At 68.7% G+C, this 53,623-nt stretch carries 59 protein-coding genes and 1 riboswitch (1 of these 60 running past the window's edge); of the genes, 36 read left to right on the forward strand and 23 right to left on the reverse strand.

What is annotated here, in order from left to right; genetic code table 11:
• Positions 1 to 232: 232 nt before the first annotated feature.
• The 3 genes from ACWF0M_RS29590 to ACWF0M_RS29600 are packed head-to-tail and all read right to left on the reverse strand — an operon-like array spanning position 233 to position 3,257.
• Positions 233 to 1,195, reverse strand: coding sequence for an aldo/keto reductase (locus ACWF0M_RS29590; protein ID WP_452238997.1), 963 nt, complete (start codon positions 1,193 to 1,195; stop codon positions 233 to 235).
• Complete coding sequence (locus ACWF0M_RS29595) at positions 1,195 to 1,944, reverse strand: SDR family NAD(P)-dependent oxidoreductase (RefSeq protein ID WP_452238998.1); 750 nt, start codon at positions 1,942 to 1,944, stop codon at positions 1,195 to 1,197. Before ACWF0M_RS29595 ends, ACWF0M_RS29590 begins: the two co-directional genes overlap by 1 nt.
• A complete protein-coding gene (locus tag ACWF0M_RS29600; protein ID WP_452238999.1) occupies positions 1,941 to 3,257 on the reverse strand; it encodes an L-fuconate dehydratase in 1,317 nt (438 codons plus the stop codon). The genes ACWF0M_RS29595 and ACWF0M_RS29600 overlap by 4 nt, the downstream gene beginning before the upstream one ends.
• A gap of 242 nt (positions 3,258 to 3,499) precedes the next feature.
• Between ACWF0M_RS29600 and folP the strand changes: the two genes are divergently transcribed.
• The 5 genes from folP to ACWF0M_RS29625 are packed head-to-tail and all read left to right on the forward strand — an operon-like array spanning position 3,500 to position 7,335.
• A complete protein-coding gene (folP, locus tag ACWF0M_RS29605) occupies positions 3,500 to 4,312 on the forward strand; it encodes a dihydropteroate synthase (protein WP_452239070.1) in 813 nt (270 codons plus the stop codon).
• Positions 4,312 to 5,037: a pyrimidine reductase family protein gene (locus ACWF0M_RS29610; RefSeq protein WP_452239000.1), complete on the forward strand. Its 726-nt coding sequence runs from the start codon at positions 4,312 to 4,314 to the stop codon at positions 5,035 to 5,037. Before folP ends, ACWF0M_RS29610 begins: the two co-directional genes overlap by 1 nt.
• Before the next feature lie 3 nt (positions 5,038 to 5,040).
• Positions 5,041 to 5,754, forward strand: a complete 714-nt coding sequence (locus tag ACWF0M_RS29615) for a class III extradiol dioxygenase subunit B-like domain-containing protein (RefSeq protein ID WP_452239001.1) — start codon at positions 5,041 to 5,043, stop codon at positions 5,752 to 5,754.
• 13 nt (positions 5,755 to 5,767) lie between these two features.
• Complete coding sequence (locus ACWF0M_RS29620; RefSeq protein ID WP_452239002.1) at positions 5,768 to 6,367, forward strand: hypothetical protein; 600 nt, start codon at positions 5,768 to 5,770, stop codon at positions 6,365 to 6,367.
• Between the two features lie 32 nt (positions 6,368 to 6,399).
• Positions 6,400 to 7,335, forward strand: coding sequence for an alpha/beta hydrolase (locus tag ACWF0M_RS29625; protein WP_452239003.1), 936 nt, complete (start codon positions 6,400 to 6,402; stop codon positions 7,333 to 7,335).
• On the opposite strand, the gene ACWF0M_RS29630 is transcribed toward ACWF0M_RS29625, so the two are convergent.
• The gene (locus ACWF0M_RS29630; protein ID WP_452239004.1) at positions 7,332 to 7,976 is read right to left on the reverse strand and encodes a hypothetical protein; all 645 of its coding nucleotides are present in this window, start codon (positions 7,974 to 7,976) and stop codon (positions 7,332 to 7,334) included. The two genes, ACWF0M_RS29625 and ACWF0M_RS29630, sit on opposite strands and share 4 nt — an antisense overlap.
• A 119-nt stretch (positions 7,977 to 8,095) precedes the next feature.
• Between ACWF0M_RS29630 and ACWF0M_RS29635 the strand changes: the two genes are divergently transcribed.
• A complete protein-coding gene (locus tag ACWF0M_RS29635) occupies positions 8,096 to 8,722 on the forward strand; it encodes a hypothetical protein (RefSeq protein ID WP_452239005.1) in 627 nt (208 codons plus the stop codon).
• On the opposite strand, the gene ACWF0M_RS29640 is transcribed toward ACWF0M_RS29635, so the two are convergent.
• Positions 8,723 to 9,700, reverse strand: coding sequence for an ABC transporter substrate-binding protein (locus ACWF0M_RS29640; RefSeq protein ID WP_452239006.1), 978 nt, complete (start codon positions 9,698 to 9,700; stop codon positions 8,723 to 8,725). It abuts the gene before it with no gap.
• A 76-nt stretch (positions 9,701 to 9,776) separates the two neighbouring features.
• Between ACWF0M_RS29640 and ACWF0M_RS29645 the strand changes: the two genes are divergently transcribed.
• From ACWF0M_RS29645 to egtD, 8 genes are all read left to right on the forward strand, one after another.
• Complete coding sequence (locus tag ACWF0M_RS29645; RefSeq protein WP_452239007.1) at positions 9,777 to 10,793, forward strand: FecCD family ABC transporter permease; 1,017 nt, start codon at positions 9,777 to 9,779, stop codon at positions 10,791 to 10,793.
• Complete coding sequence (locus tag ACWF0M_RS29650; RefSeq protein ID WP_452239008.1) at positions 10,790 to 11,818, forward strand: FecCD family ABC transporter permease; 1,029 nt, start codon at positions 10,790 to 10,792, stop codon at positions 11,816 to 11,818. Before ACWF0M_RS29645 ends, ACWF0M_RS29650 begins: the two co-directional genes overlap by 4 nt.
• Positions 11,819 to 11,821: 3 nt before the next feature.
• Positions 11,822 to 12,595 carry an ABC transporter ATP-binding protein gene (locus ACWF0M_RS29655; RefSeq protein ID WP_452239009.1) on the forward strand — a complete coding sequence of 258 codons (774 nt, stop codon included), beginning with the start codon at positions 11,822 to 11,824 and terminating at the stop codon, positions 12,593 to 12,595.
• Positions 12,592 to 13,251 carry a (2Fe-2S)-binding protein gene (locus tag ACWF0M_RS29660; RefSeq protein ID WP_452239010.1) on the forward strand — a complete coding sequence of 220 codons (660 nt, stop codon included), beginning with the start codon at positions 12,592 to 12,594 and terminating at the stop codon, positions 13,249 to 13,251. The genes ACWF0M_RS29655 and ACWF0M_RS29660 overlap by 4 nt, the downstream gene beginning before the upstream one ends.
• A gap of 170 nt (positions 13,252 to 13,421) precedes the next feature.
• Positions 13,422 to 14,651, forward strand: coding sequence for a glutamate-cysteine ligase family protein (locus ACWF0M_RS29665; RefSeq protein WP_452239011.1), 1,230 nt, complete (start codon positions 13,422 to 13,424; stop codon positions 14,649 to 14,651).
• A 118-nt stretch (positions 14,652 to 14,769) separates the two neighbouring features.
• Positions 14,770 to 16,137 carry an ergothioneine biosynthesis protein EgtB gene (gene egtB, locus ACWF0M_RS29670; protein ID WP_452239012.1) on the forward strand — a complete coding sequence of 456 codons (1,368 nt, stop codon included), beginning with the start codon at positions 14,770 to 14,772 and terminating at the stop codon, positions 16,135 to 16,137.
• Entirely contained in the window at positions 16,137 to 16,880 is a 744-nt protein-coding gene (gene egtC, locus ACWF0M_RS29675) for an ergothioneine biosynthesis protein EgtC (protein WP_452239013.1), read from the forward strand. Before egtB ends, egtC begins: the two co-directional genes overlap by 1 nt.
• Entirely contained in the window at positions 16,877 to 17,842 is a 966-nt protein-coding gene (egtD, locus tag ACWF0M_RS29680; protein ID WP_452239014.1) for an L-histidine N(alpha)-methyltransferase, read from the forward strand. The genes egtC and egtD overlap by 4 nt, the downstream gene beginning before the upstream one ends.
• A gap of 1,534 nt (positions 17,843 to 19,376) precedes the next feature.
• On the opposite strand, the gene ACWF0M_RS29685 is transcribed toward egtD, so the two are convergent.
• The 3 genes from ACWF0M_RS29685 to ACWF0M_RS29695 are packed head-to-tail and all read right to left on the reverse strand — an operon-like array spanning position 19,377 to position 22,481.
• Positions 19,377 to 20,678 carry an ABC transporter substrate-binding protein gene (locus ACWF0M_RS29685; RefSeq protein WP_452239015.1) on the reverse strand — a complete coding sequence of 434 codons (1,302 nt, stop codon included), beginning with the start codon at positions 20,676 to 20,678 and terminating at the stop codon, positions 19,377 to 19,379.
• Between the two features lie 8 nt (positions 20,679 to 20,686).
• Positions 20,687 to 21,568 carry a carbohydrate ABC transporter permease gene (locus tag ACWF0M_RS29690; protein ID WP_452239016.1) on the reverse strand — a complete coding sequence of 294 codons (882 nt, stop codon included), beginning with the start codon at positions 21,566 to 21,568 and terminating at the stop codon, positions 20,687 to 20,689.
• Positions 21,569 to 21,578: 10 nt separating this feature from the next.
• The gene (locus ACWF0M_RS29695; protein ID WP_452239017.1) at positions 21,579 to 22,481 is read right to left on the reverse strand and encodes a carbohydrate ABC transporter permease; all 903 of its coding nucleotides are present in this window, start codon (positions 22,479 to 22,481) and stop codon (positions 21,579 to 21,581) included.
• A gap of 132 nt (positions 22,482 to 22,613) precedes the next feature.
• Here ACWF0M_RS29695 and ACWF0M_RS29700 point away from each other — a divergent pair, with 132 nt between their 5' ends.
• Together ACWF0M_RS29700 and ACWF0M_RS29705 are read left to right on the forward strand one after the other, a co-directional pair.
• Entirely contained in the window at positions 22,614 to 23,663 is a 1,050-nt protein-coding gene (locus ACWF0M_RS29700) for a LacI family DNA-binding transcriptional regulator (RefSeq protein ID WP_452239018.1), read from the forward strand.
• Positions 23,660 to 24,442, forward strand: a complete 783-nt coding sequence (locus tag ACWF0M_RS29705) for an alpha/beta fold hydrolase (protein ID WP_452239019.1) — start codon at positions 23,660 to 23,662, stop codon at positions 24,440 to 24,442. The genes ACWF0M_RS29700 and ACWF0M_RS29705 overlap by 4 nt, the downstream gene beginning before the upstream one ends.
• Before the next feature lie 39 nt (positions 24,443 to 24,481).
• On the opposite strand, the gene ACWF0M_RS29710 is transcribed toward ACWF0M_RS29705, so the two are convergent.
• Positions 24,482 to 25,177: a CHAP domain-containing protein gene (locus ACWF0M_RS29710; protein ID WP_452239020.1), complete on the reverse strand. Its 696-nt coding sequence runs from the start codon at positions 25,175 to 25,177 to the stop codon at positions 24,482 to 24,484.
• Positions 25,178 to 25,271: 94 nt separating this feature from the next.
• Positions 25,272 to 25,763 (reverse strand): CHAP domain-containing protein, encoded by a 492-nt coding sequence (locus tag ACWF0M_RS29715; RefSeq protein ID WP_452239021.1) that lies wholly within the window; start codon positions 25,761 to 25,763, stop codon positions 25,272 to 25,274.
• A gap of 197 nt (positions 25,764 to 25,960) precedes the next feature.
• Between ACWF0M_RS29715 and ACWF0M_RS29720 the strand changes: the two genes are divergently transcribed.
• The gene (locus tag ACWF0M_RS29720; RefSeq protein ID WP_452239022.1) at positions 25,961 to 26,620 is read left to right on the forward strand and encodes an NBR1-Ig-like domain-containing protein; all 660 of its coding nucleotides are present in this window, start codon (positions 25,961 to 25,963) and stop codon (positions 26,618 to 26,620) included.
• 330 nt (positions 26,621 to 26,950) lie between these two features.
• Here the strand turns inward: ACWF0M_RS29720 and ACWF0M_RS29725 are convergent, their stop codons facing one another.
• Both ACWF0M_RS29725 and ACWF0M_RS29730 read right to left on the reverse strand, forming a co-directional pair.
• Positions 26,951 to 27,904: a type IV toxin-antitoxin system AbiEi family antitoxin domain-containing protein gene (locus ACWF0M_RS29725; protein ID WP_452239023.1), complete on the reverse strand. Its 954-nt coding sequence runs from the start codon at positions 27,902 to 27,904 to the stop codon at positions 26,951 to 26,953.
• A gap of 248 nt (positions 27,905 to 28,152) precedes the next feature.
• Positions 28,153 to 28,662: a GbsR/MarR family transcriptional regulator gene (locus ACWF0M_RS29730; RefSeq protein ID WP_452239024.1), complete on the reverse strand. Its 510-nt coding sequence runs from the start codon at positions 28,660 to 28,662 to the stop codon at positions 28,153 to 28,155.
• Positions 28,663 to 28,759: 97 nt separating this feature from the next.
• Between ACWF0M_RS29730 and ACWF0M_RS29735 the strand changes: the two genes are divergently transcribed.
• From ACWF0M_RS29735 to rpe, 7 genes are all read left to right on the forward strand, one after another.
• On the forward strand, positions 28,760 to 29,674 hold the full coding sequence (locus tag ACWF0M_RS29735) for an ABC transporter ATP-binding protein (protein WP_452239025.1): 915 nt from the start codon (positions 28,760 to 28,762) through the stop codon (positions 29,672 to 29,674).
• Positions 29,671 to 31,269, forward strand: coding sequence for an ABC transporter permease (locus ACWF0M_RS29740; protein ID WP_452239026.1), 1,599 nt, complete (start codon positions 29,671 to 29,673; stop codon positions 31,267 to 31,269). Before ACWF0M_RS29735 ends, ACWF0M_RS29740 begins: the two co-directional genes overlap by 4 nt.
• 100 nt (positions 31,270 to 31,369) lie before the next feature.
• Complete coding sequence (locus ACWF0M_RS29745) at positions 31,370 to 31,747, forward strand: TIGR03618 family F420-dependent PPOX class oxidoreductase (RefSeq protein ID WP_452239027.1); 378 nt, start codon at positions 31,370 to 31,372, stop codon at positions 31,745 to 31,747.
• Positions 31,740 to 32,939, forward strand: a complete 1,200-nt coding sequence (gene cbiE / locus ACWF0M_RS29750; RefSeq protein WP_452239028.1) for a precorrin-6y C5,15-methyltransferase (decarboxylating) subunit CbiE — start codon at positions 31,740 to 31,742, stop codon at positions 32,937 to 32,939. The genes ACWF0M_RS29745 and cbiE overlap by 8 nt, the downstream gene beginning before the upstream one ends.
• A 25-nt stretch (positions 32,940 to 32,964) precedes the next feature.
• The gene (gene cobM, locus ACWF0M_RS29755) at positions 32,965 to 33,705 is read left to right on the forward strand and encodes a precorrin-4 C(11)-methyltransferase (protein ID WP_452239029.1); all 741 of its coding nucleotides are present in this window, start codon (positions 32,965 to 32,967) and stop codon (positions 33,703 to 33,705) included.
• Positions 33,702 to 34,445, forward strand: a complete 744-nt coding sequence (locus ACWF0M_RS29760) for a cobalt-precorrin-6A reductase (RefSeq protein ID WP_452239030.1) — start codon at positions 33,702 to 33,704, stop codon at positions 34,443 to 34,445. Before cobM ends, ACWF0M_RS29760 begins: the two co-directional genes overlap by 4 nt.
• A gap of 22 nt (positions 34,446 to 34,467) precedes the next feature.
• Complete coding sequence (gene rpe, locus ACWF0M_RS29765; protein ID WP_452239031.1) at positions 34,468 to 35,133, forward strand: ribulose-phosphate 3-epimerase; 666 nt, start codon at positions 34,468 to 34,470, stop codon at positions 35,131 to 35,133.
• Here the strand turns inward: rpe and ACWF0M_RS29770 are convergent.
• Positions 35,098 to 36,318 (reverse strand): MFS transporter, encoded by a 1,221-nt coding sequence (locus ACWF0M_RS29770; protein ID WP_452239032.1) that lies wholly within the window; start codon positions 36,316 to 36,318, stop codon positions 35,098 to 35,100. The two genes, rpe and ACWF0M_RS29770, sit on opposite strands and share 36 nt — an antisense overlap.
• 107 nt (positions 36,319 to 36,425) lie before the next feature.
• On the opposite strand from ACWF0M_RS29770, the gene ACWF0M_RS29775 reads away from it, so the two are divergent.
• Positions 36,426 to 37,178, forward strand: coding sequence for an HAD-IIA family hydrolase (locus ACWF0M_RS29775; protein ID WP_452239071.1), 753 nt, complete (start codon positions 36,426 to 36,428; stop codon positions 37,176 to 37,178).
• Here the strand turns inward: ACWF0M_RS29775 and ACWF0M_RS29780 are convergent.
• The 5 genes from ACWF0M_RS29780 to ACWF0M_RS29800 all read right to left on the reverse strand — a co-directional run bounded on the left by ACWF0M_RS29780 (position 37,175) and on the right by ACWF0M_RS29800 (position 40,838).
• Entirely contained in the window at positions 37,175 to 37,903 is a 729-nt protein-coding gene (locus ACWF0M_RS29780; protein WP_452239033.1) for a polysaccharide deacetylase family protein, read from the reverse strand. The two genes, ACWF0M_RS29775 and ACWF0M_RS29780, sit on opposite strands and share 4 nt — an antisense overlap.
• A 67-nt stretch (positions 37,904 to 37,970) precedes the next feature.
• Positions 37,971 to 38,708, reverse strand: coding sequence for an amino acid ABC transporter ATP-binding protein (locus ACWF0M_RS29785; RefSeq protein ID WP_452239034.1), 738 nt, complete (start codon positions 38,706 to 38,708; stop codon positions 37,971 to 37,973).
• Complete coding sequence (locus ACWF0M_RS29790) at positions 38,695 to 39,450, reverse strand: amino acid ABC transporter permease (protein ID WP_452239035.1); 756 nt, start codon at positions 39,448 to 39,450, stop codon at positions 38,695 to 38,697. Before ACWF0M_RS29790 ends, ACWF0M_RS29785 begins: the two co-directional genes overlap by 14 nt.
• Positions 39,450 to 40,304, reverse strand: coding sequence for a substrate-binding periplasmic protein (locus tag ACWF0M_RS29795; RefSeq protein ID WP_452239036.1), 855 nt, complete (start codon positions 40,302 to 40,304; stop codon positions 39,450 to 39,452). The genes ACWF0M_RS29790 and ACWF0M_RS29795 overlap by 1 nt, the downstream gene beginning before the upstream one ends.
• A gap of 135 nt (positions 40,305 to 40,439) precedes the next feature.
• On the reverse strand, positions 40,440 to 40,838 hold the full coding sequence (locus tag ACWF0M_RS29800; protein WP_452239037.1) for a hypothetical protein: 399 nt from the start codon (positions 40,836 to 40,838) through the stop codon (positions 40,440 to 40,442).
• 180 nt (positions 40,839 to 41,018) lie between these two features.
• Positions 41,019 to 41,150, forward strand: a riboswitch (FMN riboswitch).
• 180 nt (positions 41,151 to 41,330) lie between these two features.
• Between ACWF0M_RS29800 and ribD the strand changes: the two genes are divergently transcribed.
• Genes ribD through ribH form a run of 5 tightly spaced genes read left to right on the forward strand, consistent with a single transcriptional unit; the run spans position 41,331 to position 45,370 of the window.
• Positions 41,331 to 42,359, forward strand: a complete 1,029-nt coding sequence (gene ribD / locus ACWF0M_RS29805) for a bifunctional diaminohydroxyphosphoribosylaminopyrimidine deaminase/5-amino-6-(5-phosphoribosylamino)uracil reductase RibD (protein ID WP_452239038.1) — start codon at positions 41,331 to 41,333, stop codon at positions 42,357 to 42,359.
• Positions 42,360 to 42,986 (forward strand): riboflavin synthase, encoded by a 627-nt coding sequence (locus tag ACWF0M_RS29810; RefSeq protein WP_452239039.1) that lies wholly within the window; start codon positions 42,360 to 42,362, stop codon positions 42,984 to 42,986.
• A complete protein-coding gene (gene pnuC / locus ACWF0M_RS29815; RefSeq protein ID WP_452239040.1) occupies positions 42,983 to 43,657 on the forward strand; it encodes a nicotinamide riboside transporter PnuC in 675 nt (224 codons plus the stop codon). The genes ACWF0M_RS29810 and pnuC overlap by 4 nt, the downstream gene beginning before the upstream one ends.
• A gap of 1 nt (position 43,658) precedes the next feature.
• Positions 43,659 to 44,897 carry a bifunctional 3,4-dihydroxy-2-butanone-4-phosphate synthase/GTP cyclohydrolase II gene (locus ACWF0M_RS29820; protein ID WP_452239041.1) on the forward strand — a complete coding sequence of 413 codons (1,239 nt, stop codon included), beginning with the start codon at positions 43,659 to 43,661 and terminating at the stop codon, positions 44,895 to 44,897.
• Positions 44,897 to 45,370, forward strand: coding sequence for a 6,7-dimethyl-8-ribityllumazine synthase (gene ribH, locus ACWF0M_RS29825; protein ID WP_452239042.1), 474 nt, complete (start codon positions 44,897 to 44,899; stop codon positions 45,368 to 45,370). Before ACWF0M_RS29820 ends, ribH begins: the two co-directional genes overlap by 1 nt.
• A 93-nt stretch (positions 45,371 to 45,463) precedes the next feature.
• On the opposite strand, the gene ACWF0M_RS29830 is transcribed toward ribH, so the two are convergent.
• Entirely contained in the window at positions 45,464 to 46,093 is a 630-nt protein-coding gene (locus tag ACWF0M_RS29830; protein ID WP_452239043.1) for a glyoxalase superfamily protein, read from the reverse strand.
• A 115-nt stretch (positions 46,094 to 46,208) separates the two neighbouring features.
• Entirely contained in the window at positions 46,209 to 47,168 is a 960-nt protein-coding gene (locus ACWF0M_RS29835; RefSeq protein WP_452239044.1) for a hypothetical protein, read from the reverse strand.
• Between the two features lie 62 nt (positions 47,169 to 47,230).
• On the opposite strand from ACWF0M_RS29835, the gene ACWF0M_RS29840 reads away from it, so the two are divergent.
• A complete protein-coding gene (locus ACWF0M_RS29840; protein ID WP_452239045.1) occupies positions 47,231 to 48,196 on the forward strand; it encodes a helix-turn-helix transcriptional regulator in 966 nt (321 codons plus the stop codon).
• On the opposite strand, the gene ACWF0M_RS29845 is transcribed toward ACWF0M_RS29840, so the two are convergent.
• On the reverse strand, positions 48,187 to 48,645 hold the full coding sequence (locus tag ACWF0M_RS29845) for a MarR family transcriptional regulator (RefSeq protein ID WP_452239046.1): 459 nt from the start codon (positions 48,643 to 48,645) through the stop codon (positions 48,187 to 48,189). The two genes, ACWF0M_RS29840 and ACWF0M_RS29845, sit on opposite strands and share 10 nt — an antisense overlap.
• 80 nt (positions 48,646 to 48,725) lie before the next feature.
• Here ACWF0M_RS29845 and ACWF0M_RS29850 point away from each other — a divergent pair, with 80 nt between their 5' ends.
• Both ACWF0M_RS29850 and ACWF0M_RS29855 read left to right on the forward strand, forming a co-directional pair.
• Positions 48,726 to 49,364 carry an NAD(P)-dependent oxidoreductase gene (locus ACWF0M_RS29850; protein ID WP_452239047.1) on the forward strand — a complete coding sequence of 213 codons (639 nt, stop codon included), beginning with the start codon at positions 48,726 to 48,728 and terminating at the stop codon, positions 49,362 to 49,364.
• A gap of 68 nt (positions 49,365 to 49,432) precedes the next feature.
• Complete coding sequence (locus tag ACWF0M_RS29855; protein WP_452239048.1) at positions 49,433 to 49,849, forward strand: anthrone oxygenase family protein; 417 nt, start codon at positions 49,433 to 49,435, stop codon at positions 49,847 to 49,849.
• 200 nt (positions 49,850 to 50,049) lie between these two features.
• Here ACWF0M_RS29855 and ACWF0M_RS29860 read toward each other — a convergent pair whose 3' ends face one another.
• On the reverse strand, positions 50,050 to 51,174 hold the full coding sequence (locus ACWF0M_RS29860) for a P1 family peptidase (protein WP_452239049.1): 1,125 nt from the start codon (positions 51,172 to 51,174) through the stop codon (positions 50,050 to 50,052).
• Positions 51,175 to 51,383: 209 nt separating this feature from the next.
• Between ACWF0M_RS29860 and ACWF0M_RS29865 the strand changes: the two genes are divergently transcribed.
• Positions 51,384 to 52,079: an MBL fold metallo-hydrolase gene (locus tag ACWF0M_RS29865; protein ID WP_452239050.1), complete on the forward strand. Its 696-nt coding sequence runs from the start codon at positions 51,384 to 51,386 to the stop codon at positions 52,077 to 52,079.
• Here ACWF0M_RS29865 and ACWF0M_RS29870 read toward each other — a convergent pair.
• Positions 52,050 to 52,460 (reverse strand): VOC family protein, encoded by a 411-nt coding sequence (locus tag ACWF0M_RS29870; RefSeq protein ID WP_452239051.1) that lies wholly within the window; start codon positions 52,458 to 52,460, stop codon positions 52,050 to 52,052. The genes ACWF0M_RS29865 and ACWF0M_RS29870 overlap by 30 nt on opposite strands.
• A 92-nt stretch (positions 52,461 to 52,552) precedes the next feature.
• Here ACWF0M_RS29870 and ACWF0M_RS29875 point away from each other — a divergent pair, with 92 nt between their 5' ends.
• On the forward strand, positions 52,553 to 52,816 hold the full coding sequence (locus ACWF0M_RS29875) for a phosphoribosyl-ATP diphosphatase (RefSeq protein WP_452239052.1): 264 nt from the start codon (positions 52,553 to 52,555) through the stop codon (positions 52,814 to 52,816).
• Positions 52,817 to 52,866: 50 nt separating this feature from the next.
• Positions 52,867 to 53,623: the 5' portion of an ATP phosphoribosyltransferase gene (gene hisG, locus ACWF0M_RS29880; protein WP_452239053.1), read on the forward strand. It continues 92 nt past the right edge of the window; only the first 757 of its 849 coding nucleotides appear in the window; its start codon is at positions 52,867 to 52,869; its stop codon lies beyond the right edge, outside the window.

The following is a 53,623-nucleotide window of genomic DNA, read 5'->3' on the forward strand; positions in this document are numbered from 1 at the left end:
CTCGTCTCGCGCGCATCTGCTACGGGGTAGGACTGCCCTGCGCGAGGGAGAGGATGTGGGCCGCGCGCCTCCTCCCCTCGCGCACATCTGCTACGGAGTAGGACCGTCCCGCGCGGGGGAGAGGTTGCGGGCGGTCCGCCTGCTCGTCTCGCGCACATCTGCTACGGGGTAGGACTGCCCTGCGCGAGGGAGAGGATGTGGGCCGCGCGCCTCCTCCCCTCGCGCACATCTGCTACGGGGTGGGGGCGTCTTCGCGTAGGAGGCCGGCTGACTTTAGGTCTGACCAGACGGCTGGGGGGATCTCGGTGTGGGCGAGGGTTGCGTTGGTGTGGACTTCTTCTGCGGTGCGGCAGCCTACGGCGATGCCGGCGACTGCGGGGTGGGCCAACGGGAACGCGAGTGCCGCGGCCGGCAGCGTGGTGCCGTGCGACTCGCAGACGTCTGCGAGCTTGTTGGCCTTGTCGATCAGCGACTCCGCCGCCGGCTCGTAGTTGAACGTCGTCCCGGCCGCGGGCCGCGGCTGCGACATCAGCCCGGAGTTGAAGATGCCGACAGCAACGACCTGCACGTCGTTCTCCAGGCACGCGGGCAGTACGTCGTCCAGCCCGTCCGGATCGATCAACGTGTACCGGCCGGCCAGCATGATCACGTCGATGTCGACCTCCCGCACGAACCGGGTCAGCATCGCGGACTGGTTCATCCCGGACCCGATCGCGCCGATCACGCCCTGCTCGCGCAGCTCGATCAGCGTCGGGAACGCGGTCGCGACCGCCTCCTCGAAATGATCGTCCGGGTCGTGCACGAACACCACGTCCAGCCGATCGGTCCCGATCCGCCGCAACGAGTCTTCGATGCTCCGCAGTACGCCGTCCCGCGAGAAGTCCCACCGCCGGCGCCGCCGCGTACTGACCGCGAACCCTTCGTCGTCGGGTGCGTCGGCGTCCGCCTCGTAGATGATCCGCCCGACCTTGGACGACAGGACGTACTCCGAGCGCGGCTTCCCGGCCAGCCCCAGAGCCAGCCGTTCCTCGGCCAGCCCGAGCCCGTAGTGCGGCGCGGTGTCGAAGTATCGCCACCCCTCGTCCCAGGCCGCGTTCACGGTCGCGATCGCGTCGGCGTCGGTCACCTCGCCGAGCAGACTGCCCAGCGGCGCGCCGCCGAGCCCGATGCGCTGACCCTCCGGGAAGATCCGCATCAGCGCGCCGCCGGGAGCCGCAGGTTCTGCATGCCACCGTCGACCGCCAGCGCCGTACCCGTGGTGGATCCGGACAGCGGGCTCGCCAGGTACGCGATCGCGTGGGCGACCTCGTCGGCCGACACCAGGCGGCCCATCGGCTGCCGCGCCTCGAGCGCCGCACGCTCCGCGGCCGGGTCCGTCGCGACGTCGAGCAGGCGTCCGACCCACGGCGTGTCCGCCGTACCCGGGTTCACGCAGTTCACCCGGATCCCCTCGCGCACGTGGTCCGCGGCCATCGCCATCGTCAGCGCCAGGACGGCGCCCTTGCTGGCCGAGTACAGCGCCCGATTCGGCAGGCCGGCGGTCGCCGCGATCGAACAGGTGTTGACGATGGCCGCCGAGGAAGACTTCCGCAGGTGCGGCAGCGCGGCCCGGGTCACGCGCGCGATCCCGACCACGTTCACGTCGAGCACGCGGTGCCATTCGTCGTCGTCGTTCGCGGTCACGTTGCCCTGCGCTCCGATGCCGGCGTTGTTCACCACGATGTCGATCCCGCCGAGCTGCAGCGCGGCGGCGGCGACCGCGTCCCGCACCGAGGCGTCGTCGGTGACGTCGGCGGCGATCCCGGTCAGCGGCTCGGCGACCTCCGGCTTCAGGTCGAACACGACCACCTGGGCGCCGCGGGCGGCGAGCAACGAGGCGGCGGCGAGCCCGATACCCTGCGCGCCTCCGGTGACAACTGCGCGGAGGCCGGCGAAATCGGTCACTTGTTCTCCTTGTTCAGGTCGGTCCAGATCTTGCCACCCGGGAACCGGAAGTCGGTCAGCGTCTCCACGTCCATCTCGGCGCCGAACCCGGGCCGTACCGGTGCCACGTAGTGCCCGTCCCGGATCACCACCGGGTCCAGGAAGTGCTCGTGCAGGTGGTCCACGAACTCGATCACCCGATCGTCCAACGATCCGCTGACTGCGACGTAGTCGAACATCGACAGGTGCTGGACCAGCTCACACAGTCCTACCCCACCCGCGTGCGGGCACACCGGTACGCCGAACTTCGCCGCCAGCAACAGGTTCGCGACGTTCTCGTTGACGCCCGCGACCCGGGCCGAGTCGAGCTGCAGTACCGACAGCGCCTCGGCCTGGAGCAGCTGCTTGAACACGATCCGGTTCTGTACGTGCTCACCGGTCGCGACCTTGATCGGCGCGATCGCCCGCGCGATCGTCGCGTGCCCGAGGATGTCGTCCGGGCTGGTCGGTTCCTCCACCCACCAGACGTCGTACGGCTTCAGGGCCTCGATCCAGGTGATCGCGTCGCCGACGTCCCAGCGCTGGTTCGCGTCGACCGCGATCCGGATGTCCGGGCCGACCGCCTCGCGGGCCAGCCGCAGCCGGCGGATGTCGTCGTCCAGGTTCGCGCCGACCTTGAGCTTGATCTGCGTGAACCCCTCGGCGACCGCCTCGTGGCAGAGCCTGACCAGCTTCGCGTCGTCGTACCCGAGCCAGCCGGGAGTCGTCGTGTACGCCGGGTAGCCGCGCTCCCGCAGTACCGCTTCCCGCTCGGCGCGACCGGCCTCGGCCTTGCGCAGGATGTCCAGCGCCTCGTCCCGCGTCAGCGCGTCGGTCAGGTACCGGAAGTCGACCAGGTCGACGATCTGCTCGGGGGTCAGGTCGGACAGCAGCTTCCACAGCGGTACGCCGGCGCGCTTGGCGGCCAGGTCCCACACCGCGTTGACGACCGCACCGATCGCCATGTGCATGACGCCCTTCTCGGGGCCGAGCCAGCGCAGCTGCGAGTCGTGCACGAGCGACTTCCAGAAGCCGCCGAGGTCGCTCAGCGTGGCGTCCAGGTCGAGCCCGACCACGTAGTCGCGGAGCGCCTCGATCGCGGTCGTCTGGACGTCGTTGCCGCGACCGATCGTGAACGCGAAACCGTGCCCCTCGAGCCCGTCGCCGGCGTCGGTCCGCAGGATCACGTACGCCGCGGAGTAGTCCGGGTCGGTGTTCATCGCGTCGGAGCCGTCCAGGTCCAGCGACGTGGGGAAGCGGACGTCGTACGTCTCGAACTCGGTGAATCGTGGCATCGAGGACCCGATCTGCTGCGTGGGCGGACTGTCGGGACGGATCCTATAGGATATGGGGCTCCCGCGATAGGTTGCCCCGGACCGCTATGCAGGCAGAACCCCGGGTTTCACGCCCGTCGAGGGCCTGAAGTGGGGGTTCTGCCTGCGTGGCGGTCCACCCACGTACAGTCGGTCGCGTGAACACGGGCGACGGGGTCCTCCGGCTGGGCGGCCGGTCCTTCGGGGTCGGCGAATTCGCGCTGATGGCGATCGTCAACCGGACGCCGGACTCGTTCTTCGACCGCGGGGCGACCTACGCCACCGACGCGGCGTTCGCGGCGATCGACAAGGCCGTCGCGGAGGGTGCCGACCTGGTCGACATCGGTGGCGTGAAGGCCGGGTACGGCGAACCGGTCAGCGAGACCGAGGAACTCCGCCGGACCGTGGACTTCGTGGCCGCCATCCGCGCCCGCCATCCCGATCTCGTGATCAGCGTGGACACGTACCGCAGCGGTGTCGCCCGGCAGGTCGCGGAGGCCGGCGCCGACCTGATCAACGACACCTGGGCGGGTGCCGATCCCGACCTGGTGAACGCCGCCGCCGAGGCCGGCACCGGGCTGGTCTGCAGCCACGTCGGCGGCCTCTCGCCGCGCACAGATCCGCACCGGATGGCGTACGACGACGTGGTCGCGGACGTGATCCGCACGACCACCGCCCTCGCGGACCGCGCGCTCGCCGCCGGCGTCCGCCCCGACGGGATCCTGATCGACCCGACGCACGACTTCGGCAAGAACACGCTGCAGTCGCTGGAGCTGACCCGCCGCCTCGACGAGCTCGCGGCCACCGGCTGGCCCGTCCTGGTCGCGGTGTCGAACAAGGACTTCATCGGTGAGACCCTCGAACTCCCGCCAGGTCAGCGCGGCAACGGCACCCTTGCGGCGCTCACGATCTCTGCCTGGTTGGGCGCCCGCGTGTTCCGCGTGCACGACGTACCGGCCGCGCGGCAGGCCCTCGACTTCATCGCCGTACTGCGTGGCACCGCGCAGCCCGCCGGAACCCGAAGGAGCCTGGCCTGATGCGCCGTCTGGACGATCTCAGCGACGAGGAACTGATCGCGACCTACGAGGTCGCGGACCGAGCGGTGCGGCACCTGCGCGCCAACTTCGTGAGCAGCCTGGACGGTGCGGTCGAGATCGACGGCCAGTCGAAGGCCCTGTCGAGCGACTCTGACAGCCGGGTGTTCAGCGTGGTCCGGCGGTTGGCGGACGTCGTCCTGGTCGGCGCGGGGACGATCCGCGACGAGGGTTACAACCCGCTCAAGTTGTCGGCGAAGGCACGCGAATGGCGTACGGCAGCCGGGCTCGCGGAGAATCCGACGCTCGCGATCGTGTCGTCTCGGCTCGAGCTGAGTCCGGTGAATCCGGTGTTCAAGTCCGCCGTACGGCCGATCGTCGTCACGCATGCGAGCTCTCCGGAGGACCGCCGGGAGGCGCTGGCGGAGGTTGCCGAGGTGCTCGTGCTGGGGGAGGCCGAGGTCGACCTGCAGGCGGTCGTCGACGAGTTCGCCGCGCGCGGGATGACGCAGATCCTGTCCGAGGGCGGGCCGCATCTGCTCGGCGCGTTGACCGCGGCTGATCTGGTCGACGAGCTGTGTCTCGCGCTGGCCCCGCTGCTGGCGGGACCGGGGTCCAGCCGGATCACCGCCGGGGCTCCGTCGACCCTGACCCGTCGGATGAAGCTCGAATCGGCCCTGTCCGCGGGGGACGACTACCTGTTCTTCCGCTACCTCCGGGAGGCCTGAGTCGTGCCTGTCGTTGCTGCGGCGGTCTGCCCGCATCCGCCGCTCCTCGTGCCCGAAGTCGCGTCCGGCGCCGCACCCGAGCTAGACGATCTCCGCGCCGCCTGCCTAGCGGCAGTCGACGCGCTGGCCACCGCAACCACAATCCTCGTAATCGGCGCCGCCACGCCCCCTCCCGCCACGGGCGCGTCGGCCCTTCCTCACAGCTATGACGCCGCCGCAGGCGGATCGTTCGGTGCCTACGGTGCGCCCGGCGTGCGGTTCGGTTCAGGCCCGCCCGTCCTCCCGTTGTCGCTGGCGATCGGCGGCTGGCTGCTCGAGCAGACGAAGGCCGCGCGGCTCCCGCGCACCTATCGTGCGGTCCCGCCCGACACCGCGCCGAGCGAATGCGTACACCTCGGGCGAGAGATTGCTGACGGCAACGATCGGGTCGGTCTGCTGGTGATGGGCGACGGCTCGGCCCGTCGCAGCGAGCACTCGCCCGTACACCTGCATCCGCGCGCCGAGATCTTCGACACCACCGTCGCGAACGCCTTGCACCACAGGGATCTCGACGTACTCAAGGCCCTCGACCCCGACCTCGCCACCGAGCTCCAGGCTGCCGGCCGCGCGCCATGGCAGGTCCTCGCCGGAGCCCTCGAAGGTACGTCGCTGTCCGGCGACCTGACCTACGAAGCAGCGCCGTACGGCGTCGGCTACTTCGTCGCCAGCTTCGCCTAGACATACTGGCCGGATGACGGAAGAACGTACGGGGTATCGGCGGTCGGCGAAGTCGCCGCGGGGTGAGGCGCGGCGGCGCGAGTTGCTGGACAAGGTCGCGGACGAGCTCGGGGCCAACGGGCTGGTGGACTTCTCGCTCCGGCGGGCGGCGCGGGCGGCCGGTACGACGCACAAGGTGCTGCTGTACCACTTCGACGGACCCGAGGACCTCCTCACGCAGGCGGTCCTGCAACTGCGCGAACGCCGGATCAGCCGGGCGATGGAGGCTGCCGGCGGGGGCCCGGACCGGCCGTTGGCGGACCGCGTACGGTCGATGTGGCCGACTCTGATCGGCGTCGAGTCGTGGGTGCTCGACCAGGCGATCGGGCTCGCGATGTACGACGCCGGGCGGTACGCCGACCTCGCGCGATCGGCCTCGCGCCAGTACCTGCCCGCGTTGCTGTCGCTGTGCCCGAACGCCTGGGAGGAGCAGCGCAAGACGGAGGTCGCGGAGCTGATCCTCGCGACGCTGCGCGGGTTCCTGATCGAGTGGCGGACGAGCGGGGACGCGGCCGGGATCGAGGCCGGGTTCGCGGCCCTGCTACGCGCCCTGGAGCGTGAAGAACGCGCCTAGACGTTTTGCGAACCACGTGGTTCACTTTGAGTATGCGCGAGAAGGTGAGCTTCACGAGTGGCGGCGTCGCGTGCGCGGCCTGGCACTACCCGGGGACCAACGACGGGTGCGTGGTGATGACCGGCGGCTTCGGCGTCACGAAGGAGCCGGGGACGGACCGGTTCGCGGAGCGGTTCGCCGCGGCCGGATTCAGTGTGCTGGCGTTCGACCACCGCAACCTCGGCGAGAGTGGGGGAGAGCCGCGGCAGGTGGCGCGCGTGTCGGATCAGCTGGCCGACTGGCGGGCCGCGATCGCGTACGCCAAGACCATTCCCGACGTCGAACGGGTGGCGATCTGGGCGTTCTCGCTGCCCGGCGGATACATCGTGCAGCTCGCCGCGGAGGACCTCGGCATCGCAGCGGCGATCGCCCAGTCAGCCAACGTCGACGGCCCCACCGTGACCCGCAACGCCTCCCGCTACCAGACGCCCGGCAGCGCACTCCGCCTGATCGGCCGAAGCCTGCTTGACGTGGTCGGGAGCCTCTTCGGGCGTCCGGTCCGCCTGGTGGATCTCGCCGGCCCGCCCGGGACGGTGGCGCTGCTCAACACCCCGGACGCACAACTGAGCAGCGAGACCCTCAACCCGGACAACCGCTACCCCGACTGGCAGCAGGCGATCGCAGCCCGTTCCGTCTTCCCGGCCGCGCTCTACCGCCCGCTCAAGTACGCCGCCAACGCCCGCTGCCCGATCCTGTACGTCGTGTGCGAGGACGACCAGTCCGCCCTAGCGGCCCCGACTCTCAAGGCCGCCGCGAGCACCCCGAACGCCGACGTACTCCAGGTCCCCGGCAACCACTACGCGCCGTTCCGTGACGCCCACGAACAGGTCGTCGAGGCCGAACTCGCCTTCCTCAACCGCCACCTGGTGGCTCTTTCCGGAAAGAATTCGTCGCCTGATGGCGAAAAGTTTCCGGAAACTGCCGGCTAATCCGACTCGACGGGGACGGCCGCCCAGCGGGACGCGGTGTTGGCGAGATCGTCGCGTCCCGCAGCGCGTAGTTGCTCCACCAGCTCGACACGGGCGTGCTGTACGGCGGTCACTGCTTCGTCGGACGTGGTGTGCGGGCCTGACCAGTTGCACACAGCGTCCCCGGCGTACCAGTCACCTGCAGCGGAACGACGTACATGAGCTGTTGCCAGACGTGCAGCAGGCAGTGGTACGTCGGCCAGCTCGACGACTGCGTCGACGGCGACGACTGCGGCGGACAGGTCATGTAGCGGGCGTAGCTCGACCGCCTCCGTGAGGACGAACTCGTAGCCGGCCGGCGCGCGCTCGCCCAACCAGGCAAGAGCTTCCTGGGCGTTGTCGTGCAGGAGCTGGGCATTCGACGGATCCGCCAGCGTGTGCACCCCGCACTGTCGCGTGTGCGTCGGCCGCAGCTCGTTCTGCCACAGCCGCACCTGCAGCTCGCCCCGCCCCGACAACCGCCGCCCTAGGATCCGCGCCAGCCCGACCACATCGAAGTTCAACTCGTCCGGCGTCCGCCTCCGCCCCGGCTCGAACGCTTCCCCGACCCGCGTCCCACGCGTCGTCCACGGACCGACATGCCAACGCGTCAGAGCCGTCATACCCGAAGCCTAAACTCCGTCACTCTCCGCAGTGGACGCCCGCACGGTTTTGGTCCATCGTTGAGCATCACACCGTTGGCTGGGGGGCCACCGGACATGTCACCGTGGGGGGAACCACCGTGCACCAGAGCAAGTCAGACACGCCTGTCGACCCGGACGAGAAGCAGTACGCCTGGCACCGGCATCCGGCGTTCATCACCATCCTGTCCACCGCCTGCACCGTGGCCGGCGGCATCCTCACTGTCCTCCTCGGCCAGGCCGACGTACTCCCGGCCGCCATCAATCCAGCGCCGCCGCCGACCACCGTCCTGTCGACCACCACCGCGACCGCAACCACCACCAGCACAGTCACCGAGACCGTGACGGAGACACCGGTCGCCCAGATCACGGATCCCGGGAGTTCGAGCACACCGCAGACCCTGGCACCCGGAACCCTGGCCATCACCATTCAGATGGGCAGCAGCGGCAAGATCGGACCGGGCGAGTACCGCGCCGCCTCGCAGCCGACTACCAGGGCCCAGGTGCTGGATGAGACGGGTCACTACCCGTCCACCGGCTGCTATCCGACCTGGGTGCTCAAACGCGGATCCGTCGTCATCAAAACGGCGCGGGGTGAATCTTGCGGCGAGAGTTTCTACTTCACACGCGACTTGCTGGAGATCCGCGGCGTCTATCACCTGACGGTGTCCGTCGTGACCGAGGCCGGTGCCAAGGGCACGAAGACCGAGGACTTCAAAGTCAGCTGATCAGGCGGGCTTGACGGGGGCGGGGACGTCGAAGGTTTTGGCGAGGTCGGTGAGGACGGACCAGGCGCCTTGGAGGCCGACGGCGGTCATCCAGGTGAGGTCGGGGACGTCGTGGACCTTCGCGGCCAGCGGCTTCCAGAGCGGGTTGGCCTTGAACTGGGCCTCGGTCTTCTTGCTCAGGCCCTTGTCGTCGGCGTACGTCGCCACGAAGATCGCGTCGGCGTCGGCGTCCTTGATTCGTTCCGGGCTGATCTCGAGCGCGAAGCCGGCGACGTCCTGCGACTTCGGCCGCTTCAGGCCGGCGTCCTTGAGCACGATCCCGGAGTAGCTCGCGTTCTGGTACAGCCGGGTCGGTCCGTCGACGAACCGGACCACCGAGATCGTCGGATCACCGGCCTTCGCGTTGATCGCGGCGCCGACGGTCTTCGCGGCCTGCTCGTACGCCGAGATCTCCTTCTCGGCCAGGTCCTCCGCGCCGACCGCCTTCGCCTCCAGCCGGATGTTGTCCTTCCAGGTCGCCCCGGTGGTCTCGGACATGATCGTCGGCGCGATCGCGGACAGCTGGTCGTACAGCTTCTCGTGCCGGACCTTCGCGGTGATGATCAGGTCCGGGTTGAGTTCGGCGATCTTCTCCAGGTTCGGCTCGGCGAGCGTGCCGACCGACTGGGCGTCGGCGCCGTACGTCGTCCGGTCGTCGCCGAGGTAGTCCGGCAGCTTCCCGTTGATCGTGCGGTAGTCGGTGTACCCGACGACCGGCGTGTCCAGGATCAGGGTCGCGTCCACGTAGCTGGTGTCGAGTGCGACCACCCGCTTCGGCTTGGTCTTGATCTCGGTCTTGCCCATCGCGTGCTCGACGGTCCGCGGGAATCCGGCGCTCGCGGCCGCGCCTGAGGCTGGGTCGTCAGAGTCCGACGACCCGCAGGCCGAGAGAGCGAGAGCCGCGACAGCGAGCAGAGCGGTGACGCGGGGCAGGCGCACAGGGGTCTCCAAGCAACGGGACAACAACGGGATAAGGTGACTCACGACCACAGCGAAGTAAGGCAAACCTAACCATATGTGCTCCGCCACTCCCACTGCGAGTCGACCGGTACGCCGTGCCGCCGCACTCCTCGCCCTGGTAGTCGTCCTGGTGCTCGCATTCGCGGCCAGCCTCGCGCTCGGTTCGCGCTGGCTCGGACCGGGAGCGTTGTGGCACGCGCTGACCGCGAACACCGGTTCGGACCCGGATGTGATCGTGCGCAGCTTGCGGTTTCCGCGGACGGTTGTCGCGGTGCTGATCGGGCTCTGTCTCGGGATCGCCGGCACGTTGATGCAGGGGCACACCCGGAACGCGTTGGCCGAGCCAGGCATCTTCGGTGTGAGTTCCGGCGCGGCGTTCGCGGTCGTCCTCGGGCTCCAGCTGGGCCTCGTCGAGTCCGTCTCGTCGACGGTCTGGTTCGCCTTGCTGGGCGCGTTGATCGCGACGTTCGCCGTACAGCGACTGGCATCGCGGGGCACCGGGTCGACTCCGGTCGGCCTGGCGCTGACGGGTGCGGCGGTCGCGGCGCTGCTCGGAGCGCTGACGTCCTCGATCGTGCTCCTCGACGCGGACACCTTGGACAGTTACCGGTTCTGGGCGGTCGGGTCGGTGGCCGGCCGCGGAATGGATGTCGCCGGCCAGGTCCTGCCGTTCGCGGTGGTCGGCTTGCTGCTCGCCGCGGTCAATGCGCGTGATCTCGACGTGCTTGCCCTGGGCGACGATGTGGCCGCGGGGCTCGGGCTGTCGATCCGCCGGGCCCGGCTGCTCGGTCTGGGCGCGATCGGCCTGCTCACCGCGGCCGGTGTCGCGGCGTGCGGCCCGATCGGGTTCCTGGGCTTGCTGTCCGGGCACGTCGCGCGACGGATCTTCGGCGCCCGCAACACGTGGCTGATCCCGGCCGCGGGCGTCATCGGCGCGACCGCCTTGGTACTTGCGGATCTCGTCGGCCGGCTCGTCGGCGGCGCAGGCGAAGTACAGGCCGGGGTCGTCCTCGGCATCGTCGGGGCTCCGATGTTCGTGCTCGTCGTACGCCGCCGGGCGGTGGCGCTGTGAGATCGCGGACGGTGGTCCTCAGCGTCCTGTTCGCGGCCCTCGCGATCGTCGTCGCATTGGTCTCCTTGAGCGTCGGTACGGCGAAACTCCCGCTCGCGGACGTGGTCGAAGTACTCCTCGGCGGGGGCCGTCGCGGCACCCGGCTCGTCGTACTGGAACTGCGCATGCCGCGAGTCGCGACCGGGCTGCTCGTCGGATTCGCCTTCGCCGTGTCCGGCGCGCTCCTGCAGACGCTGTCCCGCAACCCGCTCGCCAGCCCGGACATCGTCGGCGTGAACTCCGGTGCGTCCGCGGGCGCCGTCGCGGTGATCGTGCTGGCCGGCACCGGTGGCGGCAACATCTCGGGCTTCGCGGCCAAGGTCGGGATCCCGTTGGCCGCAGTACTCGGCGGGCTGGTGGCGACGCTGATCGTCGGTGCGTTGTCGATCCAACGCGGTGTGGTGGACGCGGGCAAGGTGGTGCTGATCGGTGTCGGGATCGCGGCCGCCGCGAACTCGCTGGTCGCCTGGCTGCTGGTGATCGGCGACGTCAACGACGCCGGCCGGGCGGCCGCTTGGCTGGCGGGCTCGTTGAACTCACGGGCCTGGAGTGACGCGATTCCGGTGCTGATCGCGGTTGTGCTGCTGTTGCCGGTAGCAATGATGTTCAACCGGGACCTGTCCGCGCTGGTGCTCGGTGACGACGTGGCGTCGTCGCTCGGCGTCAGGGTGGCACGGATCCGGTTGGTGCTGCTGGTGATCGCGACAGTGCTGGCCGCGATGGCGACTGCGGGTGCCGGTCCGATCGCATTCGTCGCGTTGGTGGCGCCACAGGTCGCGCTGCGCCTGACGCGGATGGAGCGACCGCCGTTGCTGACCGCTGCGATGCTCGGCGCGCTGTTCGTCGTACTGGCTGACCTCCTGGCGCGGAACGGCCTGCAGTGGGCACAGGTCGGTCCGTACGAGTTACCCGTCGGCGTGGTCACTGCTGCGTGCGGAGCGCCGTACCTGCTTCACCTCATCGGCCGTCAGCAGAAGGGACGCTGAACCGTGCACGTCGAGAACCTGACCCTCGCGTACGACGCTGATGCGCCGGTGGTCGACGGACTGACGCTGGAGGTGCCGTCTGGTCAGCTGACCGCAGTTGTCGGGCCGAACGGGTCCGGCAAGTCCACACTGCTGCGTGGGATGAGCAGACTGCTCGCTCCGAAGAGTGGGCGGGTGCTGCTGGACGGCAAGGACATTCACCAGCTGCCGGCGCGTGAGCTGGCCCGCAAGCTCGGTGTCCTGCCGCAGGGGCCAGTGACGCCGGAGGGGATCACGGCCGCCGAGCTGGTGTCGCGGGGACGGCATCCGCATCGTGGTCTGTTCGGGCGGCTGACAAGTGCGGACGACACCGCGATCAACGAGGCACTGCAGGCAGTAGAGCTGACAGAGCTCCGCGACAGGCCAGTCGACCAGCTGTCCGGTGGCCAGCGGCAGCGGGTGTGGATTGCGATGGTGCTGGCACAGGGGACGCAGCACCTGCTGCTCGACGAGCCAACGACGTACCTGGACCTCGCGCACGCGGTAGACGTGATGAACGTGGTCCACGCGGCCGCAACCTCCGGCCGGACGGTCGTGGCGGTGCTGCATGACCTGACGTTGGCAGCGCAGTACGCCGACCACCTGGTGGTCATGGGCGACGGGCAGATCGCTGCACAGGGCCGTCCGGTCGACGTACTGACAGCGGCGTTGCTGGACGAGGTGTTCGGGCTGAAGGCCACGGTGGTGGAAGTCGGCGGCGCACCGGTCGTCGTACCGGATCGTAGGCTGGCTGGATGAGCTACACCGTGAGCCGCCTGGCGGACATCCTGGCTGACTCGGTCAGCTGGTTGTCGGTCCGTACGGCGGACGCGGTGCCCGGACCGGACTGGGTCTCGTGTGCGGAACTAATCGCGGAACAGCGGGCCGGCGGTGACCCGACGTACTCGTGGCGCGCAGCCGCAGCAGCCGACTATGCGCGGGACTACTCGATCGAGCCGCCGGTGCAGGTCGCGGCCATGTTCACGCTGATGTGGTACGTCCAGGTGCCGTCGCTGGTCGCAGGTGTGACCAGTGCAGTCACCGGGATGTCTCCGGACGTGTCGCCGGCGTCGTTGGCGTTCAAGCGGCACCCAGTCGCGCACTACCCGGCTCAGGTGGCGTTGCTGTCGGATGAGGTCGTGCCGCTGGCTACGGCGGCGGTACAGCTCAGGGACCATACCGAGGCGTTTCTGGACGGCTACAAGCCCGGCGTAAAGCTGGGGTCGCTGCAGCGGTTCGGTGCGGTGGACGACGAGGTGCGGGCGGCGATCCGGCTGCCGGAGGATGCGCCGTACGCCGAGAGCGCGGCGACGGCGTTCGGGGTGTCGCTGGAGGAGAAGCTGCGCACGTCCTGCTGCTACTTCTACGTGCTGCCGAACGTGGCTGCCTGCACCACCTGTCCGCGGTTCCGCTGACCCGATTTCGCTCAGAGCTGAATCAGCGCCGGCTGCGTCCGGATCCGGCCGGAAACTGTCGGTGGCCTCGGGAAGCATGGTCGGCATGAGTCGACACACACCCCAGACGTCACCGGCAGGTAATTTCTGGTCGGTTGTCCAGCCCCTGGCCCGGAGCTAGGTTCGCTGACGTGACCTCGTCCGGTGGTTCTCCGGCGACGACTCCGATCGGCTCCCGGGCCGAGGCGGAGGGCTACGTCGCGATGGTCTGTTTCAAGCACGGTCCACCTCGGTTGTTCGGCGTCGAGCTCGAGTGGACAGTGCATCATGCGGATGATCCGCACCGGCCCCTCGACGCCGGCCTACTGAGCAAAGCCCTGGGCGTGCACGCCCCTGCGACCCTGGTGAGAGGCAGTCCGCAGCTGCCGCTCAGCCGGGGCGCTCTGGTCACCGTGGAGCCGGGTGGCCAGGTAGAGATCTCCGGCCCCGCGTCGGACTCGATCCCGCAGCTGATCGACGACACCGCCGCCGACGCCGCCGAGCTGACGGCTCTCCTTCTGGACGCGGACCTGGTCCTGGGCGCCTACGGCCTGGACGCCTTCCGCAGCCCGCGCCGTATCCTCACCGTCCCGCGGTACGCCGCCATGGAACACGCATTCCAGCGCCTCGGACCGCACGGGCCGCGGATGATGTGCAGCACGGCCGGCCTGCAGATCTGCATCGACGCCGGCGAAGCGGACCAGTCTGCTCTGCGGTGGCGCGCACTGCACGACCTCGGTCCCGCTCTGGTCGGCCTGTTCGCCAACTCCCGCCGCCGCGCCGGCACCGACACAGGTTGGGCCTCGGCTCGCACGCAGGCGACCTTCGGCACCTGTGCCCCCTTCACCGAGCCGCCGCCGCTCGACGCCGACATGGCTGATCCGGCCGCTGCCTGGGCCCGGACGGCGATGGAGGCGCCGGTGCTGTGCATACGGCGGGGCGACACCTGGGATGCACCCGTCGGGCTGACGTTCGGGGCGTGGGCGGACGGACAGCTGCCCGGCGACAGACCGACGTACGACGATCTCGACTACCACCTGTCCACGCTGTTCCCGCCGGTCCGGCCGCGCGGGTATCTCGAGGTGCGCTACCTCGACGCGCAGCCGGGGGACGGGTGGATCGCCCCGACCCTGCTGCTCACCGCACTGATGTCCGCTCCGATCGACCAGGTGCTGGCCGCGGCCGAGCCTGCTGTCGGCCGCTGGTTCCCGGCGGCCCGCGAGGGGCTGAACGACGCCTTGGTACTGCGTGCCGCGCGCGATGTGGTCGCTCTGGGTACCGAGGTGATGGACCGGACCGGTGCGGATCCAGAACTCATCGCTGCCGTCGCAACCCGGCTGCAGCGCGTCGTCGACAACACCCACGGAAGGCGAGCCTCATGACTGTGCACATTGCCGGGCCTCCGGCGCCGGCGGGTTCATGGGGCTGTGACTCCCGGCCTTCCCTCGTCGTTCCGGTCGCTTCGCTCCCTCCACTCCTCAGTCCAGGCCGGGAGGCCCCATGAACCACCAACTGTCCGATCTGTCGCCCGAGGGCCTGCGTGCCTTCGTCGGTGAGCAGCTCGAGCGGTCCAGGGCGCGGACGGTCCAGCTGACCGATGCGGTCGACACCGACGACCTGGTCAGGCAGCACTCGAAACTGATGTCGCCACTGGTCTGGGATTACGCGCACATCGGCAACCAGGAGGAGCTCTGGCTGGTCCGCGACGTCGGCGGCCGCGAGCCGGTGCGTCAGGACATCGACGAGCTGTACGACGCGTTCCAGCACCCGCGCGCGGAGCGGCCGGCGCTGCCGTTGCTGGGGCCGGTGGAGACACGTGCCTATGTCACGGAGGTGCGGGACAAGGTTCTCGACGTACTCGATCATGTGAGGTTCGATGCCGGACGGGAGCTGGTCGACAACGCCTTCGCGTTCGGGATGATCACGCAGCACGAGCAGCAGCACGACGAGACGATGCTGGCGACGCACCAGCTCCGTGCCGGTGCGCCGGTGCTTGACGCACCTCATCCGCCTCCCGGACGCCTACTGGCTCGCAAGGAGGTGTTCGTTCCGGGCGGTGTGTTCGAGATGGGTACGTCGATCGAGCCGTGGGCGCTGGACAACGAGCGGCCGGCGCACGCAGTACACGTCGCGCCGTACGTGATCGACACGGTCCCGGTGACGAACGAGGACTACCTGGGCTTCGTGCTCGGCGGTGGATATCAGGATCCGCGATGGTGGACCGAGGCCGGGTGGGCGCACGTGCAGAAGGCTTCGCTCGTCGCGCCACGGTTCTGGGAGACCGTGGACGGCGAGTGGTGGCGGCTGCGGTTCGGGCATCGGGAGCGGTTGCCGATGGACGAGCCGGTGATGCACGTCTGCTTCTACGAGGCGGAGGCGTACGCGAAGTGGGCCGGCAAGCGGCTGCCGACCGAGGAGGAGTGGGAGTTCGCGGCACGGTTCGACCCGTCGAGCGGCCGGACGCGGCGGTTCCCATGGGGTGACGAGTCGCCGGGGCCGCAGCACGCGAACCTCGGCCAGCGGCACCTCCGGCCGGCACCGGTCGGGGCGTATCCGGCGGGCGCCTCGCCGCTCGGTGTGGAGCAGCTGATCGGGGACGTGTGGGAGTGGACGTCGAGCGATTTCCGCCCGTACCCGGGGTTCCGCGCCTGGCCGTACGACGAGTACTCGCTGGTGTTCTTCGGGCCCGACTACAAGGTGCTCCGCGGCGGCTCGTTCGGCACCGACGAGGTCGTTGCCCGCGGCACCTTCCGGAACTGGGACTACCCGATCCGCCGGCAGATCTTCGCCGGCTTCCGCTGCGCCCGCGACGCCCGCCCCGAAGAATCCCACGCCGAAGAACTACAGGCCGGGGAGCTGCACACCTGATGTGCCGTCATCTCGCCTACCTGGGCCCGGCGGTCACGCTGGCGTCCCTCGTCCAGGAGCCCTCCCACTCGCTGTTCGAGCAGAGCTGGTCGCCGCGCGAGATGCGCGGCGGCGGCTCGGTCAACGCCGACGGCTTCGGCCTCGGCTGGTACGTCGACGGCCAGTCGGTCCGGTACCGGCGCAACGTGCCGATCTGGACCGACGACAACCTGCCGGAGCTGGCCGGCTCGATCCGATCCGGTGCCGTGATCGCCGCCGTCCGCAACGGGACCGACGGCATGCCCCACACCGAGTCCTCGGTGGCGCCGTTCAAGGTCGGGAACTGGATGTTCAGCCACAACGGAAGGATCCCGGGCTGGCCGGAGTCGATGGTGAAGCTGGCTGAGCAGCTGCCGGTCGCCGACCTGCTGCGGCTGGACGCACCGGTCGACTCCGCGCTGCTGTTCGCGCTCGTCTCGAACCGCCTGCGCGACGGGATCACGCCCGCCGACGCGGTCGCGTCCGTCGTCCGAGAGGTGGAATCGGTCGCGCCCGGGTCGCGGTTGAACCTGCTGCTGACCGACGGAGAGCAGATCTTCGCGACCTCCTGGACCCATTCGCTCCGGGTCCGGCAGACCGCCGACTCGGTGACCGTCAGCTCGGAGCCGTTCGGATCCGACGACTGGGACGAAGTACCCGATCGTTCGCTGCTAGTGGCCACCGCCACGACACTGCGGATCACCCCGATGGAAGGACGAGAGTGACCCTCATCGACGTACATCTGACGCCGGACTATGCAGCTCGGGCATTGCGGGAGGATGTTCGGGCGGGGTTGGGGGCGACGCCCAAGTGGTTGCCGCCGAAGTGGTTCTACGACGCGCGGGGGAGCGAGCTGTTCGAGGAGATCACGCGGCTGCCGGAGTACTACCCGACCCGGGCCGAGCGGGAGATCCTGCAAGCGCGGGCCGGTGAGATCGCGGCGATCACCAAAGCGCACACGCTGGTCGAGCTCGGGTCCGGGTCGTCGGAGAAGACCCGCCTGTTGCTCGACGGGCTCCACGCGCACGGCACGCTCACGTCGTTCGTGCCGCTCGACGTGTCGGAGTCCGCGCTACGGGATGCGTCCGACGCCATCAACGCCGACTACCCGACTCTCGACGTACACGGTGTGGTCGGCGACTTCACCGCGCACCTCGACAAGCTCCCGGGCGATCCGCCGCGGGTCGTCGCGTTCCTCGGCGGCACGATCGGCAACCTGATCCCGGCCGAGCGCGAGGCGTTCTACCGTTCCGTTCGCGAGGTGCTCGAGCCCGGCGAGTGGTTGCTGCTCGGCACGGATCTCGTGAAGGATCCCGCCACGCTGGTCGCGGCGTACGACGACTCCGCCGGCGTCACCGCCGAGTTCAACAAGAACGTGCTCCGGGTGATCAACCGGCAGCTCGGCGCGGACTTCGACGTGGACGCGTTCGAGCACGTCGCGCTCTGGGACGCGGACAACGAGTGGATCGAGATGCATCTGCGCGCCACCCGCGCGATGCGGGTGCTGATCCCGGAGATCCACCTGGAGGTCACGTTCGCCGAGGGCGAGGAGATCAGCACCGAGATCTCCGCCAAGTTCCACCGCTCCGGCGTCGAAGCCGAACTCGACAAAGCAGGCTTCACCCCCGCCGCCTGGTGGACCGACACCAAAACCCGCTTCGCCCTCTCCCTCTGGCAATCCATCTAGCCAGAGCCCCCACCGCACCTCCCGAACCTTCCCCGCCTCCCCCATTTCCCTGGCAGACCCACGAACTTGCCTGGCAGCCCAGGAATTTGCCTGGCAGACCCAGCAAATAAGGGGTTCTCCACCATGAATCCGGGTGGGGAACCCCTTATTTGCGTGGGTCAGCCAGCGAAATCGGCGGGTCAGCCAGCTCGCGTGACGGATGTATAGCGGTTGGGGGCGGCATCCGAGGACTGGAGACAGGCCGCGGAGGCCTGGAACCGGACATTTCCTGTCTCCGCCCACCAGCACCTGTCCCCAGTCCCCACCGCAACACACCGCACGCACCGCACCCGATATCCACCGCCCGGTCCACCCCGCGGCCGGCCCGACCGGGCCGCCGAGAGTCCCCGCGCCGCGTCACCGCACCCGGTATCCACCGCTGGGTCCGTCCCGCGGCCGGCCCGACCGGGCGCGCCGAGAGTCCCCGCGCCGCATCACCGCACCCGGCATCCACCGCCCGGTCCGTCCCGCGGCCGGCCCGACCGGGCGCGCCGAGAGTCCCCGCGCCGCGCCACCGCACCCGGTATCCACCGCCGGGTCCGTCCCGCGCGGCTGGGCCGACCGGGCGCGCCGAGAGGCGCCCGCATACGAGGGGATATCCGGCGGTGTTGTGGCTTCTCTGTTGGTACTAGAGGGGAGAACCCACAACGCCAGGGGATATCCGGTCTTGTGACGCATGTGTGGGTCAATGCCTGCCGGTATCGCCCCGGGTTCATCGCGGGTCCGCCGCTTGACAGGTGCTGCCGCGTCGAGTCGTGGGCTTTGGCGGTCACCTGCAGCGTCGATTCACGACTCGCGGTGTCGAGGGGCAACCAAACGCCACGACTCGACGTGAGGCCGCACGGGCGGCCCGCGTGAGCCGGCGCGGCGGGGAAAGAAATCGTCGATCCGTGCAACTTTGTTTCCCCGCTGTTGAGGATTGGCGCGGAGCGAGCGGGAGTTCTCCCCCACCGACCTCCGTCATTCACGGGTGAGCCGCCGTGGCGGGCAGCGGCCCGCACAACCTGTCCCGGGTCCCTGGTGGGGCGACGACCACCCACACAGCGGACAGAAGACCCGGATATCCGGTCTCATGCCGGGTGTCGGCGGTGTTTGAAGGCTGGTCGGATGTGTGGGCCGGCTGGCGGGTTATGTGTGCGATGGCCGGAAGTAGCAGGCCGGCGGGTGACATAACCCGCCAGTCGTGACCTGCCGGCAGGCTGGCATCGGGCAGGCATCGGGCTGGCCTGGGGCTGCCCATGTCGCCAGCCCAGCCGGGGGAGCCGGCCGGATGATCTGGTTGGTGGGACGGCTGGTCGGGGTGGTGTGATGGGCACGCTTGACAGGTAGTGCACCGGTGAGACGGTGTACGCGCGGGCGCGTTCACGCTCAGGTGCACTACCCGGCCGGCTGACACCTCCTGTCGAGCTTGCCCATCTCACCGGCCCCGCGCCGTCCCGGAATCCGGTGACCACCCACACGTCGGTCACAGGGCTGGTCAGCCAGGCAATTGGGGTCAGCTGCCTTGCTTGATCAGTCCGTTGATCTTGTCGACGTAGGCCGGGAGGTCGGTGATCGGCTTCTTGCCGCTCAGGATGGGCTGGTAGTTGGCGGTCGTGAGGTCGCCGACCTGCGAGGCCCACTGGGTGGTGAAGCGGACACCGACCGTCTTCTCCGCGGACAGGTCAGCCTTGACCGTGTCGACGACGGTCGGCTGCTGCGCCTTGGTGAGCGCGTCGAAGTAGCTCGTCTGTGCAGGCGTGTACGCCGGCGGCGCGACGGGAGATGCCGGCAGTACGGCGTCCCACACCTTGGTGTTGATGTACTCGAGCACCTTGTACGTCGCGTCCTGGTCCTTCGTGTACTGCGGCGTACAGATCCCGACCGAGTCGTACAGCGTGGTCGGCGTCTGCACCTGCGGGAACGGCGCGAACCCGTACTTGACCTTCGGCTTGTCCGTCTGGAACCCGGCCGCGAGCCACTGCCCGCCGAACGTCATCGGCACCTTGCCGGCCGCGAAGAGCGACTGGACGTTCGCCGCGTCGTACCCGGGTGGCGCGACCGACCCGTTCTTGATCGCGGCGGTCAGCTTCTCGACGCCTTCCTTGTACTTGTCGTCTGCCTCGGCCTTCGTCGGGTGGTTCACGTTGTCGGTGAACGGCGCGCCACCGGCCGAGACGGCGTACATGCTCATCGTGAACGGCCCGTCCGGACCGGTCAGCTGGTCGGCGACCAGGCCGTACTTCGCCCCGTTCTTGTTCGCCAGCTTCGCTGCCGCGGAGTACATGTCGTCCCACGTCCAGCCGGCCTTCGGCAGCGGCAGACCGGCCGCGGTGAACGCGTCGGCGTTGTACCAGACGCCGTACGTGTTCATCAGCGACGGCAGACCGCCCATCTGACCGTCGGCGGTCTTCCAGTTCTCGATCGCGGACGGCACGAACTTGTCGGCCTTGAAGTCGCCGTCACCGTTCTTGAGCTTGTCGGCCCAGTCGACCAGCAGGCCCTGCGACGTGTACTGCTGCTCGGTGTCGTTACCGCACCAGAACAGGTCCGGTAGCTGCTTCGCCTGGGTCAGTGATGCGAGCTTGTCGCCGTACTGACCGCTCGGGGTGTCCAGCAGTTCGACCTTGACGTTGTCGTCCTTGAAGTCCGCCAGTGCCTTCTTGATCGCGGCGTTCGTCTCGGCCGACTCCCAGGTCATCACCTTCACGGTGACCGGTCCGTTGCTCGACCCGCCGTCCGACCCGCCGCCGCTGCAGGCCGTTGCCGTCAGCAACCCCGCGCATGCCAACGCGGCTACACCCAATGTCGGTTTCACTACAATCCTCATTTCTGGTTCGTGCTGCCGAGAGCGCCGAGGCCCTGGATGAAGTAGCGCTGCGCGGCGAAGAAGATGATCAGCGGCGGCAGCATGTAGAGCAGGTTGGTGGCCATGTAGTAGCTCCAGTCCGGCGTCTTCCCGGCGAACGGGGAGATGAACGACGCCATACCGACCGACAACGGCCACTTGCCGGACGAGTACAGGTAGACCAGTGGATTCAGGTAGTCGTTCCAGGACGCCTGGAACGCGAGGATCGCCATCGTCAGCCAGGCCGGCCGGGTCAACGGCAGCATTACGCTGACGAAGATCCGCAGATGCCCGGCGCCGTCGATCTTCGCCGCTTCATCGATGGAATAGGGGATCGCGAGAAAGTACTGCCGGGCCAGGAAGATGAACAACGGGTTCCCGCCGAGGAACGCCGGGACGATCAGCGGCAGCCACGTGTCGTACCAGCCGATGCTCTTGTACATCTGGAAAAGCGGGATCAGTCCGACCACGCCCGGCAGCAGCATGCTGCCGACGAACAGGTAGAACCACGTCTTGCGGCCCGGGAACCGCAACCGGGCCAGCGCGTAGCCGGCCATCATCGCGGTCATCACCCCGCCGATGACGCTCAGCCCGGTGATGACGAACGAGTTCAGCAGCAGCTTCGGGAAGTGGATCGCCTTCGGCCCGTTGACGAAGTTGCTCCACGTCCACTCGTGCGGCAGCAACTTCGGCGGGATGTCGAACACCGCGGTCCGGCTCTTCAGCCCGATCGTCATCATCCACAGCAGCGGTACGACCATCACCGCGCAGATGAAGAGCGCAACGACGTACCAGGCCGTCGTACCGACCAGACGTGGTTTCTTCTTAGCGGGACGCACGGCCTCAGTAGCAGGCGTCACGGGCGGAGCTTCAGTCGGAAGTGCTGTCACTGTACGTCCAGAGCGAGGAGAACTTCGCGGTCAGGGCGATCACGGCGATGATGATCACGAACAGCACCCACACCTGCGCGGAGGCGTACCCCAGCTGCGGGATCCGGCCCAGGGTCGGGAAGCCGTTCTCGTAGATCGAGAGCATCAGCACCTTGGTGCTGAACCCCGGTCCGCCGTTGGTCAGGATCTTCGGCTGGTTGAAGGTCTGCAGCGCGGCAGTGGTCTGCAGGATCACCTGCAGCAGCACGATCGGGCTGATCATCGGCAACGTGATCCGGAAGAACACCGGCCACGGACCGGCGCCGTCGACACGGGCGGCCTCGTACAGCTCGGTCGGCACCGCCTGCAGCCCGGCGAGGAAGATGATCATCGTGCTGCCGACGCCCCACAGCATCACCAGTACGACGGACGGCATCGCCGTACCCGGACCCTGCAACCAGAGGCTCGTCGGCAGGCCGAGCCGGTCGAGGATCGTGTTCAGCAACCCGACCTGCGGGTCGAGGATGAACTTCCAGAGCGTGATCGTGGCGACCGCCGGCAGTACGACCGGCAGGTACGCGAGCGTGCGGACGATCCGGACACCGGCGAAGCGCTGGTTGCAGAACATCGCCAGCGCCAGGCCGAGGACCAGCGACAACGGGACATAGAGCAGCACCAGGTAGCCGGTCGCCCGCAACGCCGGCCAGAACGCCGGGTCGGTGCTGAACAGCCTCCGGAAGTTGCCGAGGCCAACGAAGACCGGGTCGGTCAACCCGTTGTACTTCGTCAGCGCGAGATAGAACGATCGAATCAGCGGATACCCCACGAAGACCAGGAACCCGATCACGGCCGGAGCGATGAACAGGTACGCCGCCTTCACGTCGGAGCCGGCGTTCCGGCTCATCCCACCGCGGCTGCGCCGTTTGGTGGTAGATCCGCCTGAAGAGACAGAATTCATCCGGCCTCCTGGACGGTAACGTTTCCAACGTTTTACTGTTGGGTGACGATGCCGTGTCGCGAAAAGGAAGTCAACCCCGTGTCCGAAACGTTTCCAAGCCAGCCAGAGGTCAGCCGGCCGACGATGATCGATGTCGCCCGGCGGGCCGGTGTCGGCCTCGGCACGGTGTCGCGTGTGGTGAACGGCGGCCATGGCGTCCGCGACGAGACCGCGCGACGCGTCCGGGCCGCGATCGACGAGCTCGGGTTCCAGCGCAACGAGGTCGCCCGGGCGCTGCGGCCGGGCAAGAAGTCGACCAGCCTGGCGCTGGTGCTCGGCGACCTGACCAACCCGTTCTACGCGAGCATCGCGAAGGCGTCGCTCGAAGTCGCGGGGCAGTCCGGTTTCGCCGTCGTACTGGGTAGTGTGGACGAGGACCCGGAGGGCGAGAAGCGGGCCATCCAGGAGTTGGTCAGCCGGCAGGTGGCCGGGCTGATGATCGTGCCCGACCAGGGCGATCACGCGTTCCTGCAGGGCGCCGGCGTACCGGTCGTGTTCGTCGACCGCCCGGCGACCGGGATCGACGCGGACATCGTGATGGTCGACAACGAGGGCGGCGGGCGGCTTGCGGCCGAACACCTGCTGGAGCAGGGCCACGAGCGGATCGCGATCATCCTCGCGCCGTCGTACTACACGATCGGTCGCCGCCTGCGCGGGTTCCGGCGCGCGCACCGGGCGGCGGGGATCGACATCGACGAGTCGCTGGTCATCCAGCTCCCCGAGGGCAACGCGGAGGCCGCGGAGAAGGCGACCCACGAGGTGATGCTGCGCCCCGATCCGCCGACCGCGATCTTCGCCTCGACGAACTTCCTCACCGAGGGGGTCCTGCGTGCGCTTGGCGAGCTCGGCCGGGAGCCCGCGGTGGTCGGGTTCGACGACTTCCGGCTCGCCGACATGTTGCCGACGCCGGTCACGGTCGTTGCCTCTGACATCGCCGAACTCGGCCGCAGCGCGGCGCGGCTGCTGCTCGATCGCGCGTCGGGTGCCGACACCCGTCCGCCGCAGCGGATCGTGTTGCCGTGCGCGCTGATCGAGCGCGGGTCGGGGGAGCGCCCGCCGGATTCTGCTGCGAAGAGAAGCACTCGTTGACGATCGAGCCCGCGGGTATGGTCGCCGGCGTGCACTACGAATCCTTCGGTACGGGACGGCCGATCGTCTTCCTGCCCGGCTGGGGCGGTGGAGGAGGCGAAGGCCGCGCCGTCCACGAGCCGGTGTTCGAGGGGCGTCCCGGATGGCGCCGGATCTACGTCGACCCGCCGGGCACCGGACAGTCGCCCGCCGTACCGTCGATCACCGACCAGGACGGCATGCTCTCGGCGATCGCGGACCTGATCGACGAACTGGTCGACGGTGCAGCATTCGCCCTCGCCGGTACATCGGCCGGCGGGCTGCACGCCCGCGGCATCGTGAAGCGCGACCCGGCCCGCATCCTCGGTCTGCTGCTACGCGTGCCGGGAATCGTCGTCGACCGCACCAAGCGAACCCTGCCGACGGAGGAGTACCTGATCAAGACAGCGGCGTACCAAGAAGCCTGGACCGACAAGCAGCGCCGCTACTACGATCCGGCCGAGGCGCAGGCGGATCTCCCCTTCCTCGGCCGGATCCAAGGCGACGTTGCGACGTACGCGCTCCGCGAGGACCCGGCCGCGCGCTTCGAAGGGCCGACGCTGATCGTCACCGGGCGGCAGGACACGATGACGGGCTATGCGGACGCCTGGCCGATCCTCGACGACTATCCGCGGGCCACGTACGCCGTCCTGGATCAGGAGGGCCACGACCTGCCGGTGCAGCGGGTCGGTCTGTATCGCGCGCTGGTCGCGGACTGGCTGGCCAGAATCGAGCAAAGGATCGAGCACCCGGACGCGTGAGGGGCGGAACGCGCGTCCGGGCGCTCGTCTGGGGGAGGGTCAGAAGTTCGGCCAGGCCCAGCCGAGGTAGCTGTTGAAGTACGGCAGCGTGCGGGTGCCGATGGCGCCGCTGACGCTGGTGGCCCAGAAGGTGCCGTCTCCCTTGGCGACTCCGACGTGGCCGTACGGCGCCGCGAGATCCCAGAACACCAAGGCTCCCTTCGGCGGGTTGAGGTCACCGCGATGCGCCGCGCCACGGGCCACGGCGTCGTTCCAGTCGGCCATCGCGGACGCCCAGATCGCTGTCTTCCCGTACGAGTTCTCGGCGGCCATCTCGCAGTACCCCTGGAAGGCGGTCGACCCGTTGCGGGCGGCGTACCAGGCAATGGCCTTGTCGGCGCGCGGGTTGCTCGTGCACAGCGGCGCGACCAGGCCGCTGCTGCCGGTGTTGACGTAGGCGTCGGTGATGAAGCCCTTGCCGGGGATGTGGTCCCAGATCAGGCTCCGGCCGAACTTGCCGGTCACCGGCTCGCCGTAGATCTGGCAGTCGATCGTGACCGCTCCGTCCGGCTGAGTGCCGACCGAGCCGAAGCTGGTCGCGTTGCCGGACCGGATGGTGACGCCGGCGCCGCTGTCAGTGACGACGGTGCCGGTGGCGGCGCTGGCAGGGAGAACGCCAGTGCCTACGAGGGCGGCCCCGCTGAGCAGGGCGACAGCTGTGAGACGGGACGTGATGCGCATGAGGGCGGTACGCATGGTGGTGTTCCCTTCTGGAGTTGTACTCGCAGGGAACCAAAAAGTGATGGTGTTGTCGCAGTGGGCAACGAGGCGGGGCGGCGCCTTGGGGCACTCAGAAGTTCGGTTGCGCCCAGCCGAGGTAGTTGGAGAAGTACGGCAGCGTCGCCTTGCCGATCCGGCTGTTGACGCTGGTGGCCCAGAAGTTGCCGTCGCCGGTCGCGACGCCGACATGGCCGTAGGCGCTGATGTTCCAGAACACGAGCGCGCCCTTCGGCGGATTCAGGTCACCTCTGTGCGCGGCGCCCCGGCGTACGGCGTCGTTCCAGTTGGCGATCGCCGACGCGTAGATGCCGGTGGTGCCGTACGCGTTCTCGACGGCCTTCTCGCAGTAGCCCTGGTACGCGGTCGATCCGTTGCGGGCGGCGAACCAGGCGATCGCGTCGTCGGCTTGTGACTGCGGCCCGAACGCTGTGCTGCTGACCGGCGTTGCGGCCGGTGTGGGTGCTGCTGTGGCGGGAAGGGCTGTGGCGGGAAGGGTGGCGCCTGCGAGGGCCAGGGCGCCTAGGACTGCGGTGGCGGTCAGGCGTGTGAACGAACGGAACATGGTGGTTTGCCTTTCGCTCTGAACTGCGATGGACGAGCCTGTTGTCTTGGAGAACCACTTCCTTTGTGCAGACAATCAGAGCGTGAGCGGATTGTCGCAGTGGGCAACGGAGCTGATTCACTGCGATTTGGTACTTTATGTAGATAAGTGACGGCGAGAGCGGAGAGTGCGCCGTGCGCCCAGCCCAAGCTCGGTACGTGATCGGAGCGCGCATGCGCGAGCTGCGCGAGGCCGCCGGGGTGCCGCTGACCCGCGCCGCCTCCGAATCCGGCTGGGACAAAGGGCATCTGTCCCGCGTCGAGCGCGGCCACACCAAGCCGAGCCGCGAGCTGATCGAGTGGTACGACGACTCGTTCGGAGCGAACCAGGCGCTCGTCAACCAGCTCATGGAACTCGACGCCGCCGTACGCGCCGGACGGGACATGTCACAACGGGACCTGCGGCGGCACGTGCAACCGGTGCTGCTTGGCGGATCCGTACCGATCGATCACCATCCCGACGACCGGGCGGAGCTGGTGGGGGAGACGGTGCCGGACGGCACGCGGGTGTGCCGGGAGCAGGTGTTCGAGAAGACCTGGGAGCTCCGCAACAGCGGCGAACGCCCATGGCACAACCGCTGGCTCACCCGCCAAGGCGCCGCCGGAACCCCCGGCTGGCTCCGCTCCCCACCCCGAGCCCCCGTCCCCGACGCCACCCCCGGCGACATCGTCACCGTCTCCATGACCCTCCAAGCCCCCTGCCAGGTCGGCGCCTCCACGGCGTACTTCAAACTCACCGACGAAGCCGGCCGCCTCTACTACCCCGGCCTAGAGTCCCCACCCCTGTACTGCACCATCTTCACCATCCACGAGCCATAATCCCCGCCCACCCGCCCCACCCGCGCACCCCCGCCTCACCCGTTGCACAGGAACCGGTGCGCGTGGAGAGGAAATAGCCTGTTCAACGCCCCCGCCACGCCCGCCCCGCGCCGGCCCGCTCTGGGCGTTGCACAGGAACTGGTGTGGGTGGTGGGGGAATAGCCTCTTCAGCGCCCCCGCCGCCTCGGCGTACCCCCAACAGATGGCCGGCCCGCGCCGGCCCGCGCCGGCCCGCGCCGCGCCTGCGTCGGCCCGCTCTGGTCCGCGCCGGCGTCGGTCTGTTCTGGGCGTTGCACAGGATGTGGTGTGGGTGGTGGGGGAATAGCCTGTTCAACGGCCCCGCCGCGTGGGCGCACCTACGACAGATGGCAGGGCTTGGCGGATTCGGTTGGCTGTGGTGAGCGGGTGGTCCAGGTCCTGCCAGCCGACTCGGATGACCTGGTAGTCGTGTGAGCGGAGGTCGTCCTCGCGCCACTTCTCCGCCACGAGGTCGTCGGCGTTGCCGTACTTCGTTGCGCCGTCGAACTCGACGATCAAGACCCGCTCGAGCAGGATGTCGACCCGGCCGATCAGCCGGCCGGATGCGTCCCGGATCTCGACCTGCAACTCCGGCTCCGGGAGCCCGTGGTTCGCCAGCAGCACTCGGAGACGCGACTCGCCGACCGACTCGCTCAGCCCGTTCGCGAATCGCGCCGCCGCGCGCGCCGCCGGCGAACCGTGCCACGCACTGTGCCGATCCGCCGTCGCCACCAGCGCCTCCGGACTGACCAGACGCGAATGAAGCGCGGCGTCGCCCAGCACGACTCCGACCTCGTACGACGAGACGCACGCGGACTCGGTGACGGCCCGGGCCGGCGTGACCACCGGCAAACCGTCGACGACCGTGAGCTCACCGGGGTCGAAGCGTGACCGGTGTACGTCGGCAATGGAGTCGGACCGCGTACGCCCGGTGGCCTTGGTGACCTGGACCCGCGACAGGTCAAGGCCCCAGGTGGGTAGCCCGTGCAGCACTGCCGCGGACTGATGACTCACGACCGCACCGGGTCCCAACCGGTTGATGACGGCGCGGGTCTTCAGCAGGTGCAGGCGCTTCGCGCGATCCCAGGTGGCCTCGCCCGCGGACGGCCCGCCCGGTTCGACGTACACGTCACGAGACAGCCGCGACCACTGCCCGCTCCGCAGCCGCCGCCGGAGTTCGCTGTCGCTGTAGCCGCAATCCATCGCGTCCGCCCGGGTGAACCAGCCTCCACGGGCGTCGGCGAAAACGCTCAACTTCGGGTTCATGCAGACAAGATGCAGTCGCCACAGCCCTCATTTACACGCGGATGTGCGGCTGTGGACAACCACATCCCGGGCCGCTGCACCCCAACTCGGGGCGGTGCACAGGCAATAACCTGTGCCACGCCACCAGAACCTGTCCAATCACCCGACGTACGGCGAGGCGCCCGGCGTGCGGCGATCCGACCAGGCGCCCGACGTACGGCGATCCGCTCCGACGCCCGACGTACGGCCATGGGTCAGGCGTTCGGCGGTTAGGGGTTGGGGTTGTAGTCCGCGGCTATTTCGGCGTCTAGTTCGGCTTTGCGTTTTACCCAGCGTTCGGTGAGGCCTTTGACCTCTTCGCCGATGAAGTCGATGAAGGCGAGGGAGATGCGGATGCGGTGGTGGGCGTCGGTGCCTTCGCCGGCGGCGTCGAGGACCTTGCGGAGGGAGTCGGACCAGCGGACCAGTGAGGCGTCCTCGCTCATCATGGTCTGGTACCAGGCGTCGTCCTGGACGACGTACACGTCGCGGCGGCTGCCGGGCTCGCGTTCGCGGGTCGCCAGGCGCAGTTGCAGCAGGTAATTGACCGCGCCGGAGACCGCGGCGGGACTCGCCTGGAGCTGGTCGGACAGCTCGGCGGCCGTCATCCGCCCGTCCACGCTGGACAGGATCGCGGCGAACACCCGGGCGGCCATCCGCGGCCAGCCGGTCTCGGCCAGCAGGTTGCCGAACTGCTCGGTGTATCGCCGGACGGCGTCGTCGTCTCGAAGGGCACTCACCGCCCCATCATCCCCTCTGGGTCGCTCGATTACCTGACAGCTGAGAAACGTGCTAGCAAGATTCACAAACTTCTGAATGCAGTGTACGTTATGAATCATGACATCAGCCATCGTGGTCTCCGGACTGCACAAGTCGTACGGAAGTACGCACGCCCTCGACGGTCTCGACCTTGAGGTCGCGACCGGTGAGGTGCACGGCTTCCTCGGGCCGAACGGCGCCGGGAAGTCCACCACCATCCGCGTCCTGCTCGGACTGCTGCGCGGCGACGCCGGCGATGTCTCGCTGCTCGGCGGGGACCCGTGGCACGACGCCGCGAAGCTGCACCGGCGGCTGGCCTACGTACCCGGTGACGTCAACCTGTGGCCGAACCTGACCGGCGGCGAGGTGATCGACCTGCTCGGCCGGCTCCGTGGCGGGCTGGACGAGAAGAAGCGTGACGAGCTGCTGCGCCGCTTCGACCTCGACCCGACCAAGAAGGGCCGGACGTACTCCAAGGGCAACCGGCAGAAGGTCGCCCTCGTCGCCGCTCTCGCGAGTGATGTCGAGCTGCTGATCCTGGACGAGCCCACGTCCGGTCTGGACCCGCTGATGGAGGAGGTGTTCCGGCAGTGCATCGAGGAGGAGCGTCAGCGCGACCGTACCGTGCTGCTGTCGAGCCACATCCTGTCCGAGGTCGAGGCTCTGTGTGACCGGATCAGTATCATCCGCCGTGGCAAGGTGGTCGAGACAGGCACGCTGGCCGACCTGCGTCATCTCACGCGTACGTCGATCCACGCCGAGCTGGCCACGTCGCCGAACGGTCTCGCGCAGCTGCCGGGGATCCACGATCTCGATGTCCAGGGCAACCGGGTCCGCTGCGAGGTGGACACCGCCCAGCTCGAGGCCGTGATGCGGCAGCTGTCCGCGAGCGGCATCAAGAGTCTCGTCGCGCAGCCCCCGACATTGGAAGAGCTGTTCCTGCGCCACTACGAGGACGACGTACCAGCTGAGCCTGCGGCGGCTGTGCGATGAACGACTTCGTCGGTACCGGCACGCTGGTGCGGCTCGCGCTGCGCCGGGACCGGATCCTGATCCCGATCTGGATCGTCGTGTTCGTGATGACGGCCGCGGGTTCGGCCAAGGCGACGATGGACCTGTACACGGACCCCAAGACACTCGTCGACGCGGCACGGACGTCGAACGCGTCACCCGCGCTGGTCTCGCTGTACGGGCGGATCTTCGACGAGTCCTCGCTCGGGGAGGTCTCGTTGTTCAAGCTCACCGCGTTCGGCGCGCTGCTGGTCGGGTTGCTGGGCGGCATGCTCGTCGTACGGCACACCCGCAGCGAGGAGGAGTCCGGGCGGCTCGAGCTGCTGAGTGCCGGCGTACTCGGTCGGTACGCCGCTCTCGCCGCCGCGCTGATCGTGTCCGGGGCGACTGTGATCGTGCTGGGGTTGCTGACTGCACTGTCGCTGATGGGCAGTGGCTTGGACACGAAGGGGTCGTTCGCGTTCGGGTTGATGTGGGCAGCTGCCGGACTGTCCTTCGCCGGCGTGGCTGCGGTGACCTCACAGGTCAGCGAGAGCGCCCGGGCCGCGAACGGACTGACTGCGGCCGTGCTCGGAGTGGCGTACGTACTGCGAGCAATAGGCGACTCGTCCGCGGACGGCAGCACGCAGTGGGTCTCGTGGTTGTCCCCGATCGGCTGGTCACAGCAGGTCCGTGCGTACGCCGGTGACCGGTGGGCCGTACTACTCCTGCCGCTGGTGTTCCTCGCCGTACTGATCGCTGCAGCGACCGCACTGATCCGTCGGCGCGACCTAGGCGCCGGTCTGGTGCGGCCACGTCCCGGACCGCCGCGGGCGGCCAAGTCGTTGCGTTCACCGCTCGCACTGGCCTGGCGACTGCACCGGGGCTCGCTGTACGCGTGGGGGTTTGCGTTCCTGTTACTGGGTCTGCTGGTCGGCAACATCGCCAGCAACGTCGACGGGTTTGTCACCAGCGAGAGCGCGAAGGAGATGGTGCAGAAGCTCGGCGGCGTGGACGGCATCACCGACGCGTTCCTGGCGACTGAGATGGGCATGGTCGGGCTGCTGGCGTCGGCGTTCGGGATCCAGGCGGCGCTGCGACTGAGGTCGGAGGAGACCGCACTGCGGGCCGAGCCGTTGCTGGCGACCGGCGTCTCGCGGGCGCAGTGGCTGGCGAGTCATGTGCTGATGGCGCTGCTCGGCACCGGCGCACTGATCCTGGTCGCCGGACTGGGCTCCGGGCTCTCGAGTGGTGCGTCGCTCGGCAACGTGGGCCGTCAGGTGCCGCGGATGCTCGCAGCGGCCGCCGTACAGCTGCCCGCGATCTGGCTGGTCACTGCACTCGTCGTCGTCCTGTTCGGGCTCGCGCCCAAGCTGGTGACCGGGGGATGGGTGCTGTACGGCGTGTTCCTGCTGATCGGACAGTTCGGTGAGATCTTCAACCTGCCGCAATGGATGATCAACCTCAGCCCGTACGGTCACACGCCGCGGCTGCCGGGTGGTGACTTCTCCGTCACACCGGTTCTGTGGCTGACCGCGATCGCCGCAGCGCTCACGATCGCCGGCTTCGCCACCTTCCGCCGCCGCGACGTCGGCTGACAGTTCGGCTGACCCTGATCAGCGTCGGTCTGAGGGGTCGGCGCGCCACCCGCCCCGCCCGGCCCCGTGCCGGGCGGGGCGGCTTGTCTACGATCGCTGGGTGTTCAGTGAGCAGCTGGTTGGGTTCTGGAGCGAGCGGCATCTGTGTGTGCTGAGTACTGTCCGCGCGGACGGTACGGTGCACGCGACGCCGGTCGGGGCGACCTTGGACGTCGAGGCGGGGCTGGTGCGGGTGATTTGCTCCGGTACGTCGTACAAGGCCCGGGCAATCCGGCGGCTCGGAGAGGCGGCTGTCGCGGTGACACAGGTGGACGGCCGGCGCTGGAGCACGATCGAGGGGCGCGCTGTGGTGAGCGACAACCCTGTGCGGGTGCACGAGGCTGAGCGCCGGTACGCCAAGCGCTACAAGGAGCCACGGGTCAACCCGCAACGTGTAGTCATCGAGATCACCGTGACGAAGGTCCTCGGCAATGCCTGACCCCATCACCGTCGTAGGCCTCGGCGCCGACGGCTGGACCGGCCTCTCGACCCCAGCCCGCCAAGCCATCGATCAAGCAGAGGTCGTCCTGGGCAGCCCCCGCCAATTAGCACTCCTCCCGCCTGGGTCTGGCTCTTCCTTGCGCCTGGCCTGGCCTTCGCCGTTGTCGGAGGCGCTGCCGCGGTTGCTGGAAGAGCACGGGGGCCGGCGGATCTGTGTGTTGGCGAGTGGTGACCCGACGTTCCACGGGATCGGTACGACGCTGGTCCGGTTGCTCGGCGCCGGCGCCGTACGCGTGATCCCACAACCGTCCAGCGTCTCCCTGGCGTGCGCACGGCTCGGCTGGGCGCAGGATCAGGTGCAGGTAGTGAGCCTGGTGACCAACCCGGTCGAGCGACTACACCCGCACCTCCAGCCCGGTCGACGACTCCTGATCCTCAGCCGAGGCGCCCAAACCCCCGCCGAGGTAGCGGACGTGCTGATCGCCCGCGGCTACGGCTCCAGCGAGCTCACGGTCCTCGAACAACTCGGAGGCCCAGCCGAACGCGTCCGTACGGCGCACGCCTCCGACTGGTCCGACGAAGTCGATCCGCTCAACGTCATCGCCGTACTCTGCCCACCTGACGCCCCCGTCCTCTCGACAGCACCCGGCATACCTGACGACGCGTACGAGAACGACGGCCAGCTGACCAAACGCGAAGTCCGCGCAGTCACCCTGTCCCGCCTCGCCCCTGTCCCCGGGCAACTGCTCTGGGACGTCGGCGGCGGAGCGGGCAGCATCGCGATCGAGTGGTCCCGGCACCACCCGTCCTGCCACGCGATCGCCGTCGAACGCGACCCCGACCGCGCGAAACGCCTGGAACGAAACGTGGCCGCGCTCGGTGCGACCGTGGAGATCGTGGAAGGTGCAGCCCCGGCCGCACTCGACGGTCTCGAATCCCCGGACGCGATCTTCATCGGCGGGGGAGCGACCGCCGCCGGCATGTTCGACGCCTGCTGGAACGCGCTCCGCCCGGGCGGTCGCCTGGTCGCGAACGGCGTGACGCTGGAGACCGAGTCGCTGATCGCCCAGTGGTACAAGGCCATCGGTGGCGACCTCATCCGCCTCGACGTCCAACGCGCCTCCGCCATCGGCGCGATGACCGGCTGGCGCCCCGCCATGCCGGTGACGATCTGGAGCGTGACCAAGTGACGATCTTGATGCCGGGCCTCGACTCATGACGGTCCATTTCATCGGCGCCGGTCCGGGCGCGGCGGACCTGATCACCGTCCGCGGCCGCGACCTGATCGCCTCCTCACCCGTCTGCCTGTACGCCGGCGCGCTCGTGCCGATCGAGCTGCTTGACCGCTGCCCGCCCGCCGCCCGCAAGGTCGACACCGCGAACCTGACCCTCGACGAGATCGTCACCGAACTCGCCACCGCGCACGCCGCCGGCCTCGACGTCGCCCGCCTGCACTCCGGCGACCCGTCCGTCTTCAGTGCGATGGCCGAACAGATGCGCCGCCTCGACACCCTCGAGATCCCGTACGACGTGACGCCCGGCGTACCGGCGTACGCCGCGGCCGCCGCCACCCTCGGCCGCGAGCTGACCGTTCCCGAGGTCGGGCAGACCGTCATCCTGACCCGGATCGGCGGCAGCGCCAGCGCGATGCCGGCCGGGGAGGACCTCGCTACCCTCGGTGCCAGTCAGGCGACGATCGTTCTGCATCTCGCTGTGCAGCAGATCGATCGCGTGGTCGAGGAACTCGTCCCGAACTACGGCGCGGACTGCCCGGTCGCGGTCGTCGCGCGTGCGTCCCGCGACGACGAGGTCGTGCTGCGCGGCACGCTCGCCGACATCGCGGAGCAGGTGAAGTCCGCGCGCGTCCGGCGTACCGCCGTGATCATCGTCGGAAAGGTGCTGTCGGCAACGGCCTTCCGGGACAGTCATCTCTACTCGGCCGCTCGCAGTCGATGAAGGTCCTGCTTCTCGGCGGGACGGGAGAGGCCCGCGAGCTGGCGGGCGTGCTGGCTGAGGCAGGGGTCGACGTGGTGTCGTCGCTTGCCGGGCGGACTTCCGCGGCACGCGTGCCGGTGGGGGAGGTGCGGGTCGGTGGATTCGGTGGGGTGAGCGGACTTGTGGACTGGCTGCGGGAGCATCCGGTCGACGCGGTGATCGACGCGACTCATCCGTTCGCGGCGCGGATGACGGCCAATGCGGTCGCGGCAGCCGGCTTGGCCGACGTACCGCTACTCCACGTTCGTCGCCCCGGTTGGACCGCAGGCCCAGGCGACGACTGGCATTGGTGCGACACGGTCGAGGACGCAGCCGCTCGGCTGCCGGCGCTCGGCTCGCGGGCCTTCCTGACGATCGGCAGGCAGGGCCTGGACACGTTCGCGCACGTGGGGATCTGGATGCTGGCCCGGTGTGTGGATCCGCCTGAGCCGCGGCCGGCCTGGTGCGAGCTGATTCTGGCTCGCGGGCCGTTCGCCCTCGCCGACGAGCTCGGTCTGTTGCGTGACCACGAGATCGACGTGCTGGTGACCAAGGACAGCGGGGGCTCACAGACGGCGGCCAAGCTGGCTGCGGCGCGGGAGCTGGGGCTGCCCGTCCTGATCATCCACCGTCCACCGCTTCCCGCCGAGCTCGACACGGTCGAGTCCGTCGGCCGCGCGGCGCAGTGGGTGATGCAGACGAGCCGTTCGTCGAGCACGTGACGCTTGTCGATAGATTGGCGCCATGGGGATTCAGATCGCGCCGAGCATCCTGTCCGCCGACTTCGCGCGGCTGTCCGAGGAGGCGGCCGCCGTGTCGAACGCGGACTGGCTGCACGTGGACGTGATGGACAACCACTTCGTGCCGAATCTGACCCTCGGGATGCCGGTGGTCGAGTCGCTGGCCAAGGCGACCGACATACCGCTCGACTGTCACCTGATGATCGAGGACCCGGACCGCTGGGCGCCTGGGTACGTCGAGGCGGGCGCGTCGAGCGTCACGTTCCACGTCGAGGCCTGCCGGGCGCCGATCCGGACCGCGCGGGAGATCCGGGCCAAGGGTGCGCGGGCCGCGATGGCGCTGCGGCCGGCGACCGCGATCGAGCCGTACGAGGACCTGTTGCCCGAGCTCGACATGATCCTGATCATGACCGTCGAGCCGGGCTTCGGTGGGCAGAAGTTCCTCGACGTCTGCGTGCCGAAGATCCGCCGTACGCGGCAACTGCTCGACAAGCACGGGCTCGACCTGTGGATCGAGATCGACGGCGGCGTGTCGGTCGACACCATCGAGCGCTGCGCCGAGGCCGGCGCCGACGTGTTCGTGGCCGGCTCGGCCGTGTACGCCGCCGACGACCCGAACGCGATGGTCGAGCAGCTACGCGGTCTCGCCGAGCAGTCCGCCGGCAGGTAAATCAGACGGCTCCGCCTCGACCTCCGGCGGCACCCGCAGCAGCAACACCGTCGACACGACCGCGAGTACGGCGGCCAGCAGCCACACGTATCGCACGCCGAAGCTCTCGATCACCGCACCCGCCACCGCGGCCCCGATGGCCGCGCCGCCGGTCGCCGCGCTGCCCATCCACCCGAACACCTCGGTTCGCGCGACGTCCGGCGTCAACGAACCCAGCCGCCCGTACAGCGCTCCGATCGCCGGCGCCAGCGTCAGCCCCGACACCGTCAACGCGATCCCGAGCGACACCGACGACCAGGTCGCGAACACGCACAGCAGCATCCCGACCGCGACGAGACCAGCTCGCCGCCACAGGTACGACGTACGCCGGCCGGGTAACGCGCCCGCGACCGCACCGCCGACCAGGCTGCCGAACGCCCAGACGGCCTCGAGGATCCCGGCGATCAGCCGCTGACCGTGGTCGTCGGCGAACGCGACGATGGCCAGCGAGATCCCGTTGAACGACATGACCCAGAGGCCGAACGCGAGGATCAACGGCAACCGGTGCCGATGCCAGAGCAGTTGCCGCGCGGTCAACGGCACGGTCGCGTGCTCGTCCCGGGGGAGCGGCGAGGGTTGTCGGAGCGCATACCACCAGATGAAGACGGCCGACATCACCGCCGCGAGCAGTACGCCGGCCCGTGGGCTCGCCACGCTCACCGCGGTTGCCCCGAGCATCGGCCCGACCATGAACAACAGCTCCTGCGCCGTCGCATCCACCGAGTACGCCGTCCGCAGCGCCGGGCCTGAAACGACCCGCGGCCACGCGGCCCGCAACGTCTGCATGACCGGCGGCACCAGGGCGCCGGCGACCAGGGCCAGCAACGGCAACAACTGATGTAGTCCGCTCGGAAGGAGAGCGATGGAGAACAGCGCGAGGCTCCAGGCGATCCCGGTCGCGAGCAGCACGCCACGAGGCCCGCGGCGGTCGGCTGTGCGTGACCAGAGCGGCCCCGCCACCGCCGTACCGACCGAGTAGGCGCCTGCGACGACGCCTGCCCACCGGAAGGACCCGCTCGCGTCCTTGGCGAGGAACGCGATCGGCACCATTGTGGCGAGCATGGGCAGCCGGGCGAGCAGCGAAGACACCAGCAGCGTCATCACACCGTGCGCTCGCCACAACTCGCGGTACCCGGACAATTCCATGCCCGCATTCTTGCCCCCGCCGCCGACAGTTTCCGTGCCCCAGCCGGTCCGCCCTCTACGATGAGCTGGTGAGTGAGCACAAACCGGTGGATACCTGGCTGACCGACATGGACGGCGTGCTGGTGCACGAGGAGCGCGCCATCCCCGGAGCCAGCGAGTTCATCGCGGCGCTGCAGGCGTCCGGCAAGAAGTTCCTGGTGCTCACGAACAACTCGATCTTCACCCCGCGTGACCTCCGTGCCCGCCTGCTTGCCGCAGGCATCGACATCCCGGAGCGGTCGATCTGGACTAGCGCGCTCGCCACCGCCCAGTTCCTCGACGATCAGCGGCCGCGCGGGACGGCGTACGTGATCGGCGAGGCGGGTTTGACCACTGCGTTGCACGAGATCGGGTACGTGCTGACCGAGCGCGACCCGGACTACGTGGTCCTCGGCGAGACCCGGACGTACTCGTTCGAGGCGATCACCAAGGCGATCCGGCTGATCGCGGACGGTGCCCGCTTCATCGCCACCAACCCGGACCCGACCGGCCCGTCACAAGAGGGTCCGCTCCCGGCGACCGGCTCGGTGGCCGCGCTGATCACCCGGGCCACCGGCGTCGATCCGTACTTCGTCGGCAAGCCGAACCCGCTGATGATGCGCAGCGCGCTGAACCGGATCGAGGGACACTCCGAAACCACTGTGATGATCGGCGACCGGATGGACACCGACATCATCAGCGGTCTCGAGGCGGGCCTGCGGAGCGTGCTCGTGCTGTCCGGATCGACCGGCGAGCACGAGATCGAGCGTTTCCCTTACCGCCCGACGCGCGTGGTCCAGTCGATCGCCGACGTCGTACCGCTCGTGGCCGCGCTGTCCTAGCAGGTCAGGACGCGGAAACCGTAGCCCTGGGCCTTGAGCGTCTTGAGGATCGTGGGTAGCGCCGCCACGGTTTGCGCGCGGTTGCCGCCGCCGTCGTGCATCAGGATCACCGAGCCGCTGTGCAGGTTCTTCAGCACACGTTGCACGATCGCCGTCGTACCGGGCTTCGTCCAGTCGCGCGAGTCCACGGTCCAGACCACGAGGTCCTTGCCGAGTGCCTTCGCCCGTTGCCGGACGGTCGCGTTCACCCCGCCGTACGGCGGTCTCAGGCACCCCGGCGTACTGCCGATCTGAGCCCGGATCGCGAGGTCCGTCGACATCACCTGCTGCCGGAACGCGGTCGCGCTGAGGCCGCGGAGGTCGGCGTGCGTCCACGTGTGGTTCTGCACGCTGTGACCGGATTCGTGGATCCGCTTGGTCAGCTCGGGATGCTTCCGGACGTTCTGCCCGATCTCGAAGAACGTCGCCTTGGCACCGTACTGCGCGAGGATGTCGAGCACCTTCGGGGTGTACTCGACATCAGGCCCGTCGTCGAACGTCAGTACGACGTACTTGGTCGGCAGCGGCGTTTTCGTCGGCGTGACCGGCGCCGCTGCTGCTGCGGGTGGCGTGGGCGTGACGGGTTTGGCCGGCGACTTCGCGGCCGCGACCACGACCGAGCCGATCAGCGCGCTCACGAGCATCATCATCGCCAGGCCGACGGCGCGGTTCCCCGCACGCGTCAAGCGAACGTCCATTCTCCCCCCAGGGCGGTGGGTGGTTCACTTCCTCACGGAATCCTCAGGCCCCACGCTAAAGCACTTGCGACAGGAACTGTCGTAACCTCGGGGAGTTGGCCGCGTCGAAGATTTGCCCGGGTACGCCGGACTCGACCACGACTCCGTCGTCCATGAAGGCCACTTGGTCGGCGACCTCGCGGGCGAACCCCATCTCGTGGGTGACCACAACCATCGTCATCCCGGCCTCGGCGAGGTCCGCCATCAACGACAGCACGCCCTTGACGAGTTCGGGATCGAGCGCCGATGTCGCCTCGTCGAACAGCATTACCTCGGGCTGCATCGCCAGCGCCCGCGCGATCGCTACCCGTTGCTGCTGACCGCCGGACAGGTTCCCGGGCCGCGCTCCGGCCTTGTGCGCAAGGCCGACCAACTCGAGCTGCGCGCGAGCCGCGGACTGTGCTGCTTCGGCGTCGAGCTTCTTGATCTTGCGCAGCGGGAGCGTGATGTTGTCGAGCACGCTCTTGTGCGGGAACAGGTTGAAGTGCTGGAACACCATGCCGATGCGCCGCCGCAGTACGTCGGCATCGCCCCGCAGTACCGACTCGCCACCGAGCTTCACGTCACCCGCATCCGGCTCGAGCAGCCGGTTGATCGCCCGCAGCAGCGTCGACTTCCCGGAGCCCGACGGGCCGATCACGCACGCGGTCTGCCCGGCCGGTACGACGAGATCGACGCCGCGCAGCACCTTGTTGCTGCCGAAGGCGAGCTCGACACCGCTCACCTCCAGGCTGGCTGCTTCAACGGTTCGCATGCGCGAGCTCCTCCAGTTCGACATCCTCCGACTCGACCGGTCGCCCTTCTCGCATCCGCTTGTCGAAGTGGTTCACCAAGTGCGTCAGCGGGACCGTGATCACGAGGTAGAAGATGCCGGCGACCAGCAATGGGGACAGGTTGCCGTTGGTCGCGGCCGCGTCCTGCCCGATCCGGAACAGTTCGCGCTGACTCGCCAGCAGGCCCAGGAAGTAGACCAGGCTCGACTCCTTCACGAGCGCGATGAACTGGTTCACCAGCGCCGGCAACACCCGCCGTACCCCTTGTGGGATGACGACCAGCCGCATGCCGCTCGAATAACTGAAGCCGAGCGCACGGGCGGCCTCGAGCTGACCCTTCTCGACGCTCTGGATGCCGGAACGGAAGATCTCGCCGATGTACGCGGCGGCGATCAGCGACAGCGCGAGGATGCCGAGCGGATACGGGTTCGGGCCCCACCAGTGCCGGGTGATCGGGGACAGGCCCTGGCCGATCAGCAGGATGGTCAGGATCGCAGGCAGGCCGCGGAAGATGTCGGTGTAGATCTTCGCCGGCCAGCGCAGCCAGCGCTTGCCGGACAGGGCGAGGACCGCCACGATCATGCCGAGCAGAGTGCCCAGCACGACCGAGGCGGCCGCCAGGATCAGGGTGTTGACCAGTCCCACCTTGAGCATCTCGGGCAGGACCGCCCTCATCGACTCCCAGTCGAGGAAGGTGTCACTCAGGGTGGACCAGATGTCCATCAGGCTTTGGGAGCCGTGAACTTGACCGATCCGCTGCCCGGCTTGAAGTTCGCCGGTACGGCGCGACCCGGGTAGTACTGCTCGACCAGCTTGGTCCAGGTACCGTCGGCGATCACCTCGTCGAGCGCCTTGTTCACGGCCTCGCGGAGCTTGTCGTTGCTCTTCGCCACCGCGAACGCCATCGGCGCGTCGCTGAGCTCCTTCGCGGCCAGGATCACCGTGCCGCCGCCCTGCTCCTTCGCCATCTTCTCGCCGATCTCGGCCGGGCTCACCCACGCGTCCGCCGTACCGGCCTTGAGCTGGCCGAGCGCGGCGTTGTAGTTCGGGACGCGGACCGGGTTCAGGTTCTTGCCGGTGGCGTAGTCGTCCTGGACGGTGCCCTGGACGACGACCACTCGCTTGCCGGTGAGCTGGTCGAACGACGTGATACCGGAGGTCTTGGTGGTGTTCAGGCCGAGGTAGCCGAAGTCGTACCCGTTGCTGAACGCAACCGTCTTCTTACGGGCCTCGGTGACCGTGATCGACGAGCTGCCGAGATCGAACTGGCCGCCGTTCACCTGCGACAACAGCGCGGAGAAGTCGGTCCCGACGAACTCCGGCTTCAGGTTCAGCTTCGCCGCGACCGCGGTGATCAGGTCGTTGTCGAAACCGGTGAACTTCCCGTCCTTCACGTACACGTTGGGCGGCGCGTCGGTCAGGGTCCCGATCCGCAGCGTCCCCGCCGTCATCAGCCCAAGATCCTGGCCGCCCGCCGCGGATTTGTCCTCATTGCTGCCACAGGCAACCATCGCGCTCGCCAAGGTGATGGCCCCGACCACTGCGACAACCCGCCGAAAAGCGCCGAACGCGCGCACAACTGTCTCCTCACAACGTCAACGAAGGCAGGACGGTTCGCCCCTGCCGCAGCAAGCCAACACCAGCCGCGCGAGGTGCATTCCGTTCTGACGAAGCGTGAGACAGCGCCGAATGTCTACTCAGGCTGTGCTATATCAGCCGTGGTGCTTCCGGTAGTGCGCCAGTGCATCTGCTGTCCGGCCGGTGCCGTAGGCAAGTAGTAGCTCGGCGATCGCCGGTGAGTCCACGGCCACCGCCGCCTGCTGGATCTCCTCGGCCGAAGCGACGGCCCGGAACAGGTCCTGGATCTCTCGTACGACGCTGCGCGGGGAGGGGGACGGGGGCAGCTCGCTGGGGTACGTCGTGGGGTGCAGGAATCGTTCCGGCGGAAGGGTGGCCGGACTGGTGGGATGTCCGGCCGGGGCTGATCGCGCCAGGTGTGCTGTGGTCGGCCGGGTGTAGGCGCCGGTCGCAGCGCGGATCCCGTCCAGCTCGTGGGCGACGTGCTCGGGCTCGATCCCGCCCGACACGGCCAGGTCGGTGAGCTCGGACACGGCTCGCAGGCGGGCCACGGATCGGGACCGGGAACCCGCCTCGCGGGGGCGGTGAACACGAAATAGCTTGTTCAGCGTCCCCGGCGGGTGGCAGTTGGGTGCGGGAGCGGTTCACGATGTGACCTGGGTCGTGGTGTGGGTTGCGGGGAGGGGCATACTTGAGGCACGAGTGAACCCACTCGTGTGCTCCGGGGTCGGTGTAATTCCGAGCCGGCGGTAACAGTCCGCGACCCGGTCGCTGCGGTTTGGCGATCGGTTGACCTGGTGGAATTCCAGGACCGACGGTGAAAGTCCGGATGGGAGGCGCACGCGGTCGGCGGGTGTGCTCTGGCGCCCGACGGCGCGGAGCGTGGACTGCACAGCCCACGCGACGCGGCGGCGAGAGGTCCGGTAACGGACCGCGAGACCGGACGAATGGTCCGGTGAGGGCGACGGAGCAGACGTGCCGATCGAGGCCCCGGAGTGCGTCCGTGACGACGAGGGGCCCGAGTAGTGAACGACGCGTCGCCGATCGACATCGCCTGGATGCGGCGTGCTGTCGAGTTGGCTGCGAGAGGTATCGGCAGCACCCATCCGAATCCGGTGGTCGGCTGCGTGATCACCGGCCGCGACGGGCACCCGGTGGGCGAGGGTTTCCATGCCGTTGCCGGCGGTCCGCATGCCGAGGTCGAGGCGCTCCGGATGGCCGGTGCACGAGCCCGCGGCGGTACGGCGTACGTCACGCTCGAGCCGTGCAACCACACCGGCCGGACCGGTCCGTGCGCGGACGCGCTGATCGAGGCCGAGGTCGCGCGCGTCGTGTACGCCGTACCCGATCCGAACCGGACCGCATCCGGTGGCGCCGAGAAGCTGCGGAACAAGAACATCGACGTCGTGCAGGACGTCCTGCAGACCGAGGCCGAGGCGGTCAACCAGGTCTGGCTGCACAGCGTCCGGACGGGTCGGCCGTTCGTCACCTGGAAGTTCGCGACCACGCTCGACGGGCGCTCCGCGGCGCCGGACCGGACCAGTAAGTGGATCACCGGCCCGATCGCGCGCGCTGACGTCCACCGGCTGCGGGCCGAGTGCGATGCGATTGCCGTCGGCACCCAGACGGTGCTGGACGACGACCCCGAGCTGACGGTTCGCGACGAGTACGACGTACCCGCGGCGCGGCAGCCGTTGCGGGTGGTCGTCGGCGACCGTGAGATCCCATCCACCGCGCGGGTCCGCAACGACCGCGCGGAGACGTTGCTGCTGCCGACCCACGATCCCGCCGAGGTGCTCCGGCAACTGGACGACCGGCAGATCCGGCACCTCTGGCTCGAAGGCGGCCCGACACTGGCCGCCGCGTTCCTGCGCGCCGGTCTGGTCGACCAGATCGTCGCGTACGTCGCCCCGGCCGTGCTCGGTTCCGGGTACGCCGCGGTCGGCGACCTCGGCGCGGAATCGATCGACCACCTGCGGCGGTTCAAGCTAGCGGACGTCACCCGCCTGGGCGACGACGTCCGGCTGACCCTGGTTCCTCTGGGAGGAAAGTAGATGTTCACCGGCATCATCGAAGAACTCGGCACCGTCGAGTCCCTGGACCTGCTCGACGGCGACGCCGCGCGGCTCACCATCCGCGGGCCGAAGGTGACCGAGGACGCCGACCACGGCGACTCGATCTCGGTCAACGGCTGTTGCCTGACGGTCGTGGAGTACGGCGGCGGCGCGTTCACCGCGGACGTGATGCGCGAGACGCTGCAGCGGACCAGCCTCGGCGGTCTGCAGAAGGGCTCCGCGGTCAACCTCGAGCGGGCCGTCGCCGCGCACGAGCGGCTCGGCGGGCACATCGTCCAGGGCCACGTCGACGGCACCGGCACGATCGCCGCCCGTACGCCGGGGGAGCACTGGGAGGACGTCCGGATCGCGACGGCCCCGGAGATCCTCAAGTACGTCGCCGAGAAGGGCTCGATCGCGATCGACGGTGTCTCGCTGACCGTGACGGACGTCGACGACGCGTCCGGGACGTTCGGGGTCAGCCTGATCCCGACGACGCTCGAACTGACCGTGCTGGGCCGGAACACGGTCGGCGACACCGTCAACCTCGAGGTCGACGTGATCGCGAAGTACGTGGAAAGACTTCTTGCCGGAGGCAACGTGAAGGACAACGGAGGCGTGCGGTGAACCCGATCGACTGGTTGTTGCACTCCGAGGTGACGATCGCCGGGTCGCAGGTACTGGTCCGGGAGATCGTCGGCAACGTGTTCGGTCTGGCCAGCGCACTGTTCGGCATGCGCCGGCTGGTGTCGGCGTGGCCGGTCGGCATCGTCGGCAACGTCCTGCTGTTCACGGTTTTCGTCGGCGGGATCTTCGACACCCCGCAGAACAAGGACCTCTGGGGCCAGGCCGGCCGCCAGGTGTTCTTCGCGATCGTCAGCCTGTACGGGTGGTACCGCTGGTACCAGACCCGCCACGGCGGCGCCGCCACGGGCGTCCAGCCGCGCTGGGCGACCGCGCGCGAGCGGATCGAGCTCGGCGGCATCGCGGTGATCCTGTACGCGATCTCGTACTTCGTTCTGCGTGAGCTCGGATCGTGGGGCCCGCAGTGGGACGCGTGGATCCTCACCGGGTCGATCCTGGCGACGTACGGGATGGCCCGTGGTTTCGTCGAGTTCTGGCTGATCTGGATCGCCGTCGACGTGGTCGGCGTACCGCTGCTGGTGCAGGCGAAGTTCTACCCGTCGGCGACGATGTACATCGTGTACGGGCTGTTCTGCGTGATCGGGTTCGCGTCCTGGTGGAAGATCCAGAACCGGGAGCGGGCCGGGACGCCTGAGGCAGTGGTGGTGGGTTGAGATGGGTGACGTGCTGAAGCTCGACACGATCGAGCATGCGATCGACGAGATCCGCGCCGGCCGGCCGGTGATCGTGGTCGACGACGAGGACCGTGAGAACGAGGGCGACCTGATCTTCGCCGCGTCCAAGGCGACGCCGGAGCTGCTGGCGTTCCTGATCCGATACAGCTCCGGTGTGGTGTGCGTGCCGATGGAGGGCGCCGAGCTCGACCGGCTCGGGATCCCGTTGATGACGCCGCACAACCGGGAGCGGATGCGGACGGCGTACACGATCTCCGTCGACGCGCGGGACGGGATCTCCACCGGGATCTCGGCCGCCGACCGGGCGCGGACGATCCGGGTGCTGACCGATTCGGCCTCGGAGTCGTACGACCTGGTGCAGCCGGGGCACGTGTTCCCGTTGCGCGGTCGCGAGGGCGGCGTACTGGTCCGCCCCGGTCATACCGAGGCCTCGATCGACCTGGCGCGGATGGCCGGGCTGACGCCGGCCGCGGTGATCTCGGAGCTGGTCAACGACGACGGGACGATGAAGCGCGGGCACGACCTGCGGACGTTCGCGGACGAGCACGGGCTGGTCCTGGTGTCGATCGACGACCTGATCCGGTACCGGCGCCGTACCGAGTCCCTGATCCAGCGGGTCGCGACGACGACGCTGCCGACGCAGTACGGCGATTTCGTTGCCCACGGCTACCGCAACACGGTGGACGGGTCGGAGCAGCTCGCACTGGTGCGCGGCTCGTTGGGTGATGGGCCGACGCTGGTGCGGTTGCACTCGGAGTGCCTGACAGGCGACGTGTTCGGGTCGCTGCGCTGCGACTGCGGGCCGCAGCTGGACGAGGCGATGCGGCAGGTCGCGGCCGAGGGCGGTGTCGTGGTGTACCTGCGCGGACATGAGGGGCGCGGGATCGGGCTGTTGCACAAGCTGCAGGCGTACGAGCTGCAGGACGCCGGCCGGGACACCGTGGACGCGAACCTGGATCTCGGATTGCCGGCGGATGCGCGCGACTACGGGACCGGTGCGCAGATCCTGGCCGACTTGGGCGTCAAGGAAGTGCGGCTGATGACCAACAACCCCGACAAGCTGGCGGGCGTGCAGGGGTACGGCATCGACGTGGTCGAGCGTCGCGGGATCTCCATCGACCCGACCGAGCACAACCTGCGGTACCTGCGCACCAAACGCGATCGCATGGGCCACCACCTGCCGGGCGGCCTGCTGACCGAAGAGAACGGAGCTGGCTGATGTCGGGCAGTGGAGCACCCACCATCGAGGTACCCCGCGTGGAAGACGCCCGGGTCGCGATCGTCGCCGCCCAATGGCACCCGAAGGTCACCGACGGCCTGCTCGCCGGCGCCCTCCGCGCGCTGGAGGACTCCGGCGTCACCGACCACACCGTCATCCGCGTTCCCGGCTCGTTCGAGCTTCCTGTTGCGTCGCTGCACGCCGCCAAGTCCGGGTACGACGCGGTGGTCGCCCTCGGCGTGGTGATCCGGGGCGATACTCCCCACTTCGAGTACGTCTGCCAGGCGGCGACAGAAGGCCTCATGCAGGTCGGCGTCACGACCGGCGTCCCCATCGGCTTCGGCGTACTCACCTGCGACAACGACCCCCAAGCCCTGGACCGAGCCGGCCTCCCCGACAGCCGAGAAGACAAAGGCTACGAAGCAACCCAAGCAGCCCTGTCGACCCTGGCCGCCGTCCGCCAACTGGGCTAACCTACGCGGTCGCTCTGCCCACCGAACAGGTCGCCGGAGCAACGGGTTGGACGCGTACGGCGGCGCACACCGGCGGAGGTCGCCGTACTGACCTCAGCCGACGAACGCGATCGCGTTGCCGTCCGGGTCACGCACGATGAAGTCGGTGCCGCCCCACGCCTGTTTGGTCAGCTTCTGCACGATCTCGGCGTCAGCAGCCAGATATTCCGTGTACAGCTCGCGGACGTTCGGCATATCGACGAACGCCATGATGAGCCCTTCTCGTTCCGCGGCACCGGCCGCGAACACCGGCTCATGGACGAACTTCAGGTGCAAGGTCGCGCCGTCGCGCGACACCGATCCGTAGAACGGCGGGTTGCCGTGCAAGAAGTCGATCCGGAAGCCGAGCTGGTCCCGATAGAACGTGGCCGCGGCATCGACGTCGGCGACGTACAGCACCGGTGTGGCACTCGCGAGTGCCGTGTCCTGAGTCTCCAGCTGCTCGCCGGCCGGCGGGGCCGCCTCCGTGCTCGCCTTGAGTTCGGCCCAGCTGGCGCAGCCCGCTTCGAGGGCGATGATCTCTTGGGCCTCGGTAAGGGGAAACTTCAGCGCGAGTGCTTCGCGGTCGGACAACGTGCGATAGCGCGCGAGCTGCCGGATGCGACCGCCGATCGAGAAGTTTCCCGCGCGGTGCCAGCGAACGAGCAGTTTCGCCTGTTTCTTGTAGGTTTCGAGCTTGGGCATGGCGCTCCCTCTTCGGTCTTGAAGTAGGTGGGCCTAGCCCTTTCGGCTTGCTGTGCCGTTGCGCCCTACGACCGGGATGAACCCGCGCCTGCGGCGTCGAGATTACCACAGCGAACTAGTCGGTGCGGGTGTGTTCCATTAGCCAGTTGGTGGTCCAGGTTTTGCCGTTGTCGGTGGAGAAGGCTTGTTCCCAGGCGGCTTTGTCGGTGCCGGGGGTCCAGAGGAAGCGGACGTCTATGGGCTGGCCGTCCCATTCGTCGGGGCCTTCGAAGGTGCCGGTGCCGTCTGTGAAGGCGCCGATGACGGGGGTTTCGAGGCGGCCGCGTTGGCTGTTGATCCAGTGGATGGACCACGTCTTCGCGGAAGGGTCGTAGAGGCGGAAGGTCGCGCCGCGGAACCCTTCGCTCGGGAACCAGCCTTCGTCGAAGCTGATCGCACCGTCGAAGTACGTGGTGGCTTCCATCATCGCGTCGTGCTCGTACCACTCGAACGGCTCTCCGAGCACCGGACGCCGCCGCCGGTTGTGGAACGACCACCGCCCGACCAGGAAGTCGAAGTCATCGGTGAGCTTCGGTACGTCGAGAGCGGGCGGCGGAGTGTGCCGCCGGGTGAAGTCCATGGTCCAGTTGGTCTCCCAGGTCTCGCCGCCGTCGTTCGAGTACGCCTGCTCCCAGTGCGCGGTCTCCTCGGTGATGTCGGACCACTCGTAGCTGCACAGGATCGGCCGCCCCTCGTGCGTGTCCTCGCCAACCAGACGGCACCGTGAACCGTCCGCGGTCCAGCCGCCGTGCACCGGCGGGTACAGCTGCATCGTGGTGCTGCTGACCCACCAGATGCTCCACTGCTCGCTCACCGGGTCGAACAGGCGCAGCGACAGCCCGTACGACCCCTTCGTCGGGAACCGCATCTCGTCGATGCTGATCTGCCCGTCGAAGTACGTGCGCGCGGTCGTCGTTCCGTCGTACTCGAGCCATTCGTCGCAACCGGCGAAGGCCTGTTTCAGGGTCCGGTGGTGGACGTCGAAGTACCCGCTGAGGAAGTCGAAGTCGCCGGTCACCTTGCTCCAAGTCGTCATACCGCCCAGCTTGCGAGAGAAACCTGACAACCGCTGGCAGTGTTTGCGACTAACCTCGGAGCATGCGTTCGAGCCGGCTGTTGTCGATCCTGCTGTTGCTGCAAACGCGCCGGCGGCTGACCGCGCGTGAGCTCGCCGACGAGCTCGAGGTGTCGCTGCGGACGATCTACCGCGATGTCGAGGCGCTCGCCGCGGCTGGGGTTCCGGTGTACGCCGACCAAGGCCGAGCAGGCGGGTACCGCCTGGTCGAGGGCTACCGCACCCGCCTCACCGGCCTCACCGAACAGGAGGCAGCCGCCCTGTTCCTCGTCGGCATGCCGGGCGCCGCCGCCGCGCTCGGGCTGACCGCGGAGACGAGCGCGGCCGAACTCAAACTGCTAGCAGCGCTAGCGCCCGATCAGCGGGACCGCGCCGGCCGGCTGAAGAACCGCTTCCACCTCGACCTCCCCGCCTGGTACCAGGACGCCGAGGCCTCACCACAGCTCTCCGCCGTCGCCGACGCCGTACTCCACGACCGCCGCGTCAAGGTCCTGTACCGCCGCTGGGAGGAACCACGCGAAGTCGAGCGCGTCCTGGAACCGTACGGACTCGTACTCAAGAACGGCAGCTGGTACGTCGTGGCGTCCACGCCTGGCGGCATGCGCACGTACCGCGTCTCCAACATCCTCGAACTGACACCGACCGACGAGGTGTTCGAGCGGGCCGACGGATTCGAGCTACAGCAGTTCTGGCAGCAGCACTTGGACGGCTTCGACCAGGTCCGCTTCACCGCGGAGGCCGTCGTCCGCGTGTCCGCACGGTTGGCCGCGAAGATGTACGACGTCTCGTACCCGGCTCTCGTGAAAGCCGTCGCCGCCGCTGAACCTGAGGCCGACGGGAGTGTGGTGGTGACGATCCCGATCGAGTCGATCCCGAACGCGGCCGCCTCCCTCTGCCGGTTCGGGGACGCGGTCGAGGTCCTGGAGCCTGTGGAGTTGCGTTCTGAGTTGGCGAACCTCGGCCGCACGCTGTCCGACCTCTACTCCTGAGCCAGCTGGTCGTTGGCCGTCTCGCCGGCCTTGGCGCTTCGGCGGAGGAACGTGGCGATCACGTCGAGTTCGGCCTCGGTGTAGTCGGCCAGTACGTCGTCCATCGCGCCGATCATCGGCTGGTACAGCCGGAACACCTCCATCCCACGATCCGGCAGGACGCGGATGGTGACACTGCGGCGGTCCGCCCGGGCGCGGTCGCGCGCGATCCAGCCGGCGTGTTCGAGCCGGTCGAGGATGCCGGTCAGCGTCGCCGGGTGCAGTCCGGCCCGACGGGCCAGGGCGCTCGGCGTCAGCGGGCCGCTCCGGGCGAGTACGTCGAGGCAGTCGAGGTCGACGTCCTTGAGCGCCAGCTTGCCCCCGATCTGGTGGTTGAGCAGGACGAGCTGGATCCGCAGGTCGCGGAGCGCGGCCTTGATCTCGTTCCCGGTCCGCCGGCGGTGGCGCACGTCACCTCCCTTGTATCTGTTCGATATCTTATGAGTTCCATACTATATGAGTTACAGAATAGGTCTAGGAGGCGGTCGGGATGAGGATCACGGTGTTCGGGGCGACGGGCGGGATCGGCGGTCACGTCGTACAGCAGGCGCTCGCCGCGGGTCACAAGGTGACAGCAGTTGTGCGTACGTCGTCGACGTACGAGCTGGAACATCCGGCGCTGGAGGTGATTCGGGTGCCCGGCCTGTCTGAGGCGGAGCCGCTGCGGGACGCGGTGGACGGGAGCGAGGCGGTGATCTCGGGAGTGGGGGCCCGCGGGCGGAAGGACGGGCCAGTTGCGTCCGAGAGCACGCGGTCCATGCTCGCGGCGATGGAGGTCGCTGGGGTACGGCGCTTTGTCGCGGTGAGTGCCGCGCCGCTCGGGCCGATGCCGGACGACGAGGGTTTTCTCAATCGGCGGCTGCTCTATCCGATGATCAACGCGTTCGCGGCCGACGTGTACGCCGATCTGCGGGTGATGGAGGCGGAGATCAGGAGCAGTACGACGGAGTGGACGATCGTGCGGCCGCCGAAACTCACGAACCGGGCGCTCACCGGCACCTACCGCACGGTCGTCGGCGGCACCGTGGCCCGCGGCTACACAATCTCCCGCGCAGACGTCGCCCACCTGATGCTAGCGGTGCTAGATCTGCCAGAGACGGTGTGCCAGCCGGTCGGAATGGCGTACTGATGGCGCGGGTTGTTCGTGGAGTGAGTCTGTTGTTCAGTGGGGTGTTTGCTGGATTCTTGGTGTGTGTGATGGTGCTGGAGAATTCGTTGCGGGGGTTCGGGGCTTCGGTCTACACGCAGGTTCGGCTGGTCGAGTTGGACTCGCTGGACACGCTTGCCTCGGTGACGTTGATTCCGGCGATCATCACTACGGTGGTCCTGGCGATCCGGGCCCGGGGCAACGATCGGCGGGTGGTGCTGGTGGCGGTCGCGCTGCTCGTCGTGGTCTTCGCGACGACGCTCGCGATCAACCTGCCGATCAACTCGGACCAGTCGTCATGGTCGGTACAGAACCCGCCTGCCGACTGGGCCGCCGTACGCGATCGCTGGCAGTTCGCCCACCTGATCCGCACAGCGGCCGCCCTACTCGCCTTCGGCACACTCATCGGATCCACAGTCACCCAGCGAGCCCCAAACCACACCCGACCCACGCCCGTACACGCGTAGCCCCCCGGCCCGCGCTCGTACTCGCGTGCCCCGCACCCCGCCCACGCCTGTACTCGCGTGCCCCGGCACCTCGCCCGCGCCTGCACTCGCGTAGCCCCGCACCCCGCCACGCGGAGCCGGCCCGATCAACTTTGAGCACCCACCAACCATTCCGGGGGCGCGAAAACGGTTGGTGGGTGCTCAAAGTTGGTGCGGGGTGCTCAAAGAGGCTTTGGGTGGGGCGCGAGGAGGTGGTGGGGTACGGCGTGGGCGGTGTGGTTCTGGTGGCCGGTGGTGGTGTGGGCCATGGTGAGGGAGTTGAGGAGGGCCTCCTCGACGGACTCGGTGACTGCTTGGAAGGGTGTGCGGAGGAGGTTGCGGTCGGGGAAGTTCGGCGTACGGGCGGTGGTGAAGGCGATCGCGTAGTCGCCGCTGCCGGGGGCGTAGTCGGAGCCGACTCGGCCCATCGCGAAGATCGCCCGGCGCGCGAGCCGGCCGAGTTGCCGGGAGTCGAGCGGGAGGTCGGTCGCGACCACGATCATGCAGGAGTTGCCGTCCGCATCGATCGGCTGGGCGGGGACCGCGCGCCCGAGTACGGTCAGCAGGCCGGAAAAGTTCGCCTGCACCAGTACGCCGACCGTGTGCTCGGCGGACGCTGCAGCGCCGAGGGTATGTTCGGCGGGCTGTGCAGCGCCGGCGGTGTGTTCGGCGGGTCGTGCCGCGCCGGCGGTGTGTTCGGTGGGCTGTGCGGCGCCGAGGGTGTGTTCGGTAGGTCGTGCGGCGGCGACGGTGGGTTCGGCGGGCCCTGCGGCGTGGGTGGGGTCCGCCGGGACGGTGCGCGATGCTGTGCCGATTCCTGCTTTGAAACCTAGTGCGCAGGTGCCGGTGCCGGCTCCTGTGCAGCCTTCGGCGGGGAGGTCGGGGGAGGCGGTGTCCAGGGCGGCGTGGACGTGTTCGGGGGTGATCGGGCGGCGGCGGATGTCGGAGAGGTGGCCGTCGTTGGTTTCGCCGACGATCGGGTTCAGGCTGGTCGCTCGCGGGTTGCGGTCGAGGAGCCAGGTGAGCAGCGCGTCGGCGACGCGGAACGTGCTGAGCGTCCCGGTGAGCAGGATCGGCGTCTCGAGCACCCCGAGCTCATCCACCTGTGTACTCCCCACCAGCTTCCCGTACCCGTTGCCAACAGCAACCGCAGCCGGCAACGTCTCCGCCCAGCCGTCCGGGACGATCGCCGTCACCCCGGTGTTCAGCCCGTCGCCGGTGATCGTCGTCTGTCCGACCCGCACCCCCGGTACGTCGGTGATCGCGTTGAGCCGTCCCGTCGCCAGAGTCCCGACAACAACACCCAACTCACGAACCCTCCGAGGCCTCTGCATACGCCCATCATCAGCCACCCTCCGCACGAGCCGCACGCAGTTCTCGTCAGCGCGCTCCCGGGAACGCAGGCGACAATCGGCGCCGCTCCGAGAGATTCGCCGGTAGCTGTGATCGGCGCCCGCTGCGGACATCTCGCAGGCGGCAGCGGTCGGGGACCCACGGGGGATTTATTGTCGGCGGTATGTTGCAGCGGTTGAGTGGGCGGGTTTGGATTTACCCTCACGACCCGGATCCCGACGCGATTCGTCCGTCTGTTGCTGTGATTGCTGATGATCGCGGCAGTGTGGTCGTTGACGCCGGCAACAGCCCTGAGCATGCAAAAGCCGTGGGTACGGCGATTGCAGCCGCCGGACTGCCTGCGCCGAAGTGGCTTGTCTACACGCACCACCATTGGGATCACACCTGGGGCGCCTGCGCCTGGCCCGACGTCACCGTGGTCGCCCACTCCGCAGCCGTCGACCTCCTCGCGATCGAGTCCACCAGACCTTGGAGCCACCGCTACCTTCACGACCAGGTCGAGGCCAACCCGAAGCTCGCCCCCAGCTTCCGCGCTCGCGCCCTCGCCGTGCCGGACTGGACCGACTTCCGGATCGTCCTCCCGGATCAGACCTTCGACGACACCCTCACCCTCCCGACCGACGTTGTACTGCGGCACGTCGGCGGAAACCACGCCCCGGACTCCACCATCGTCCTCGCCGACGGTGTCGCCCTGCTCGGCGACGCGTTCTACCCGCCCCCGTACCACCTCCGCACCCCCGACGACACCCTCGACTACGCGATGGTCAAGCGGCTCCTGTCCGAGCGCCACGACTGGTACGTCGACGCCCACTCAGCTCCCCGCAGCAGGTCAGCCGCGCTCGCGGAAACTGGGGCCTAACGGAGAGCGGTCGCCGACGAACCACAGGTGTCCGAACGGGTCCAGGAACGACCCCTGCCGATGTGTCCCCCACGGCACCGTGTGGTCGCGGACCGGGTCGAAACTCCCGTCCGCGCCCGCCTCGACGGCTCGCTGGACGAAGCCGTCCGGATCGTCCACGAACACCTCGATCCGGACGGTCGGGGCACCGGTGTCGGCCGGCGTTTTCCAGATGTTGTTCCCCGGTTCGCCGAGGAACACCGGGGCGCCGTCGACGCTCAACCCGATCACGCTGCCGAGGTTCCAGAGCTCGACCGCTCCGAGCGCCTCGGCGTACCAGGCTGCGGCCGCCGGTGCGTCCGGCACGGCAAGCATCACGGAGATCTGTGCGAATCCGTTCATGTCTCCAGTAACCCACGGACGGGCCGCGAAGAGGTCCGATCGGCGGACCTGGGGAAGGAGTTCGCGGACGAGACCCGTAGGCTGGGCGGGCGATGAAGAGTTTTGAGGAGCTGTTTGCCGAGCTGGGTGAGAAGGCGGCGACACGGCCGGAAGGTTCCGGGACCGTGGCGGCGCTGGACGCCGGTGTGCACTCGATCGGTAAGAAGCTGGTCGAAGAGGCCGCCGAGTCCTGGATGGCCGCCGAGTACGAGGGCAAGGACCGGGCCGCGGAGGAGCTGTCACAGCTCTTCTACCACGCCCAGGTGATGATGCACGCGCTCGGCCTGGACCTCGAGGACGTGTACCGACATCTGTAGGAGTCCCTCCCACAGATCACCGGTTCACACCCCCAGAAAGGGCAGTCGCCATGCTGCGCGTCGCAGTACCGAACAAGGGCTCGCTCAGCGAAGCCGCTACCGAGATGCTCGTCGAAGCCGGCTACAAGCAGCGCCGGACCACGAAGGACCTCACGCTCACGGACACGGCCAACGAGGTCGAGTTCTACTACCTCCGCCCGCGTGACATCGCCGTGTACGTCGGCGAGGGCACGCTCGACGTCGGGATCTCCGGCCGTGACCTGGTGCTGGACTCGCACGCGGACGCGGACGTGATCATGGGCCTCGGGTTCGGCTCGTCAACGTTCCGGTTCGCCGGGCGGCCCGGGGCGGCGGACTCCGTGAAGGACCTCGCCGGGAAGCGGATCGCCACGTCGTACGCCGGCGTACTGCAGGACCACCTGGCCGAGAACGGTGTCGACGCGGCGGTCGTGCGCCTGGACGGTGCCGTGGAGTCGGCCGTCCAGCTGGGTGTCGCGGACGTGATCGCGGATGTCGTCGAGACCGGTACGACGCTGCGCCAGGCCGGGCTCGAGGTGTTCGGGGAGCCGATCCTGCAGTCCGAGGCGGTACTGATCAAGCGGCACGGTGTCGAGCACCCGGCGAACGGCCTGCAGCAGCTGGTCCGCCGGCTCGAGGGCGTCCTGATCGCGCGGAACTACGTGATGATGGACTACGACATCCGCGCCGAGGACGTCGACGCGGCCACCGCGGTCGCGCCCGGATTGGAGTCGCCGACCGTGTCCCCGCTGCACCGGCAGGGCTGGGTCGCGGTTCGCGTCATGGTCC

Source organism: Kribbella sp. NPDC055110, from assembly GCF_053607525.1.

Bases quoted from the DNA above. Each gene is read 5' to 3' on its own strand.
- ACWF0M_RS29590 (WP_452238997.1), bottom strand. From the start codon at position 1,195: ATGCGGATCTTCCCGGAGGGTCAGCGCATCGGGCTCGGCGGCGCGCCG.
- ACWF0M_RS29600 (WP_452238999.1), bottom strand. From the start codon at position 3,257: ATGCCACGATTCACCGAGTTCGAGACGTACGACGTCCGCTTCCCCACG.
- folP (WP_452239070.1), top strand. From the start codon at position 3,500: ATGGCGATCGTCAACCGGACGCCGGACTCGTTCTTCGACCGCGGGGCG.
- ACWF0M_RS29610 (WP_452239000.1), top strand. From the start codon at position 4,312: ATGCGCCGTCTGGACGATCTCAGCGACGAGGAACTGATCGCGACCTAC.
- ACWF0M_RS29620 (WP_452239002.1), top strand. From the start codon at position 5,768: ATGACGGAAGAACGTACGGGGTATCGGCGGTCGGCGAAGTCGCCGCGG.
- ACWF0M_RS29625 (WP_452239003.1), top strand. From the start codon at position 6,400: ATGCGCGAGAAGGTGAGCTTCACGAGTGGCGGCGTCGCGTGCGCGGCC.
- ACWF0M_RS29630 (WP_452239004.1), bottom strand. From the start codon at position 7,976: ATGACGGCTCTGACGCGTTGGCATGTCGGTCCGTGGACGACGCGTGGG.
- ACWF0M_RS29645 (WP_452239007.1), top strand. From the start codon at position 9,777: ATGTGCTCCGCCACTCCCACTGCGAGTCGACCGGTACGCCGTGCCGCC.
- ACWF0M_RS29660 (WP_452239010.1), top strand. From the start codon at position 12,592: ATGAGCTACACCGTGAGCCGCCTGGCGGACATCCTGGCTGACTCGGTC.
- egtB (WP_452239012.1), top strand. From the start codon at position 14,770: ATGAACCACCAACTGTCCGATCTGTCGCCCGAGGGCCTGCGTGCCTTC.
- egtC (WP_452239013.1), top strand. From the start codon at position 16,137: ATGTGCCGTCATCTCGCCTACCTGGGCCCGGCGGTCACGCTGGCGTCC.
- ACWF0M_RS29695 (WP_452239017.1), bottom strand. From the start codon at position 22,481: ATGAGCCGGAACGCCGGCTCCGACGTGAAGGCGGCGTACCTGTTCATC.
- ACWF0M_RS29710 (WP_452239020.1), bottom strand. From the start codon at position 25,177: ATGCGTACCGCCCTCATGCGCATCACGTCCCGTCTCACAGCTGTCGCC.
- ACWF0M_RS29715 (WP_452239021.1), bottom strand. From the start codon at position 25,763: ATGTTCCGTTCGTTCACACGCCTGACCGCCACCGCAGTCCTAGGCGCC.
- ACWF0M_RS29725 (WP_452239023.1), bottom strand. From the start codon at position 27,904: ATGAACCCGAAGTTGAGCGTTTTCGCCGACGCCCGTGGAGGCTGGTTC.
- ACWF0M_RS29735 (WP_452239025.1), top strand. From the start codon at position 28,760: ATGACATCAGCCATCGTGGTCTCCGGACTGCACAAGTCGTACGGAAGT.
- ACWF0M_RS29740 (WP_452239026.1), top strand. From the start codon at position 29,671: ATGAACGACTTCGTCGGTACCGGCACGCTGGTGCGGCTCGCGCTGCGC.
- cbiE (WP_452239028.1), top strand. From the start codon at position 31,740: ATGCCTGACCCCATCACCGTCGTAGGCCTCGGCGCCGACGGCTGGACC.
- cobM (WP_452239029.1), top strand. From the start codon at position 32,965: ATGACGGTCCATTTCATCGGCGCCGGTCCGGGCGCGGCGGACCTGATC.
- ACWF0M_RS29760 (WP_452239030.1), top strand. From the start codon at position 33,702: ATGAAGGTCCTGCTTCTCGGCGGGACGGGAGAGGCCCGCGAGCTGGCG.
- rpe (WP_452239031.1), top strand. From the start codon at position 34,468: ATGGGGATTCAGATCGCGCCGAGCATCCTGTCCGCCGACTTCGCGCGG.
- ACWF0M_RS29770 (WP_452239032.1), bottom strand. From the start codon at position 36,318: ATGGAATTGTCCGGGTACCGCGAGTTGTGGCGAGCGCACGGTGTGATG.
- ACWF0M_RS29775 (WP_452239071.1), top strand. From the start codon at position 36,426: ATGGACGGCGTGCTGGTGCACGAGGAGCGCGCCATCCCCGGAGCCAGC.
- ACWF0M_RS29785 (WP_452239034.1), bottom strand. From the start codon at position 38,708: ATGCGAACCGTTGAAGCAGCCAGCCTGGAGGTGAGCGGTGTCGAGCTC.
- ACWF0M_RS29790 (WP_452239035.1), bottom strand. From the start codon at position 39,450: ATGGACATCTGGTCCACCCTGAGTGACACCTTCCTCGACTGGGAGTCG.
- ACWF0M_RS29810 (WP_452239039.1), top strand. From the start codon at position 42,360: ATGTTCACCGGCATCATCGAAGAACTCGGCACCGTCGAGTCCCTGGAC.
- ACWF0M_RS29820 (WP_452239041.1), top strand. From the start codon at position 43,659: ATGGGTGACGTGCTGAAGCTCGACACGATCGAGCATGCGATCGACGAG.
- ribH (WP_452239042.1), top strand. From the start codon at position 44,897: ATGTCGGGCAGTGGAGCACCCACCATCGAGGTACCCCGCGTGGAAGAC.
- ACWF0M_RS29830 (WP_452239043.1), bottom strand. From the start codon at position 46,093: ATGCCCAAGCTCGAAACCTACAAGAAACAGGCGAAACTGCTCGTTCGC.
- ACWF0M_RS29835 (WP_452239044.1), bottom strand. From the start codon at position 47,168: ATGACGACTTGGAGCAAGGTGACCGGCGACTTCGACTTCCTCAGCGGG.
- ACWF0M_RS29840 (WP_452239045.1), top strand. From the start codon at position 47,231: ATGCGTTCGAGCCGGCTGTTGTCGATCCTGCTGTTGCTGCAAACGCGC.
- ACWF0M_RS29850 (WP_452239047.1), top strand. From the start codon at position 48,726: ATGAGGATCACGGTGTTCGGGGCGACGGGCGGGATCGGCGGTCACGTC.
- ACWF0M_RS29855 (WP_452239048.1), top strand. From the start codon at position 49,433: ATGGTGCTGGAGAATTCGTTGCGGGGGTTCGGGGCTTCGGTCTACACG.
- ACWF0M_RS29865 (WP_452239050.1), top strand. From the start codon at position 51,384: ATGTTGCAGCGGTTGAGTGGGCGGGTTTGGATTTACCCTCACGACCCG.
- ACWF0M_RS29870 (WP_452239051.1), bottom strand. From the start codon at position 52,460: ATGAACGGATTCGCACAGATCTCCGTGATGCTTGCCGTGCCGGACGCA.
- ACWF0M_RS29875 (WP_452239052.1), top strand. From the start codon at position 52,553: ATGAAGAGTTTTGAGGAGCTGTTTGCCGAGCTGGGTGAGAAGGCGGCG.